Source organism: Winogradskyella litoriviva (genome assembly GCF_013249065.1).
GTDB classification, from domain to species: Bacteria; Bacteroidota; Bacteroidia; order Flavobacteriales; family Flavobacteriaceae; genus Winogradskyella; species Winogradskyella litoriviva.
In genome coordinates, this window is the sequence record NZ_JABRWQ010000006.1 from 288,358 (window position 1) to 340,252 (window position 51,895).

The 51,895-nt window shown below is 31.8% G+C and carries 39 protein-coding genes and 1 pseudogene; 36 read left to right on the top strand and 4 right to left on the bottom strand.

All coding sequences use genetic code 11. The annotated features are described in order from the left end of the window. The first annotated feature begins 54 nt into the window (after positions 1–54). The 11 genes and pseudogenes from HNV10_RS14640 to HNV10_RS14690 all read left to right on the top strand — a co-directional run bounded on the left by HNV10_RS14640 (position 55) and on the right by HNV10_RS14690 (position 13,238). Complete coding sequence (locus tag HNV10_RS14640) at positions 55–390, top strand: hypothetical protein (protein WP_173302141.1); 336 nt, start codon at positions 55–57, stop codon at positions 388–390. Beyond that, positions 390–1,145 (top strand): hypothetical protein, encoded by a 756-nt coding sequence (locus tag HNV10_RS14645; protein WP_173301908.1) that lies wholly within the window; start codon positions 390–392, stop codon positions 1,143–1,145. The genes HNV10_RS14640 and HNV10_RS14645 overlap by 1 nt, the downstream gene beginning before the upstream one ends. Next, on the top strand, positions 1,142–1,924 hold the full coding sequence (locus HNV10_RS17185) for a DUF6090 family protein (protein ID WP_206675999.1): 783 nt from the start codon (positions 1,142–1,144) through the stop codon (positions 1,922–1,924). Before HNV10_RS14645 ends, HNV10_RS17185 begins: the two co-directional genes overlap by 4 nt. A gap of 25 nt (positions 1,925–1,949) precedes the next feature. After that, positions 1,950–2,696 carry a DUF6090 family protein gene (locus HNV10_RS14655; protein WP_173301909.1) on the top strand — a complete coding sequence of 249 codons (747 nt, stop codon included), beginning with the start codon at positions 1,950–1,952 and terminating at the stop codon, positions 2,694–2,696. A gap of 160 nt (positions 2,697–2,856) precedes the next feature. Further along, the gene (locus HNV10_RS14660; protein WP_173301910.1) at positions 2,857–3,603 is read left to right on the top strand and encodes a hypothetical protein; all 747 of its coding nucleotides are present in this window, start codon (positions 2,857–2,859) and stop codon (positions 3,601–3,603) included. 40 nt (positions 3,604–3,643) lie between these two features. After that, positions 3,644–3,874, top strand: a pseudogene (locus HNV10_RS17385) (DUF6090 family protein); the annotation flags it as partial. Between the two features lie 999 nt (positions 3,875–4,873). Next, on the top strand, positions 4,874–5,635 hold the full coding sequence (locus tag HNV10_RS14670) for a DUF6090 family protein (protein ID WP_173302143.1): 762 nt from the start codon (positions 4,874–4,876) through the stop codon (positions 5,633–5,635). Between the two features lie 236 nt (positions 5,636–5,871). Further along, positions 5,872–11,454 carry an alpha-2-macroglobulin family protein gene (locus tag HNV10_RS14675; RefSeq protein ID WP_173302144.1) on the top strand — a complete coding sequence of 1,861 codons (5,583 nt, stop codon included), beginning with the start codon at positions 5,872–5,874 and terminating at the stop codon, positions 11,452–11,454. A 114-nt stretch (positions 11,455–11,568) separates the two neighbouring features. Beyond that, positions 11,569–12,417: an SH3 domain-containing protein gene (locus tag HNV10_RS14680; protein ID WP_173302145.1), complete on the top strand. Its 849-nt coding sequence runs from the start codon at positions 11,569–11,571 to the stop codon at positions 12,415–12,417. Between the two features lie 179 nt (positions 12,418–12,596). Next, positions 12,597–12,923: a hypothetical protein gene (locus HNV10_RS14685; protein WP_173302146.1), complete on the top strand. Its 327-nt coding sequence runs from the start codon at positions 12,597–12,599 to the stop codon at positions 12,921–12,923. A gap of 3 nt (positions 12,924–12,926) precedes the next feature. Beyond that, complete coding sequence (locus HNV10_RS14690) at positions 12,927–13,238, top strand: antibiotic biosynthesis monooxygenase family protein (RefSeq protein ID WP_173302147.1); 312 nt, start codon at positions 12,927–12,929, stop codon at positions 13,236–13,238. 8 nt (positions 13,239–13,246) lie between these two features. Here HNV10_RS14690 and HNV10_RS14695 read toward each other — a convergent pair whose 3' ends face one another. Then, positions 13,247–15,487 carry a T9SS type B sorting domain-containing protein gene (locus HNV10_RS14695; protein ID WP_173302148.1) on the bottom strand — a complete coding sequence of 747 codons (2,241 nt, stop codon included), beginning with the start codon at positions 15,485–15,487 and terminating at the stop codon, positions 13,247–13,249. A 145-nt stretch (positions 15,488–15,632) separates the two neighbouring features. Between HNV10_RS14695 and pbpC the strand changes: the two genes are divergently transcribed. Together pbpC and HNV10_RS14705 are read left to right on the top strand one after the other, a co-directional pair. Continuing rightward, positions 15,633–17,984 carry a penicillin-binding protein 1C gene (gene pbpC / locus HNV10_RS14700; protein WP_173302149.1) on the top strand — a complete coding sequence of 784 codons (2,352 nt, stop codon included), beginning with the start codon at positions 15,633–15,635 and terminating at the stop codon, positions 17,982–17,984. A 49-nt stretch (positions 17,985–18,033) separates the two neighbouring features. Continuing rightward, complete coding sequence (locus tag HNV10_RS14705; RefSeq protein ID WP_173302185.1) at positions 18,034–18,474, top strand: hypothetical protein; 441 nt, start codon at positions 18,034–18,036, stop codon at positions 18,472–18,474. 72 nt (positions 18,475–18,546) lie between these two features. Here HNV10_RS14705 and HNV10_RS14710 read toward each other — a convergent pair whose 3' ends face one another. Next, on the bottom strand, positions 18,547–19,635 hold the full coding sequence (locus HNV10_RS14710; RefSeq protein ID WP_173302150.1) for an endonuclease/exonuclease/phosphatase family protein: 1,089 nt from the start codon (positions 19,633–19,635) through the stop codon (positions 18,547–18,549). Between the two features lie 137 nt (positions 19,636–19,772). Here HNV10_RS14710 and HNV10_RS14715 point away from each other — a divergent pair, with 137 nt between their 5' ends. The 3 genes from HNV10_RS14715 to HNV10_RS14725 all read left to right on the top strand — a co-directional run bounded on the left by HNV10_RS14715 (position 19,773) and on the right by HNV10_RS14725 (position 24,501). After that, on the top strand, positions 19,773–22,553 hold the full coding sequence (locus tag HNV10_RS14715; RefSeq protein WP_173302151.1) for a TonB-dependent receptor: 2,781 nt from the start codon (positions 19,773–19,775) through the stop codon (positions 22,551–22,553). 80 nt (positions 22,554–22,633) lie between these two features. Continuing rightward, positions 22,634–24,067 carry a DUF5689 domain-containing protein gene (locus tag HNV10_RS14720; RefSeq protein WP_173302152.1) on the top strand — a complete coding sequence of 478 codons (1,434 nt, stop codon included), beginning with the start codon at positions 22,634–22,636 and terminating at the stop codon, positions 24,065–24,067. 74 nt (positions 24,068–24,141) lie between these two features. Beyond that, entirely contained in the window at positions 24,142–24,501 is a 360-nt protein-coding gene (locus tag HNV10_RS14725; RefSeq protein ID WP_173302153.1) for a hypothetical protein, read from the top strand. A gap of 106 nt (positions 24,502–24,607) precedes the next feature. On the opposite strand, the gene HNV10_RS14730 is transcribed toward HNV10_RS14725, so the two are convergent. Next, positions 24,608–25,219 carry a hypothetical protein gene (locus HNV10_RS14730; RefSeq protein ID WP_173302154.1) on the bottom strand — a complete coding sequence of 204 codons (612 nt, stop codon included), beginning with the start codon at positions 25,217–25,219 and terminating at the stop codon, positions 24,608–24,610. 149 nt (positions 25,220–25,368) lie between these two features. Between HNV10_RS14730 and metG the strand changes: the two genes are divergently transcribed. The 13 genes from metG (at position 25,369) to HNV10_RS14795 (ending at position 43,108) form a co-directional block, all read left to right on the top strand. Next, complete coding sequence (gene metG / locus HNV10_RS14735; protein WP_173302155.1) at positions 25,369–27,429, top strand: methionine--tRNA ligase; 2,061 nt, start codon at positions 25,369–25,371, stop codon at positions 27,427–27,429. Then, the gene (locus HNV10_RS14740; RefSeq protein WP_173302156.1) at positions 27,429–27,803 is read left to right on the top strand and encodes a hypothetical protein; all 375 of its coding nucleotides are present in this window, start codon (positions 27,429–27,431) and stop codon (positions 27,801–27,803) included. Before metG ends, HNV10_RS14740 begins: the two co-directional genes overlap by 1 nt. A gap of 14 nt (positions 27,804–27,817) precedes the next feature. Continuing rightward, positions 27,818–29,944: a Tex family protein gene (locus tag HNV10_RS14745; RefSeq protein ID WP_173302157.1), complete on the top strand. Its 2,127-nt coding sequence runs from the start codon at positions 27,818–27,820 to the stop codon at positions 29,942–29,944. A 132-nt stretch (positions 29,945–30,076) separates the two neighbouring features. Then, a complete protein-coding gene (locus tag HNV10_RS14750) occupies positions 30,077–32,506 on the top strand; it encodes a hypothetical protein (RefSeq protein ID WP_173302158.1) in 2,430 nt (809 codons plus the stop codon). Positions 32,507–32,586: 80 nt separating this feature from the next. Beyond that, a complete protein-coding gene (locus tag HNV10_RS14755) occupies positions 32,587–33,105 on the top strand; it encodes a ferritin (RefSeq protein WP_173302159.1) in 519 nt (172 codons plus the stop codon). A gap of 64 nt (positions 33,106–33,169) precedes the next feature. Further along, on the top strand, positions 33,170–33,346 hold the full coding sequence (locus tag HNV10_RS14760) for a hypothetical protein (protein ID WP_173302160.1): 177 nt from the start codon (positions 33,170–33,172) through the stop codon (positions 33,344–33,346). A 217-nt stretch (positions 33,347–33,563) separates the two neighbouring features. Beyond that, complete coding sequence (locus tag HNV10_RS14765) at positions 33,564–35,063, top strand: sodium:solute symporter family transporter (protein ID WP_173302161.1); 1,500 nt, start codon at positions 33,564–33,566, stop codon at positions 35,061–35,063. Beyond that, positions 35,051–36,556: a class I adenylate-forming enzyme family protein gene (locus HNV10_RS14770; protein WP_173302162.1), complete on the top strand. Its 1,506-nt coding sequence runs from the start codon at positions 35,051–35,053 to the stop codon at positions 36,554–36,556. Before HNV10_RS14765 ends, HNV10_RS14770 begins: the two co-directional genes overlap by 13 nt. Further along, positions 36,553–37,497: an alpha/beta fold hydrolase gene (locus HNV10_RS14775; RefSeq protein ID WP_173302163.1), complete on the top strand. Its 945-nt coding sequence runs from the start codon at positions 36,553–36,555 to the stop codon at positions 37,495–37,497. Before HNV10_RS14770 ends, HNV10_RS14775 begins: the two co-directional genes overlap by 4 nt. Continuing rightward, positions 37,494–38,909 (top strand): hypothetical protein, encoded by a 1,416-nt coding sequence (locus HNV10_RS14780; protein ID WP_173302164.1) that lies wholly within the window; start codon positions 37,494–37,496, stop codon positions 38,907–38,909. Before HNV10_RS14775 ends, HNV10_RS14780 begins: the two co-directional genes overlap by 4 nt. Before the next feature lie 158 nt (positions 38,910–39,067). Next, positions 39,068–41,554: a TonB-dependent receptor gene (locus HNV10_RS14785; protein ID WP_173302165.1), complete on the top strand. Its 2,487-nt coding sequence runs from the start codon at positions 39,068–39,070 to the stop codon at positions 41,552–41,554. Between the two features lie 11 nt (positions 41,555–41,565). Then, positions 41,566–42,345, top strand: coding sequence for an alpha/beta fold hydrolase (locus HNV10_RS14790; protein ID WP_173302166.1), 780 nt, complete (start codon positions 41,566–41,568; stop codon positions 42,343–42,345). Further along, positions 42,338–43,108 carry a 3-hydroxybutyrate dehydrogenase gene (locus tag HNV10_RS14795; RefSeq protein WP_173302167.1) on the top strand — a complete coding sequence of 257 codons (771 nt, stop codon included), beginning with the start codon at positions 42,338–42,340 and terminating at the stop codon, positions 43,106–43,108. The genes HNV10_RS14790 and HNV10_RS14795 overlap by 8 nt, the downstream gene beginning before the upstream one ends. Before the next feature lie 133 nt (positions 43,109–43,241). Here the strand turns inward: HNV10_RS14795 and HNV10_RS14800 are convergent, their stop codons facing one another. Continuing rightward, positions 43,242–43,580, bottom strand: coding sequence for a single-stranded DNA-binding protein (locus tag HNV10_RS14800; protein WP_173302168.1), 339 nt, complete (start codon positions 43,578–43,580; stop codon positions 43,242–43,244). A gap of 1,014 nt (positions 43,581–44,594) precedes the next feature. Here HNV10_RS14800 and HNV10_RS14805 point away from each other — a divergent pair. The 7 genes from HNV10_RS14805 (at position 44,595) to HNV10_RS14835 (ending at position 51,670) form a co-directional block, all read left to right on the top strand. Then, positions 44,595–45,656, top strand: coding sequence for a phospholipase D-like domain-containing protein (locus tag HNV10_RS14805; protein WP_173302169.1), 1,062 nt, complete (start codon positions 44,595–44,597; stop codon positions 45,654–45,656). Between the two features lie 186 nt (positions 45,657–45,842). Beyond that, positions 45,843–46,697, top strand: coding sequence for a CPBP family intramembrane glutamic endopeptidase (locus tag HNV10_RS14810; protein ID WP_088355205.1), 855 nt, complete (start codon positions 45,843–45,845; stop codon positions 46,695–46,697). Positions 46,698–46,916: 219 nt separating this feature from the next. Further along, positions 46,917–47,756, top strand: a complete 840-nt coding sequence (locus HNV10_RS14815; RefSeq protein WP_241695519.1) for a CPBP family intramembrane glutamic endopeptidase — start codon at positions 46,917–46,919, stop codon at positions 47,754–47,756. A 163-nt stretch (positions 47,757–47,919) separates the two neighbouring features. Further along, on the top strand, positions 47,920–48,573 hold the full coding sequence (locus HNV10_RS14820; RefSeq protein ID WP_173302171.1) for a hypothetical protein: 654 nt from the start codon (positions 47,920–47,922) through the stop codon (positions 48,571–48,573). A 171-nt stretch (positions 48,574–48,744) separates the two neighbouring features. Next, positions 48,745–49,284: a hypothetical protein gene (locus tag HNV10_RS14825; RefSeq protein ID WP_173302172.1), complete on the top strand. Its 540-nt coding sequence runs from the start codon at positions 48,745–48,747 to the stop codon at positions 49,282–49,284. Between the two features lie 173 nt (positions 49,285–49,457). Further along, positions 49,458–50,783: an AAA family ATPase gene (locus HNV10_RS14830; RefSeq protein WP_173302173.1), complete on the top strand. Its 1,326-nt coding sequence runs from the start codon at positions 49,458–49,460 to the stop codon at positions 50,781–50,783. Beyond that, a complete protein-coding gene (locus tag HNV10_RS14835) occupies positions 50,783–51,670 on the top strand; it encodes a DUF4435 domain-containing protein (RefSeq protein WP_173302174.1) in 888 nt (295 codons plus the stop codon). The genes HNV10_RS14830 and HNV10_RS14835 overlap by 1 nt, the downstream gene beginning before the upstream one ends. Positions 51,671–51,895 lie beyond the last annotated feature (225 nt).

A 51,895-nucleotide genomic window follows, 5' to 3' on the forward strand; every position in this document is an offset into this window, starting at 1 on the left:
TAACTCCATCAGCTAATTAAATTTTTCAAATAAACTGATTAAATCAACAAAACCATGAAAAACAAAAAACCAAACTGGACCAAAGCGGAATTACAAATTTATATTATGCTACTCTGTGCTAATGCAGATAAAACAGAAACCGAAGAAGAGTTAGACATGATTCAAAGCAAAACATCAAAAAAAACCTTTCTTAAAATGCATAAGAAATTCCATAAGCATTCTGAAAAAAAGCGATTAGACAAAATTGAAAAGGTAATTAATAACCACGATTACAGCCAGATGGAACTTGCAGCTTTTAGAAGAGAAATGTATAAGATATTCTTTTCGGATTGCAGTTTTAGTATGATGGAAGAACGTTTAGACATGACCTTGGATAATATACTTTACTAATGATTAAATTTTTTAGAAAAATAAGATACAACCTGTTAGAAAAAGGCAAAACTAGTAAGTACTTTAAATACGCCATTGGCGAAATTTTCCTTGTGGTGATTGGTATTCTCATTGCTCTTCAAATTAATAATTGGAATCAAAAACGTCTTCAAAAACTCACATTAAGCAATTACTACGAACGCATGCACGAAGAGTTAGAGAGTAGTCGTAACGAATTAGACAATTTAATTTTTGGCATTGATAGTTTAGTAATACTAAATACAAAAACGCTTGAAATATTAAATTCTAACAACAAAGATTCTTTACCAACACTGCAAAAAACCTTAGGTGCATTAGGTACAGCTTGGGGCAATAACTTTAATTATCCAATTGTCCAAGAGTTTATGAATGAAGGCTATTTAACTAAAGTAAATAATAGCAAAATTAAAGACGAGTTGCAAGCCTTTAGTTTTCAATTAAACTGGTTTAAGACTCTTGATAAAGGAATAGGCGATCAATATTCATTGACCATAGAGCCTTTTATAAATAAACATCTTAATTACTCACAAATTGCTCTAGATAGGTATAAAAATACCCTCGTATCTGGAGGACCTGAAACAGATTTTGAATGGCTATTTAATAATTTAGAAGCATGGAATATCATAACCCTTAAGTTAGAGTTACTTGTAACCCAAAAGGAAGGTTTAAAAGAATTTAAATCCATGAGAGAGCGCCTAACCAATTTATTAAGTTCAGAGCTAAACTTGAAATTATGATAAAATTCTTTAGAAAAATTAGACAAAATTTACTCTCAGAAGGTAAGACTGGGAAGTACTTTAAATACGCCATTGGCGAAATTATCCTAGTCGTAATAGGAATTTTAATTGCACTTCAAATCAATAATTGGAACGAAAACAGAAAGAATAAGCAATATGAACAAAACTATCTGCAAAGAATTCTATCTGATTTAAACAAAGACCAAGCAGAGCTTGAGATGCATTTTAATACAGACACTCTAAAACTAGATGCATTTACACAGATAATACATATACAAAAGACTAATTCAATTAAATCTAATCAACAAGCTTTTTTAGCGGCTTTAAACAGCGTTAAAAGTACCAATTGGTTTGAAGGGAATGACGTGGTATTCAATGAAATGAAATTTTCTGGTAAGCTAGCGCTAATCGCTTCAGAGGATATAAGAGATAGTATACAAAACTATTATAAGCAAGTAGAAGAAGTTATAAAACAAGAAAATAGTTTCATTACTGCACAAGTAAATGCGTATCATAAGGTTTATGAATATATGGACTATGCCTTTATAATTGAGGCTTCTAGGATACCTAGATGGAATTCTAACACTAATGATGTCACTTATGAAGACATAATTAACTTTTATGATAACTTAAATGAAGTTCAAAAGAATGAAAATTATAAGGATTTAACATTAATAAAAGATTACATTTTGCGTAGTAACAAGGTTAGAGTTACCCTTGACGAAAAAGGTAAAGCAACAATTAAACTCATAAAAGATTACTTAGAAAAGAAGAAATAACAGCATAAAAATTAAAATTTAAGCAATGATTAAGTTTTTTAGACACATTAGAAAAAAGCTACTCTCTGAAAACAAAATAGGCAAATACCTTAAATATGCCATTGGTGAGATTGTGCTTGTTGTTGTAGGGATTTTAATTGCCCTACAACTAAACAATCTCAATGATGAACGGAAAACTGAAAATTTAAGGCAAGTATATTATAAACAATTACTACAAGATTTTGAGAACGACAAAGCATATATAAAAGAGCATTCTTCAAAAATAGATTCTAATATGGTAAAATTTAGAGCTTTTAAAGACAACTATAATCAGCCAAACTTACCAATAATTGAAATAGTTTCTGCAACTGGAAATTTAGATTGGCAACTTTATAATGTTCAATTCAAAACTAATACGGTAAATACGTTACAGAATACTGGTGACATCAAATTAATACCACCAACCATTAGGGAACAAGTAATCCGTTTAGATAAATATAAAGAAGAAACAGAAGAGGCTTCTGAATACAATAATGGTGAAGCTGGTAAAGCGGGTGCAACGGCAGCTAATAGATATGGGAGTCCAGAATTTGCCTATAAAAACATACAAAATCAACCCAAACTGCGGGAACGGGTATTTGAAGAAAAAAACTTAATAGAGCTTCTTATTAACTTCGAAAGGTGCCAACATATGAAGGCTAAATCGGAACAAGGAAGCCTTATAAGATTTAAGAAAATTCTATCTGATATGGAAGAAATTGAAATTCTTATTAATAAGGAATTAAAAAAATAACGAAAGCAAAATAACGTGTATAATTCATTGTCCGGTTCGTGTGTATTGGGAAAATCCTACGGATTTTCCTCTGGTTCGTTTTCTTTTATTAAATTAGACCTAACCAACGTATCTAGCCATACACAACACGTTGTGCTTCATTTAAACAAACCGCTATTCAATGATAAAATTCTTTAGAAAAATTCGCCAAAACTTACTTTCAGAAGGTAAAACTGGAAAGTATTTTAAATATGCAGTCGGAGAAATTGTGTTAGTTGTGATTGGAATTTTAATTGCCCTTCAACTTAACAACCTCAATGATGAACGGAAAACTGAAAATTTAAGACAAGTTTATTATAAACAATTATTAAGGGATTTTGAAAAAGACAAAAACTATATAAAAGAGGCTTCATTATCAATTGATTCTAATATGGTAAAATATAAAACCTATAAAGAAACCTTTAATCAACCAAACCTTCCTACAATTCAAATAATTAATAATATTAGTAATTTAAATTGGTTCTTTAAAAATGTTCAATTCAAATCTAACACAATTTCAACTTTAGAAAACACTGGAGATATTAAACTAATACCACCTATTATTAGAGAAAAACTAATCAGTTTAGAAAAATATAAAGAAGAAACAGAAAATGTTTCTAAATACAATAATGATAGAGCATCAAAAGCAGAATTTAATGCAAGTCAAATATATGGCAGTGTAGATTTTATATTTAAAAATATTAAAAACCAACCTAAACTATTAGAATGGGTATTTGAAAAAAATCGTCAAATAGAACTTCTTGTAGCATTTGAGTCCAGTCAAAATAACAAAGTAGATTCGGAAAAAGGAAGTCTTAAAAGATTTAAGAAAATTCTATCTGATATTGAAGAAATTGAAATTCTTATTAATAAGGAATTGAAAAAATAACGTAAACACAACATACTTTATTATTAAAAATCGCTATTCAATGATAAAATTTTTTAGACGGATTAGACAAAATTTACTTTCCGAGAAACAAACAAGCAAATATTTTAAGTATGCCATTGGCGAAATTGTACTCGTAGTCATTGGTATTTTAATTGCATTGCAAATTAATAACTGGAATGAAAAACGTAAAAACGAAAATAAGATAACAATAGTTTTAAAAGAGATACAAAAAGATTTAGAAGAAGATATTGTTAAATCTAAAGCGTTGTTTACTTACTATAACAAAAGAGACTCGATAATACAATTGGCTTTAGACAACAAATTAACACGAGAAAATTATTTAAGTGCTAATAATTATGAATTCATATATGTTGCTATGAACGCTTTTCACCTTAAAATTCATGACAATGGTTATAAAAAGTTAACCGATAATATAGATAATATACCAGAGAAGTATCAAGAATTAATTTCACCTCTAAATGAAATTTACATCTACAATAAGTACGAAATTGATAAATTCGACATCAGGATAGATAAAGTTACCGATCGTTTAATAGATAAGCTTGCAGATTCAAAGCCTTGGTATTACAGTCTTAACAAAAATATCAGCGATGATGCAATACACTTTTTTTTAAATGATTCGTTATATAAAAATGACCTAGACATTTATAGAAACGCATCTGATAATTTAGGTAGGCATATCTCTAATTTTAATCAAAACGCAAGTAACGTTTATAAAACTATTGCAGAACTAACAGGTTACTCAAAAACACTACCAGATTTTATACCTCATCATTTAATAGAACCAACACCACAAGATTTAGAGGCCATTATAGGCAATTACAAAATGGTAAAATTCACAACGCTTACAGGTGAAGTCAGCCCGCTTGATGAACCTTGTACAATAATAGCAGGTAAACACAGCTTAGAGCTAACATTAGTAAACAGTAATAATACTATTTTTCTCTATTACAAAAGTAATTCTGAGTTGTATGATGAAGAAGCAATATCAACACTAGTAAAGAATGATAAAAACCAAGTTGTAAAAATCATATCAAAATTGGATGATGGAGAAGCTGAACTAATAAAAATAGAATAGTATCTTTCTTTACGCATCTAAAACCGTAATTATTTTTTAAAACACTAATTAGCCCAAAAATGAACGGAATGAACATTGTAATGGTGATAACCATAATACTTTTCGCAAGATTAGGCATACACTTGTTCCAACTCTATAAAAAAGCTCAACAAGAAAAAAAAGATAAACAGAATGATTAAATTCTTTAGAAAAATTAGACAAAAATTACTCTCAGAAAATAAGTTTAGTAAATATTTACTTTATGCCATTGGAGAAATTATCCTCGTAGTTATTGGTATTCTTATTGCGCTTCAAATTAATAATTGGAATGCTCAGCAAAAAGAGAAAGAAGCTTTAATGAAAACCCTTTCAATTATAAAAAATAATATTGAAGATGATATTTTAATGCTTGATTCTTTAAAATCAAAACGAGAAAAATTAATACCACTTTATAAAAAGGAGCAACTCACTTTTTTCAACAATACCTACGATTTGGAAACTTCTATGAATGCCATATATGTTTTTGATGTATTTAATTTTAAAGCAAACCAAAGTGGTTTCAATACATTAGAGCAATCGCCTTATCTGGCATTAATAAATGGCAGTAACCTGCATAAGTTATTACTAGTGCGCAAATCTGCCATAGAATATCTATATATAACAGAAAATGAAACTAATACAGGAGTAGATAATTTAGAAACGCAGTTAGAACACACGTTTGATATGAAAATGGGATACACCATTTTTATGAGTGCTAAAGAGCAGCAAGACGCTAATATCACTATTACAGATGTTGATGCTTTTGTAAAAGAAGTGCATAATTCAGTGCTTTATAGAAATGCTATAACAAAAGCATCTATTAGAGACAAAACTATTATTCCTCAATACGATGCTTTAATTCAGCTTAGTAAAGATGCTATAACTGAGATTAATAAAGTTACCGAGAGTCCATAGTATTTTTAGCATTTATTAAAACCTAAACCTTATTGTCATTCCTGCCTTCGCAGGAATGACAAAATGATACAAAAACAATCCCAATTTCATTAACTTATCTGGTAACAATTCTTAACTTTAAGAACAATTTAACAACCACCAAAAGTCTAAACCCTTAAAAATTGGCGTAACTATTTAACAAGAATGTACCTACCCTTCTTTTTAATCAAAGTTTTACTCTTAATACCATCGACACCATGAGCATCAAAAAGCACCTCATCCTACTTCTAATTCTAATTCTAACTTTGATTTTTTCTTGTAAAAAAAAGCCTGTAGAAACCGATAATATTTTTAAGTATAGAGATTATATCAGTTATACCACTTCTGGAATTGTTTCTGCATCAGAACCTATAAAAATTAGCTTGGCCAATGAGGTTGAAGGATGGGAAGCAGAACAAAACATTGATGATGCTATTATAAAAACACAACCTCACATTCAAGGCACATTAAAAGCACTAGATAAACACACTTTATTATTTACTCCAGATGAGGCGTTAGAATCAGCAACAGAATATGCCGTTACCGTAAAACTAGGAGAACTCTATAAATCCATACCAAAAGAGTTTGAAGATTACACTTTTCAGTTTAAAACTATTACGCCGAGCTTCAGCATTGTGACTAACAACTTGCAATCGTACAGCAAAGAGTGGCAGTACGTTTTAGGTCAATTACGCTCGTCGGATGTAATTACTTTAGAAGATGCCAAAAAATTGGTATCAGCAAAACAGAACAAAAAAGACCTCAACTTAGTTTGGTTAGAAATGCCAGAACCGTCAAAATATTTTGAATTTAGAATAGACAGCATTAAGCGCGAGATTGAAGACAGTAAAATTGATATCGCTTGGGATGGAAAAGCCATTAAAGCCGAAAACAAAGGAGACAACTTCATTAACATCCCAGGAAAAAACAACTTTAGCATTATAGAAACACAAGTTATTCAAAATCCAGAACAATATTTATCACTCAACTTTTCCGACCCATTAAAAAAACAACAAAACTTTGCTGGTTTGGTCACTATACAAAATGTAAAAAACCCAAAATATATTGTTGATGGCAATGTTTTAAAAGTTTATCCAGACACTAAATTAGTTGGAGATATAAAAGTCGATGTATTTACAGGCATTACAAATACAGACGGTTTTAAACTTAAAAAAGCCTTCTCACAAACCTTAACTTTTGAAGAATTAAAACCACAAGTAAGACTAATTAGCAATGGCTCTATATTACCAAATTCTAAAGATTTAAAATTCAATTTCGAAGCTGTAAACCTCAGCAAAGTCGATGTGCGAATCATCAAGATATTTGAAGATAATGTTCTTCAGTTTCTTCAAGAAAATAATATGAATAGCAATTACGAACACGCTATAAAACAAGTCGGTCGTCGTATTGCTAAAGAAACGATTACTTTAATAGGAAATGAAAATTTAAATACTGGCGAATGGAAAGCATACAGCATCGATTTATCAAAATATTTACAGGCAGATCCTGGTGCAATTTATCGCGTTGAAGTCAGCTTTAAACAAGACTATTCCTTATACGATTGTTCTTCCAAATCAGAAACCACAGAGGTTGAAGAAGACGACTACTACGATGAGTATTACGAAGAAGATTTTTACGCTTCTGAAGACCTTTCAGAAGAGGAAGAAGAACTGAGAGAGGAACGTTATTGGGATAATTTAAGCTATAGATACAGAAACACTAATTACAGATATAGAGACAGAGATAATCCTTGTACAGAGTCGTACTTTAATTACGGAAATCGTGCTATATCACTAAACTTAATTGGTTCTAATTTAGGAGTTATAGCTAAGCAAGGCAATGATTTTAAATACTTCTTTGCAGTCACCAATATACTTTCAACAGACCCAGAAACAAATGCAAACGTTACGCTTTATAATTATCAGCAACAAGAAATCGCAAAAGGCAACACCAATAACGATGGTATTGTAGAAATTGATGCTAAAAAACGAGCAGCTTTCGCCATAGTTTCTAAAGGAAAAAGTGTGAGCTATGTAAAATTACACGATGGAAATTCTTTATCACTAAGTAAATTTGATGTGTCTGGAAACAGATTGCAACGTGGACTAAAAGGTTATATCTATGGTGAGCGTGGCGTTTGGCGACCAGGAGATAGTTTGTTTTTAACTTTTGTGTTAAACGACAAAGCAAACAAACTACCAAAGCGTCATCCTGTAAAATTAGAAATCACAGATCCTGTTGGCAAGTTAGTGTATAGAAAAGTGTCCATAGATAACATTAATAATTTCTATGATTTCACAGTACCAACCTCTACCGATTACAAAACCGGAAACTACAACGCTAAAGTTTCTGTTGGTGGAGCTAATTTTACAAAAAGCCTTAAAATTGAAACGGTAAAACCTAACCGATTAAAAATTAAAATAGATTTTGAAGACGAAGTTTTAACCAACAACAAACCGCTACAAGGAGACTTAAATGTAGCTTGGTTACATGGCGCACCTGCTAAAAATTTAAAAGCTGAAATAAAAGCAAAATTCACAACGTCATACACCAGTTTTAAAGGTTATAAAAACTATGTGTTTAGCGACCCAACCAAAAACTTTAGCTCAGAAGAAACCAATGTATTTGAAGGCTATTTAGATGCTGAAGGAAATGCAAAAGTCGATTCAAAATTAAATATTGGCAAGAATGCTCCAGGCATGTTAACAGCGCAATTTTTAGTAAGAGCATTTGAAAATGGCGGTGATTTTTCACTCGATGCCTTCACCATGCCTTATGCGCCTTATGAAAGTTTCGTTGGCTTACAATCACCAAAAGGCAACAACTATGGTTCATTCTTTACAGACGAAAATCAAACGTTTGATATTGCAACTGTTACTGCTGAAGGCAAACCAATTCAACGTAATAAATTAGAAGTAAAAGTTTATAAAATTGAATGGCGTTGGTGGTGGAATTCCTCTTACGATAACTTATCGAGTTATGTGTCGAGCAATTACCACAGACCTGTACAGCAATACGAAATTGATACAGATGCCAATGGAAAAGCGAGCTTTAAACTCAATATTCCAGAAACGGAACGTGGACGTTATTTAATAAGAGTTGTAGATCCTGTGAGTGGTCATGCCACAGGACGCACAGCATACTTCTACAAAAACTGGTGGTCTAATTCGGCAGGTGGAGATAAAGAAGCCGCAAAAATGTTAGTCTTCTCAACAGATAAAGACAACTACAATGTTGGCGATACTGCTAAACTTACGTTTCCATCTGGAAGCGAAGGTAGAGCTCTAGTAAGTATAGAAAACGGCACCGAAGTGTTACAACACCAATGGGTAAAAACTAAGCCAGGTGAAACAACTATTGATATTCCTGTAACTGCTGAAATGGCGCCAAATGTGTTTATCAACATTTCATTATTGCAACCACATGCCATTACCTCGAATGATTTACCGATTCGCTTGTTTGGCGTTATTCCCATGATGGTAGAAAATCCAGAAACGCGATTAGATCCACAAATAAATATGCCAGATGTCATTCAACCAGAACAATCTTATGAAATAAAAGTATCTGAAAAGAACAATAAAAGTATGACCTATACCATAGCGGTTGTGGAAGAAGGCTTGTTAGACTTAACACGATTTAAAACACCTAATGCTTGGGATAGTTTCTACGCTCGTGAAGCTTTAGGCGTAAAAACTTGGGATATTTTTGATGATGTTATCGGAGCGTATTCTGGTAGCATAGATCAAGTCTTCGCGATTGGTGGAGATGGAAGCGCAGCTGGTGGAAAAAACAAAAAAGCGAATCGCTTTAAGCCTGTGGTTACGTATTTAGGTCCATTTTTATTAGATGCTGGAAAGACAAAAACACACCAATTAAAAATGCCAAATTATGTTGGTGCTGTACGAACTATGGTTGTTGCAGGAAACAGTAATACCGAAGCTTATGGTAGCGCTGAGAAATCTGTAAAAGTTAAAAAGCCATTGATGGTTTTGGCGACGTTACCTCGTAAATTAAGTCCAGGTGAAAAGGTAACATTGCCTGTAACTGTTTTTGCCATGGAAAACAAAGTAAAAGATGTGACACTTTCTGTAAATGTAAGCGATGGCATTACCATAAAAGGCAATAAATCACAGTTACTAAAATTCAGTAAACCAGATGAAAAAATGGTGTATTTTGAATTGGATGTTTCCAAAGCAAAAGGCATTAATACCATTGAAGTTGTAGCCACAGGAAATGGAGAAAAATCGACTTATAAAGTAGAAATTGATGTAGAAAATCCTAATCCATTCACCTCTCTTGTTATTGATAGTGAGTTACAAGCTAACGCTAAACAAACTGTTGAATTTTCAACCTTTGGAGTGCCTGGCACAAACTCGGCTATGGTGGAATTTTCAACCTTACCACCTATGGATTTCACAAAACGTTTAGCGTACTTAATTCGTTATCCTCACGGTTGTGTTGAGCAAACCACATCTGGAGTGTTTCCACAATTATTCTTAGCAGATATATTCGATTTAACACCTCAAAAGAAAAAGCAAGTACAGCGTAATATAGAAAGTGGTATTAATCGCTTAGGACGTTTCCAGAATGCAAGTGGAGGATTAGGTTATTGGATGGGTGAAAATTCAGCAAATGATTGGGGAACAAGTTATGCTGGTCATTTTATGATTGAAGCCGAGAAAAAAGGATTCATTTTACCGCTAAGCTTTAAGAGCAATTGGATTGCGTACCAAAGACAAGCAGCACGTAATTGGAGACCAAGTTACAAATCGTATCATACTGATTTTGCTCAAGCATACAGACTGTACACTTTAGCTTTAGCTGGAGCACCAGATTTAGCAAGTATGAACCGATTAAGAGAATTCGATGAAATTTCTAACGATGCTAAATGGAGATTAGCAGCAGCTTATGCTTTGGCCGGACAAAAAGAGGCAAGTGAGGCCATTTTAAAATCGGCAAATATAGATTTTGAAGACAACGAAGCTAATCACTACACCTATGGCTCTGTATATAGAAATAGAGCAATGGCATTAGAAACAATGCTACTGATTAATCATTCTCAAAAAACAGATATAGCAAAGTCTATTGCAAAATCTTTAGCTAGCGATCGTTGGATGAGTACGCAAACAACAGCTTATAATTTATTAGCTCTTGGAAAAATGATTACGCAGAATGGTGGTAAAGAATTAAAACTCACTTATACCATAAACGGTAAAACTGAAACTATTGACACTAAAAATGGTATTGCGCAACGCAATGTTGCTATAAAAGAAGGTGAGAATCAAATTGCAATTACTAACTCAAAAGACAATTTGGTTTATGTACGAGTTTTAAATTCTGGCAAATTAAAATTAGGTGATGAAATTGCAGAGCAAAGAGGTTTATCAATTTCAACCGTATATAAAGATTTGCAAGGCAATAAAATCGATGTTACCAAATTACAACAAGGTCAGGATTTTGTAGCAACGGTAAGTATTTCAAACTTAACCAGAGATTATGTAAACGATGTTGCATTAACACAAATATTTCCTTCAGGTTGGGATATTGTAAACACACGATTTACCGATTTTGGAGATACCACAGTAAGTAATGCGAGATATACAGATATTAGAGATGACCGTGTGAACTTCTATTTCGATATGAATAGACAAGGAAAATATGGGACTAAGACCTTTACAGTGATGTTAAATGCGTCGTACTTAGGTACCTATTATTTACCAGGTGCTCAAGCTGAAGCCATGTACGATAATGATGATTATTTAGTACGAAATAAAGGCCAATGGGTGACTGTTGAGAAGTAACCAAATTCCTGCGTAGGCAGGAATCTCAAAAAACAATGCTAAACTACTTGTCGGTCGACAGACAAGAATCCTAAACATAAACCGCTAAAATGTTTAACTTAAAAACAAGTAATTATGAACAATTTAAAAATGATTTTAGCGATCGCTTTAGTATTCAATATGGCAATTGCAACAGCACAACAAGAAGCATATGTAGCAGCAGAAAGTGGATTATCTCTTAGAGATCAGCCAGATGTTAGCGGAAAAATGCTTACAAAATTAGCTTATGGCGAAGCCATTGGTTTACTAGAAGAAACGGATAAAAACCTAGTCGTATTAGATGCTGGTGAAAAAATCAGTGGAAAATGGGTAAAAGTAGAAACCAGAAACCACATTGGTTATGTGTTTAATGGGTATTTATCACCAAATAAAATTGCGAGAACAATTCGACTTAAGTTCAATGATGTAAATGTTGAAATTAAAAACTTAGCCACAAGTGATTATAAACGATCACATAATTTAAAGGAAGCTGATTCAACTACAATTAAAGTAGATATTAATGATAAACCTGAAGGGAAAAATATTGTTCTAATAGAGAATGATTATAAGCAAGTAAGCCTATTTCAACGTTATGAAAATAGTTTCTCTTACATGAGTGGTGATCCTAAATGTAATACTAATGAATGGAAACAATTTAGTACAGAATGGAAGCCACTTAAGCAATTAAAGTCTAATACGTTTGAAACATTAACATACACTGAAAAGGACTGGATTAATTTTATTGAAACAGCTATCAAGGATTTAAAAGATGATGTTGAAGACAAATGTGGAAAAGACTGGTTAAATTATGTGAAAACTATAAAAAACCTAAAAGATTATCCGGTTAGCATTTCAACAGAGCGTGTTTTTATTAAATTTATCTTAACAGATTCTGAAGATAAGATCACAGAAAAAATAATTGAATTTGAGATACCAAAAAGTTAGCAACTAAGTCAGACCTGCAAGGTTTCAAATACCTTGTAGGTCTATTATAAATTTGCACCCAATACTACAAGGTTGGCAAAACCTTGCAAGAAAGTCCACTCAAGGAGGCAATTGTAACCAAGTTTATTTCGAGGACTGTCCCCTTGAGGGGACTTTAGGGGTGGTTTATAATTTTGAATATGAAAGAAAAATTAAAGAAGATTCTAACAAGTAAAAACCTAAATAGATTATTTATTATATCAATTTTTACTTTAGTGGTGAATTGTAAAAACTATTATAATGATACCATTAGATGGGCTGACAATCTTGACAGTGGTTTAAGTATTGATGACGTAAAGAAGACTCAACCACATTTTGTTAAAATTGATTGGGAAGACCCAAGAATCTTTGAAAATAAAACTTGGTATTTTATCACAAAAATTGATGGAAGTAATGACATTCTTGGAATGTCTCATTATCTTGTATTTAGAAATGACAAATACCTTTACAGAGAATCCAGAAAATAAGTAATGAAAAACTCTAAACCATACTACGCCGTAATTTTCACCTCAACCCAAACTAAAACTATAGAAGGCTACTCAGAAATGGCTAAAAAAATGGAAAACCTAGCCAAACAACAAAAGGGTTTTATTGGCATAGATTCTGCCAGAAATGAAGTCGGCATTACCGTAAGTTATTGGGAAAGCTTAGAAGCTATTAAAAATTGGAAAGCCAACACAGACCATTTATTTGCGCAACAAAAAGGTCGCGAACAATGGTATAATTGGTACAATGTAAAGATTTGCAAAGTAGAACGCGAATATGATTATAGTACGGCTTAAAACAATGTTTATCGCTTCAAACTAAAATGCCCTTGAAATTCTTTACCATCTAAAACAATACGATACCAATAATCTGAAGTTGGTAAATCATTTCCATTAAAATCACCGTTCCATAATGCATTTCTATTAATTGCTGAATATAATAATTTACCATAACGATCATATATATACACCTCAGTGTTAGTAAAAAATTCAGCAATATTTAATTTAAAGACATCATTAGTTCCATCTCCATTTGGAGTTATAAACTTTTGAATAAAAAAATGTAAATGTTCAATTGTAGTGACAATTTCACATTCAAAGGTTTTAACATAAATGGTATATAAACCACCTTGTTGATTACTAAATATATTACTCAATTGATAATCTATGCCGTTTAAAGAGTACAAATAATTGTTTGGCTCAAGAACATTAATAATTATAGAACTTCCGTCTGTTTTTACACTTTCAATAATGGGAACTTCTTCTAGTGAAACATTAAAAGTTATTATCTCTGTAAAACAACCATCTGTTACTTTAACTTCATAAATGCCCTCCATATCAATAGTTATGGATTGAGACATTTCTCCAGATTCCCATAAATAACTTGGGTCTTCAATATTGGATGTTGCTTGTAATACCAATACATTATTATAACATAAAACTAAATACTCATCTCTTAATTCTAAGGGTTGGTTTCCTATTATTTCCCATTCACATGTTTCTTCATTGAATATTGAAGATTGCCAACATAATAAATCTGTTGGTTCTATTGGTTCTGCACCTTCTATTTCCCAATCACATAAGTCGGTATTAAACCAAGCCAATTCCCAGCATTCTAAATTAGTAGGTTCTTCTGGCTGTATGCCTTCTATTTCCCATTCGCAACTTGCTGTATTAAAGATTGTATTTTGCCAGCACCCTAAACCTGTTGGAGCTTCTGGTTGTGCCCCTGTAATCGTCCAACTACATGTGGTATTACTAAATGTTGCTTCTTCCCAACATTCTAAATCAATAGGTTCTTCTGGCTGTGTGCCTTCTATTTCCCATTCGCAACTTGTTGTATTAAAGGTTGCATTTTGCCAACACTCCAAGCCTGTAGGAGCTTCTGGTTGTGTCCCTGTAACCGTCCAACTACATGTGGTATCACTAAATGTTGCTTCTTCCCAACATTCTAAATCGGTAGGTTCTTCTGGCTGTGTGCCTTCTATTTCCCATTCGCAACTTGCTGTATTAAATGTTGCATTTTGCCAGCACTCTAAACCTGTTGGAGCTTCTGGTTGTGTCCCTGTAACCGTCCAACTACATGTGGTATCACTAAACGATGCTTCTTCCCAACAATTTGTAGCAGGCTCTTCAGGTGCTTGGATTATTATTATTTCATAAACATCTGAAAACGTAATACAATCTAAATTATTAAGATTAGCTGCGTACTCGGCAACTTTGGCTCTATAATATGTTGTTGTAGAAATACCTAAAACTGCAATTGATGATGTAGTTTCACCTGCTATATCTGTCCAATTTATATTATCTGTACTAATTTGCCATTGGTAATAATGGCTACTAAAAACGCTATTATCTGGTATAACTTCAATGGTATTTACATTAGGATTTTGAGTACTACATAGGGTAATAGAATTTACATTATTATTGTCTTCTATAGCAATTGCATCTCCACAACTTTTAAATACAATATCATCTATAGCCAAATCATTACCACAGCCACCTGGAGCATTATTTATCATTTTTAGAATCACAGATGTTTGACCAACTGTAGATTGAAAGACTAAAGCATATTGATTCCAATCTGTTGCTGTAGTCCCATAAATATTACCTGTTGTACCAGAAGCTAAAAGTGTAGTATCCGTATTATCCCAAATTTCAAAACTAACGTTAATAGGTATAGCTCCTGCACCACAATAACCATTTGGAGGTGTTAAATTAATTAACCACGACGAAAACTCATAAGTTGTATTTTCACAAAGTCCGCTGATTGTTGTTTTATAAAATTCACCAGCTGTGTAACTCGAATTTACAATTAGCATTCTACCATTAGTATCATTTAGTGTGTGATCGTTAATATTAAACCAATCAAAATAGTTAGATGTGCTCGAAACGGTATAAAAACCATCTTCTGGATCTTGTCCAGTCGCATAAGTATAAGTTGTGGTTCCAGCTGGTAAAGAAGTGTTTTGTAAACCACTACCAAATGTTTCTGTGAAAATTGGGTCACCTGAGTTTCCTTGACAGAAACCCAATTGGCCATGCATGATTTTTGAACTAAAAAAAATACAAAAAATTATGACTATTTTAAGATTGTAATAACGTTTTCTCACGTATAAATATATAGATAATTATATATAATAATTTTACGAAATACCCATTAAAGGCTTTAAATTCGCTTTTGTATAGTTCATGTATAGGTTAATTAACTTTTTTAAGCACAATAAAATAAAATCGATTATGATTTTAGTGCTTCTTATTGCCTATTATTTCTGTTTACCAAATACATTATTTAAAGACCCAACAGCAACAGTAATTACAAGTAATACAAATGAATTGTTAGGTGCTTTAATAGCAGAGGATGGTCAATGGCGATTTCCGGCAAATGACAGCGTACCAGATAAATTTAAAACCTGTATTCTTCAATTTGAAGATGAATATTTTTACCAACATCCTGGATTTAATCCTGTTTCAATATTTAAAGCTTTAAAAGGCAATTTAAATTCTGGCTCTGTAAAACGAGGAGGAAGCACGCTGACGCAACAAGTGATTCGTTTATCTCGTAAAGGGCAATCTAGAACGTATTTTGAAAAAGTAAAAGAAATTATTCTGGCTACACGGTTAGAATTTAGATTATCTAAAGATGCTATTTTAAACTTGTACGCAAGCCATGCACCATTTGGCGGTAACGTAGTAGGTATTGATGCAGCTGCATGGCGATATTTTAATAGAAATGCTTCAGATTTATCTTGGGCAGAAAGTGCAACGCTCGCTGTTTTACCCAATGCTCCTAGTTTAATTTATCCTGGAAAAAATCAAGAGCGATTATTAAAAAAACGTAACCGATTATTAAAGAAATTATATAAAAATGATATAATAGACCAACTTACCTATGAATTATCTATAGCGGAAAGTTTACCACAAAAACCTTATCCTTTACCTCAAATAGCGCCTCATTTACTTCAAAAAATTGCTAAAGAACAAAAAGGAAAACGTGTTAAAACAACTGTGAATATAGCCTTACAAGAACAAACTAACACTATTGTAAAACAAAATTACAATCGTTTAAAACAGAATGAAATTTACAACATATCTGTTTTAGTTTTAGATGTAAAAACTAGAGAAGTACTTACTTATATTGGTAATTCTCCAACTGATAATGCCCACCAAAAAAGTGTAGATATTATTGATAAACCTAGAAGCACAGGTAGCATTTTAAAACCCTTTTTATTTGCAGCTATGTTAGATGCTGGTGATTTATTACCAAACACTTTAGTAGCAGATGTACCAACACAATTTGGTAGTTATCAACCTCAAAACTACAACCAAACATATGATGGCGCTGTACATGCCAATGAGGCTTTGTCGCGCTCATTAAATGTACCAGCCGTAAGAATGCTTCAAGAGTTTGGTCTAGACCGTTTTTATCATTACCTCAAGAAACTTCATCTAAAAGATTTAAAATATAATGCTAATCATTATGGCTTATCTCTAGTGCTTGGAGGCGCAGAAAGTAACCTTTGGGACTTATGCAAAAGTTATGCAGCTATGTCTTCAACTTTAAATCATTTCAACGCTAATTCTAGTCAATATTTTTCTAATGAATTTTGCGAGCCAATATACACTGAAAATCAAACTATTGATTTCGGAAAGCAATCTAAACAAAAGGATGTTTTTGATGCAGCTTCCATATTTTTTACGTTTGAAAGTATGAAACAAGTTAACCGACCAGAAAGCGATGAAAGTTGGGAATATTACGATTCTTCTCAAGAAATAGCATGGAAAACAGGTACAAGTTTTGGGTTTAGAGATGCTTGGGCAATAGGTACAACAAAAGATTACGTAGTTGGCGTTTGGGTAGGAAATGCAGATGGTGAAGGACGACCTGGATTAGTTGGTGTGCAAACCGCTGCACCAATTATGCTTGAGGTTTTTGAGGTTTTACCCAAAAGTAACTGGTTTAACCATCCTTTTGATGAAATGTTAGAGGTGAAAATCTGTAAAAAAAGCGGTTATAGAGCTTCCTCAATTTGTGATGTTACAGAAATCCGTTACATACAAGCAAGCGGAAAAAAAACAGAACCTTGTCCGTTTCATAAACTAATTCATTTAGATGTATCAGAACGTTACCAAGTTAATTCATCTTGCGAAGCCATTTCAAACATTAATAATAAATCTTGGTTTGTTTTACCGCCTTTACAAGCGCATTATTTTAAGAACAAAAACCCATATTATAAACCATTACCTCCTTTTAGAAAGGACTGTATAGAGTCTTCAGGAGTTTCCATGGAATTTATATACCCAAACCAACAAAGCACTATTTATTTACCAAAAGATTTTGATGGCAAAACCAATGATTTAATCTTAAAGGTAGCCCATTCTAAACCTGAACTAGAATTGCATTGGTATATTGATAGTGAGTACATTGGTAGTACAAAAGACATACATGATATGGCCGTTTTACCAAGTACTGGCGAACACATCATTACTGTTATGGATGAATTAGGAAACAGTTTAAAGTATAAAATTACGATTTCGGAGTAATAGCATTAAACAGTAAATCCCTACTTTTGCAGAAATAATTCAACTTACTATTATGGAAATTCTACAGTTTATACATTCTAAATGGGCTTATTTAGTATTATTAGTCTTAGTACTTGCTACGTTTAATGCACTTATTAAATTTTTTGGAGATAAAGAATTTGATGCAAAAGATTTTAGAATTTCATTATTTGCATTGATTACAATGCACATTCAATTACTTATTGGAATCGTTCTATTTTTTATGAAAGATTATTTTGGAACAATAAAACAAATTGGTGGTATGGGAGAAGTAATGAAAAATTCAGCCTTAAGAAACTTAATTATTGAACATCCTTTAACAATGATAATTGCGGTTGCTCTAGTTACTATTGGTTATTCTAAACACAAAAAGAAATTAACGTCTAAGCCAAAATTTAAATTATTAGCTATATTCTACACACTGGCTTTAGTTTTAGTTTTAGCAAAGATTCCTTGGAATCTTTGGTTCTAAAATTATAAAGTTAAAACATAAAAAAAGCGTCTAATCTTTAATTTAGACGCTTTTTTTATTCGAGAATTATATTTAATTCGCTTTTTCTTCTTTTGCTGTATCTACAGTAATTTCTTTAATTAAATAAATATACACTGGGAAATGATCACTAAAACCATCCGTAAAACCTCCATCGGCAAAACTTCTTAAAGGATAACCTTTATATCTACCATGTTTGTTACTTAGATAATTTTTATTAAAAATTCCTGACTTATAATAACGGAAAGATGAATAGTCTTTTTCTAAAAAAGGTTTTGTTACTAAAACTTGATCAAATAAACTCCAAGCATCTCTATAGCCTGTTGTACCTAATCCTTGCTTTTTAAACTGATTTTCAAACGGATTGTAAATTCCTTTTAATGGAACTTTATCCTTATTAGCTTTTGTCTTTAAAGCCTTTTTAAAACTTGCATTGGTTGGATCATCGTTAAAATCACCCATTGTAATTACTTTAGCATAAGGATCAATAGATTGTAGCGAGTCAATAATATGTTTATTTAGTTTTGCAGCACCAACTCTTTTTGAGCGACTTCTTGCTTCTCCTCCACTTCGCGATGGCCAGTGATTTACAATTACATGTATTAAATCCCCTTCTAACTCACCTGAAACTAATAATTGGTCTCTAGTATAAACTCGTTCTCTCGTTAAGTCATCATATATTAACAATTCATGAGAACTGGTCTCAATAGGTCTAAAAAGTGCTTTTTGGTATAGTAAAGCCACATCGATTCCTCTTTTATCTGGAGATTCAAAATGAATAATGCCATAATCCTTGGCTAATAACTGAGGGTCATTTACTAAATCCATTAGTACTTGTTTGTTTTCAATCTCAGAAACACCAATAATTGCTGGTGTGTTTTTTGTGTCTTTAAACCCAATATCCGCAACAACCCTAGCCATGTTTTTAACCTTATTTTTATAAACTTCACCTCTAAGAGATTCATTCATTTCCATTATAGGACTTGCTTCATCATACTTAGTAGGATCATTAATGGTATCAAACAAATTCTCTAAATTGTAGAAGGCTACAGTATGAATTTTAAATTTCTTTTTTTCTTGAGCATTTAAACTTATAAATGCTAAAACGAATATTACAGTTAATCCGAGTTTTATGTTTTTCATTTTGCTCATGTTATTTTAACATTATTTCCATTACAAATCTTAGGCCAAAAGTATATATTTATTATAAATAATGTAAGTTTGCAAGCCCTAAATAACTATTATTTAATCTACAAAGACTATTAACTTTAAATTTTAATATGAAAAAAAGTTTATTTATTTTATTATTTGGAATTTTAACTTCCTTTTCAATGATGGCTCAAAACACCATTATTAAAGGTAGTGTAAAAGACGCGGTTACTTTAGAACCAATTCCGGATGTTACAATAACCATTGAAGAAACACAACAAGCAACATCTACTGATGGTTTAGGTGAGTTTGTTTTTTCTAGTAATGTACCTTTAGGAGAGCAGGTTTTAAAAATATCTAAAACTGGTTATACAACTAAACGTTATCCTATTGTAGTTAATGAAGGTAAAACTGTAAACATTACAGATATGACCTTAGATATAGACATAACGGATGATGCAGATTTGTTTACCATTACACTCTCTGATGATGAACTTAATGATGATACAAGTGGTGCAGATAATATCTCTGGATTACTGTCTTCATCTTTAGATATTTTTCAGAGAACAGCAGCTTTTGAATTTAGCTCTTCATTCTTTAAAGTAAGAGGTTTAGACTCAGACAATGGTACCGTTTTGATTAACGGAATTCAAATGAATAAAATCTATAATGGTAGACCACAATGGAGTAATTGGGGCGGATTAAATGATGTAATGCGTAATCAAGAACTAACAACCGGTTTAACACCTTCTGACTATAACTTTGGTGGTATTTTAGGTACTTCTAATATTAATACTAGAGCATCTAGCTATAGAAAAGGTGGTCGTATTACTTACTCATCTTCTAACAGAAGTTATACCAACAGAGCAATGGCTAGTTATGCTTCTGGCTTAACAGAAGATGGATGGTCTTATGTTTTTATGATAGGAAGACGTTGGGGAGAAGAAGGCTATCAAGATGCAACATTATATGACTCTAATTCATTTTTTGCTTCGGTAGAAAAGAAAATAAATGATAAGCATAGTTTAAACTTTACTTCAATTTATGCTCCAAACAGAAGAGGTAAATCATCGCCAAACACACAAGAAGTATATGACCTAAAAGGCATTAAATACAACGAATATTGGGGTTGGTTAGATGGCGAAAAACGTAATTCTCGTATTAAAGAAGTTGAAGAACCAATTTTAATGTTAAACCATTATTGGGATATTTCCTCTAAAACAAGTTTAAATACTAATGTTGCTTACCAATTTGGTAAAGTGGGTAATAGTCGTATAGATAATTCAGGTGGTTCAAATCCAAGTCCTGCCTATTATCAAAACCTACCTAGCTATCATATTGCAAGAGAAGATTTAGCAAGTGCTTACATTCATGAGCAAGAGTTTATTGAAAATGGCCAAATTGATTGGGAATATATAATGACCGCTAATCTTAATAATAATGTAGGTAACGTTAATGCAGCCTATGCATTATATGAAGACAGAAATGACGATAAGCAACTTACTGTAAATACTATTTTTAATACCGAACTAAACGAAAATATCATTCTTAACGGTAGTATTAATTACAAGAGATTAGATTCTGAAAATTTTGCTGAAATTATTGATTTGTTAGGAAGTACTACTGGTGTTCAAAATATAGATTCTTTTGATGGATTTCAATTTGATTTATCTAATCCAGATCGTATAGCTTTTGAAGGCGATAAATTTAGATATAACTACAATTTATATGTAAATGAGATTTCTGGTTTTGCTCAAGCTCAATTTAAATACAATAAATTTGATTTTTTCCTAGCAGCAAATGTTGCCAAAACAGATTATCAAAGAGAAGGTTTATATGATAACGAAGCTAACGCAGGTAATTCTTTAGGTAAAGGAGATAAGTTAGAATTTACAGGTGTAGGTGCAAAAGCAGGTTTTACTTATAAAATAACCGGAAAACATATTTTAGACATCAATGCTGGTTACCTTACTAAAGCACCTTCATTGAGAAATACATTCACCAACTCTAGAGCAAATAATGATTATGTTGGTATTGTGAATGGTGTTTCCATTACAGGAAAAGAAATTACTGAAGAGAAAATAACTTCTTTTGATGCAAGTTATATATTTAGATCTCCTATTGTTAAAGCTAAATTAACAGGGTTTTACACAAAAATAGAAGATGCTAACGAAACTTCTTTTTATTATGCTGATGGTATTGGTGGTTTTACTACTGATGATGGTATAATTGAAACCAATGCCTTAGTTTCTGAAGTATTACAAGGTGTAGATAAAAGACATATTGGAGGAGAATTTGGTATTGAAGCACAAGTAACGCCAACAATTAAATTAAAAGGTGCAGCTTCTGTTGGTCAGTATACTTACGACAACAATCCAAACCTTTATGTATCATCTAACAGTTCTGTATCAGAGTATGGTGAAGCAAATTTAAAAGATTACAAAATTGCAGGAGGACCACAAACAGCATATTCTGTAGGTTTTGAATACAGAGACCCAGATTATTGGTGGTTTGGTGCAACAGCCAACTTCTTTTCTAACACTTATCTAGATGTTAGTCCAATCCTTAGAACTGAGAATTTCTATTTAGAACCAACTGATGGTTTACCATTTAATGAATATGATACTGAAGTAGCAAAAACACTTCTTAAACAAGAAGAGTTTGGTAGCTATATGGTTGTGAACTTAGTAGGCGGAAAATCTTGGAAAATAGACAACAAATACATTGGCTTCTTTGCAAGTGTAGGAAATCTATTAGACAAAGAATACAAAACAGGTGGTTTTGAGCAAGGTAGAAACGCAAATTATAGAGAATTGCTAGAGGACACTAGTCTTTCTAAACGTAGATTTGGACCAAAATATTGGTATGGTCGTGGTGCTAACTATTTTCTAAATGTGTATCTTAGATTCTAAAAAAAGAAAAATTAATAAATAATATTACAATTATGAAGTGTTCAACATTCATGAATTCAAAAATTATAAATCAAAAAGCTATGAATAACTCGATTAAATTTTTAAAATTAACTTTAGTCTTAGTGGCTTCATTTACCATTACATCATGTGTGCAAGATGATGATTACACAGTTCCTACTAGTTTAGGTGATGAAGAAAACTTAGCATTAGAATCATTATTAACAAATGCTACAGAAGTTTCTTTTGATTACGCAAAAGCATTATATAACTCAGACCCTAATGATGATGGCGACAATAGTGATGCTATTCCTTTTGCTGTAGAAAATGCTATTTATGTAAAAGGATATGTTTCCTCTAGTGATCAAACAGGAAATTTTTATAAAGAATTATACATTCAAAATAGTGCTGAAAATCCTACTAGTGCTATGAAAATAGTTTTAGACCAAACTGATAATTACAACCAGTTTAACAAAGGTCGTGAAGTATATATTAACTTAACAGGACTATTTATTGGTGAAGAACGTACAGGTAGCGGCATAATAACTTTAGGTGGTGGAACAGAATTTGACCAATATGGTGGAACTGTAACTTCATTAAATTTTAACCAAATTGCACAAAAGGTATTACGTTCTGGTATTACAGAAGAGATTGTACCTTTAGTGGTTTCATTCTCTGAAATAAATGACACTCACGTTGGTATGTTTGTACAAATTGATGATGTAGAATTTGCTGATGATTTAAATGGCTTACGTTATTTTGACCCAATAGAAGTTTATGATACTAGTAGAACACTACAAGTTTGTAACGGATTTAACTATGATGAATTTATCTTAGAAACAAGTTCGTTTGCAGATTTTAAAGAATACTTATTGCCTACAGGAAATGGTTCTATTAAAGCTGTAGTTAGTAAAACATATGATGCAAGTAGTTATATTTTAGCATTAAACTCTGTTGACGATGTTTCTATGGATGGCCCAAGATGTACTTTAGCCTCTACAATTTTTGAAGAAAGATTTGATGATGCTGTTGATGGTACAGATTTAGATACAACTGGCTGGACCAATTATGCTGAAGCTGGTGGTGAGTTATGGACAGAACAAGTCTACAACTCAAATGGTTACGCAGAATTTACAGCTTATGGCACAGGTAACTCTAGTAATATTGGTTGGTTAATTACACCAGGAATAGATTTAGATACTTACGCAACTGAAACTTTAGCTTTTCAAACAGAACATGCTTATCCAGATGCAGGTCATGACGCATTAGAAGTATTAATATCTACAGATTGGGATGGTACAACTGCAGGAGTAACAAGCGCAACTTGGACTGTATTAGAGTTTACATCTAGTTTAGAAGCTGATTTTGAATCATGGTATACATTTACAAATTCTGGAAATATCGATCTTTCTAGTTATTCAGGTACTGGTTATATTGCATTTAGATATACTGGTAGTGATACAAGTAATTTAAATACTACTATGCACGTAGATAACGTAGCTGTTTTTGGTGAATAATTAAAAACGTTAACTATACTTTAAAAAACCTGCTAGTTTTAGCAGGTTTTTTATTTCCAATATCTATTTTATTTATGCTAGACTCATTCTATATCACCATATTCAATCATTACAAAAAAGCATTAGGCAAACGTAGTATTAAGTTAGCCTTAATTTATATTAACATGCTAACGCTATCTATAGCATTCGCTCTAGCAGCATTCTTCTTAGCATTTGCTAAACAAATGAAAATGCAAATTATGTCTAATACAAAATTTTGGGTATTAATGACGTTAGCGTCTATTTTTTTAATTTTCATGAATTGGATGCGCTATAACGGAAAGAAAAGAACGATTCTTAATGCTAAATCAAAGCACAGTAATACATCTATTTATTTATTATGGATAATTCCTATAGCCTGCTTTGCAATTGCTGCTATTCTATTACAGGTATAAATAGATAGTGCTCTTAAAAAATAGATTGATAAAAAAGCTAATTTTATTAAATAAAAAAAGACCATCCTTAAACAGATGGTCTTTTTTATATTAAAAGATGTCCAATTTAATTATTAAACAATTTTCTTTTAGAATTTGTATAAGATACAGTTGCTGATCTATCTAAATCTTCAGAAGAATAATCTTCAGCATATAAAGAACCGTTGTAATACCCAGAGAATGACTGACCATTTTCTAACGTTCCTTCAAATTCAAACTCGTAAGAAGAGCCATTATCTAAAACGGTAAAACTTCCTGATGTAACCTCAAAAGAAGTCTCATCTTCTAAAGAATCTACAGAAACATTTAAATAAACTTCACCATCATTAAAAGTATTAGCATCAAAACTAAAGCTATCAAAAGAGTAAGTACCTACTTCTAAGTCGCCTTCAGTTTCGGTAAATAATTCAAAATAAACACCAGAAATTATAGCATCATCAGGTACTACTTCATCATCTGAAATAGTGAATTCTGAACTTAATAAGCTAATATCAAAATTATAAACACCATCTTCGTAATAATCACCATAATTTGAGATAATACCTGATTTTAACTCGTACTCAGTATCTCCATAAATTAGTGCTCCGCTAACATCCGAGCCACCATCATCGTCACTTCCGCAAGAAAAAGACATTACACTAATGGTTACAAGTAAAAATAATTGTTTTAAGTTTTTCATTTTTAATGATTTATAGGTTAAGTGGTTAAATTTATAATATTTTTTAATAACACAAAGAATTTTCTTTCATTTTTAGAATAATCGATTCTACTTTTCATTATAAATCACACTACAAAATGTTTACTTTTGTGCTTTAAAAAAGTAAGACCATGTCAAAAAGATATACCATAACAGCAGCACTCCCTTATACAAACGGCCCAATACATATTGGCCATTTAGCAGGTGTTTATGTACCAGCAGATATTTATGCACGTTATATGCGTTTAACAGGTAATGATGTTGCCTTTATTTGTGGTAGTGATGAGCATGGTGTACCAATTACTATAAAAGCAAAAAAAGAAGGTGTTACACCTCAAGATATTGTAGATAAATACCATGCGATTATCAAAAAGTCTTTTGAGGATTTTGGTATCACTTTTGACAATTACTCGCGCACATCTGCAAAAATTCATCATGATACTGCTCAAGAGTTTTTTAAAACCCTTTACAACAAAAATGAATTTGTAGAAGAAGTGACTGAGCAACTTTACGATGCGGAAGCGAACCAGTTTTTAGCCGATCGTTTTGTTACAGGTACTTGTCCAAAATGCGGCAATGAAGAAGCTTATGGTGATCAATGTGAAAATTGTGGAACAAGCCTAAATGCAACGGATTTAATTAATCCTAAATCTGCCATAACAGGAAATGTACCAACTTTAAAAGAAACCAAACACTGGTTTTTACCTTTAAATAAACACGAAGACTTTTTACGCGAGTGGATTTTAAAAGGTCATAAAAAAGACTGGAAACCTAATGTTTACGGACAAGTAAAATCTTGGATAGACGATGGTTTACGTCCAAGAGCAGTAACAAGAGATTTAGATTGGGGAATTCCGGTACCTGTAGAAGGTGGTGAAGGCAAAGTGCTTTACGTTTGGTTTGATGCGCCAATTGGTTACATCTCTTCTACTAAAGAATGGGCTGCACGCGAAGGCAAAAATTGGGAAGATTACTGGAAAGACGAAAACACAAAACTCGTTCACTTTATTGGAAAAGATAATATTGTATTTCACTGTATTATTTTCCCATCCATGTTAAAAGCCGAAGGTTCTTATATTTTACCAGATAATGTGCCAGCTAACGAATTTTTAAATTTAGAAGGCAAAAAATTGTCCACCTCTAAAAACTGGGCCGTATGGTTACCAGAGTATTTAATAGATTTTCCTAATCAACAAGATGTGTTGCGTTATGCTTTAACAGCTAATGCACCAGAATCTAAGGATAATGATTTTACGTGGAAAGATTTCCAGGCCAGAAACAATAACGAATTGGTTGCAATTTTTGGAAACTTCATTAATCGTGTGGTGGTTTTAACCAACAAGTATTATGATGGTATTATTCCTGAACCTTCGGATTATAAGGCTATCGACGAAGAAACTTTAGCGGCTGTAAAAGCGTATCCTGCAGTAATTTCTAGTTCTATTGAACGTTACCGTTTTAGAGAAGCCAGCCAAGAATTGATGAATTTAGCACGACTTGGAAACAAGTATTTAGCAGACGAAGAGCCTTGGAAAACCATTAAAACAGATGAAGCACGCACTAAAACAGTCATGTTTGTTGCCTTGCAAATCGCATCTGCTTTAGCTGTGTTATCTGAACCGTTTTTACCGTTTACGTCTAACAAACTAAAATCAATTCTTTGTCATTCTGAACTTGATTCAGAATCTAAATGGGAAGATGTTTCAACAAAAGACATCCTAATTCCTGCAAATCATAAAATCAATAAAGGCGAATTATTATTCACTAAAATTGAAGACAAAACCATAGAAGCGCAACTAGAAAAACTAGAAGCCAGTAAAAAAGCGAACGAAGCAGCGAACAAAGTGACAGAGCCACAAAAAGAAGAAATTACGTTTGAAGATTTTACCAAACTAGACTTACGTGTTGGTACTATTATCGAAGCTGAAAAAATGCCTAAAACAAAAAAGCTTTTAGTCTTAAAAGTAGATACAGGTATAGATACACGTACTATTGTTTCTGGCATTGCCGAAAGCTTTAAACCAGAAGACGTTGTTGGAAAACGCGTTACCGTTTTAGTGAACTTAGCACCAAGAAAACTAAGAGGTGTAGAAAGTCAAGGTATGATTTTAATGACTGAAGATGAAGGTGGTAATTTGGTGTTTGTGAATCCTGATACTCAAAACGTTTCTAACGGATTGCAAATAAGTTAATGGCTAAGCCTTCCATTACAAGACAAGTTATAGATTTACAAGCTCAGGCAGAACGCCTTATTAGAACTAAAGGAAATATGCCAGAGATTGAAGCTTTCTCTCAATATAACGAAGAAATAAAAGCCTATTTATTTGAGAATATTGATGACGACTTTGTACTTAATTACATAAAAACCATTCCCAGTTTAAATTTAGATGCTATTGAAACAAAATCTGGATTATTAACTCTAGTTGTTGGTTTAATTTCTGGAGGTTCCGCATCAGCGTATCACGAGCGACATAAAATAGAACAAGCCTTATTACAGATAAAAGAAATTTCTAATAAATATGCCTCTTGCGAAATGATGATTAGAAATTCTTTTGATAATGAATAAATTTAACTTTTTTGATGACCCAATTATTACAATTCATAACCTCAAAAACTAACTTACCAGAATCTTCTGTTAAAAACACCGTAGAACTTTTAAACCAAGACTGCACCATTCCTTTCATTTCACGTTACAGAAAAGAAGCTACAGGAAATTTAGACGAAGTACAAGTTGGCGATATCGTTAAGTTTAAGGAACAATTTGAAGCTTTAGAAAAACGAAAAATTGCCATTTTAAAAGCTTTAGAAGAACAAGACGTTTTAACTGAAGACCTCAAAGAAAAGATATCGAAAACTCAAGATTTAATAACGCTTGAAGATTTATACCTACCCTTTAAGAAAAAACGAAAAACAAAAGCAGAAACGGCTCGTAAAAATGGCTTAGAACCGTTGGCTAAAATCATTATGAGCCAAAATGCTAATGATATAGAATCTGTTGCTTATAAATACGTAAAAGGTGACATATCAAACACAGAAGAGGCTTTAGAAGGTGCTAGACATATTATAGCCGAATGGATTAATGAACGCACTGATATTAGAAATACACTAAGAAATGAATTAGAGCGTCGTGCTCAAATAAGCACTAAAGTTGTTAAGTCTAAATCTACAGATGAAAAAGCACAAAAATTTAGAGATTATTTTGATTGGTCAGAAAGTTTAAACCGAATTCCATCACACAGATTATTAGCTATTTTAAGAGCAGAAAGCGAAGGTTATATCCGTGTAAAAATTGAAGTTGATGAAATTAGAGTTTTAGAACGTATTGATAAGAAAATTATAAGACGTCAAAATGCATGTGCAGATCAAATAGAGTTGGCCATTTCAGATGCCTATAAACGTTTACTTTTTCCGTCGTTAAGTAACGAAGCTTTAAATAATGCTAAAGAAAAAGCAGACGAATCTGCCATAAACGTTTTTGCTAAAAACCTAAAACAATTGTTATTAGGTTCGCCTATTGGAGTAAAACGCGTACTCGCTATAGATCCAGGATTTAGAACAGGTTGCAAAGTGGTTTGTTTAGATGCGCAAGGCAATCTAAAACACAACGAAACCATTTATCCACATGCGCCTAAAAACGATAGTATAGGCGCTATAAAAAAGATTTCTAGTTTAGCAGAAGCTTATAAAATTGAAGCCATTGCTATAGGAAACGGAACAGCATCAAGAGAAACGGAAGCCTTGATTCGTAAAATTCAATTTAAAAATGAGATTCAGGTATTTGTAGTCAGTGAAGCAGGTGCAAGTATTTATTCGGCATCAAAAATTGCGCGTGATGAATTTCCAGATTATGATGTAACCGTTAGAGGTTCGGTGTCTATTGGAAGACGCTTACAAGATCCTTTAGCCGAACTCGTAAAAATTGATGCAAAATCTATTGGTGTAGGTCAATATCAGCACGATGTAGACCAAACAAAACTTCAAAAACAATTGGATACTGTTGTAGAAAATTGCGTGAATGCCGTTGGTGTTAATATCAATTCTGCCAGTAAACCCTTATTGAGTTACGTCTCTGGTATTGGACCAAAATTAGCAGAAAACATTTTTGATTACAGAACAGAACATGGTGTTTTTAAATCTCGAAAAGACATATTAAAAGTGCCACGTTTAGGCGGAAAAGCATTTGAGCAAAGCGCAGCCTTTTTAAGAATAAAAGGTGCTAAAAACCCTTTGGATGATTCTGCTGTTCATCCTGAAAGCTATGCTATTGTAAAACAAATGGCAAAAGATGAAGCTATCTCTCTTGAAGATTTAATTGGTAACAAAGCCATTCTTCAAAATATAGATTTAAAAAAATATGTGTCTCAAACTGTTGGTTTATTAACGCTTAAAGATATTATTAAAGAGCTAGAAAAACCTGGTTTAGATATTAGGGAAACTGCTAAGGTTTTTACGTTTAATCAGAACATAAAAACCATTACAGACCTACACGAAGGCCAATTATTACCAGGCATTGTCAATAACATTACCAATTTTGGCTGTTTTGTAGATGTTGGGATTAAAGAAAGTGGCTTAATACATGTGTCTAATTTATCAGACAGTTTTGTAAAAGATGTGAATGAACATGTGCATCTGCATCAACAGATAATTGTAAAGGTTTTAGAGGTTGATGTGGCACGCAAACGGATACAGTTGAGGCTTCATAACTAAATAGAATAGCTTTATTTTATAGTGAACAATTCAAACTTTCAACTTGTTAATTATAAAAACATGGACTATTTTTAATAAATTAACATATTTTGGCTTAATATTTGTGCTAACTTTACACTAAACCAATTAATTATGAAACAAAGCTACCCTCTAAATTATTTTCTATTTATCGCTTTACTTTTATTAAGCAACCTCTATTCACTAAATGCACAAGAAAATTATGAAATTACTGAATCGTATGAAGATTACACGGATGCAGTACGAGAAGTTGCCTATTTACATTTAAACAAATCTACCTACATCAAAGGGGAAGACATTGGTTTTACCGCTTATGTCCTAGATAAAAAAACAAAGAAACCTTCTTTGTTAACTACAAATCTCTATGTAAGTATTGAAGATGTAAATCAAAACGTAATAAAACAAAAATTAATAAAAGTAGTTGATGGCATTGCTTCAAATATTTTTGAAATTGATTCTCTTTTCACAACTGGTAACTATAAAATACAAGCATACACTAATTGGATGCGAAATTTTAAAGAGCAAAATTATTATACAGAAACTATTAGTATAATTGATGTCAACGAAACTGAAACCGAAAACCTAAGCCCAAAAATTGATGCACAGTTTTTGCCAGAAAGTGGTCATTTACTTCATGGTGTTGTTAATATTATTGGTGTAACAATTAAGGATCAACTTGGTTATGGAATTCCTTTTGCCAAAGGAGAGGTTATAAATGAAAATAATGAAGTTTTATCAACTTTTAAAACCAATCAATTCGGAATTGGAAAATTTCAACTATTACCTGAACATGGCAATGCATATGATGTAAAAATAAATTACTCTGATCAAAGTTTTAGTACAAATCTAAATACCGAAATAGAGCATAACGGTGTTATTTTATCGCTCAAAAAAATAAAATCAAAAGTATTTATTTCTTTAAAAACCAATGAAGAAACTCTAGAATCTATAAAGAATAACAGATATACTTTAATGCTACATAATGGAGACTTGTTTGAAGTTATGGATGTCTATTTCAATGATGTAACAGAGATATCTAAAGTAATAGATATTAGTAATATGGCTTCTGGTACTAATATTATTACACTGTTTAATGAAAATGACCAGCCCATTGCAGAACGGTTGTTTTTTAATTATGAAGGCATTAAATTAATAAACCAAAGCACCATTACAACAGTAAAAGAAAAAGACTCCATTGAGATTAACCTCAATTTCAAGGATATTAATCCAAATACTAACAATTCTATTAGTATATCTGTTTTACCAGAAGATTCAAAATCTTATAACAGACGTAATAATATTATTTCTTATACCTATTTAGCACCATACATTAATGGTCTTATTGAACAGCCTAAATATTACTTCACTGAAATAGACTCAAAAAAAGAATACGAGTTAGATAACCTTTTAATTACTCAAGGTTGGAGCAGTTATAATTGGGATGATATTTTTAAAAACACACAAGATTTAAAATATCCGTTTGAACAAGGTATTACCATAAATGCTAACAGAACCTCTAAAGACATTAATGGCGATATAGAAATGCAATATTTAGTACATGCCGTAGATAATGAAAGCCCAAGAGTTTTTCCTACTAAAAAAGGTGAAAGTAATTTTATAATTGAAAATGTTTTCCCAATAGAAACAGAAGCAATTTACTTCTCTAAAATGACTAAAAATGAGGATTTAAAACCTGCGTCCTTATATCTTCAGTTTTTCCCTAATACGATACCAAAATTAAAAAATGATAAAAACGATTTACCTCATAATAGTGAACAAAGTGCAAAACTAAAACCTATTGATTATAATAGAAGTGATTTATTAAATATTTCTAGTAATGTGCAAAGATTAAAAGAAGTGGTAGTTAAATCAAATCCTGGTTTAGAGAAGCGTCTTGAACAAAATGACTTAGGTAAAGGACGATTTGGAAAAATAACGACGATTAATGAACAAGATCTAAATATTTATATCACATTGGCAGATTATGTAAAATATAAAATTTTGAATGGAAATGACTTTAATACAACTGGCAGACTTGACCTCAAAGGATTTAATGGTAATGGTGCTTCAGTATCAGAAGATTCAAGTACTGACCCTTATGGAAACATTCTTAATTACTATTTAGATGATTCACAAGTATACGACATCAGCTTTTTTAGAAATATTTACCTAACTGATATTGCGTATGTAGAGTTTAATAAATTTGGTGTTGGAGAAGGCATGAGAAGTCCTAAAGGGTTTATAAGAATTTACACTAAAGATTCGCCAAAAAAATATTTAAACAATACAACGGTACAAGCCTACAATTTCCCACTTAAATTTAGTCCCAATAAAAAATTCTACATCCCAAAATACAAATATTACAATGATGATTTTTATAAAAATTTCGGTGTTATTGATTGGCAACCAAATCTTAATGTAGACAATCAAAGTAATATCTCTTTTAAAATAGCAAAACCAAAAGTGCCATTTAACTTGCATATAGAAGGTATTGCAAACGATGGTTCTTATGTTTACGAAAAGAGAACAATTAACAAAGATTAGATAGGGAATATCACAAAATCAATAAAAATACTTTAATAAGGAATTCACTATCTTTATACCTGTATAAAACACCGAAAATTATGTTATCAAAATCAATAGAAGCAGCTTTAAATAATCAAATTAGAATAGAAGCAGAATCATCACAAGCGTATTTAGCTATGGCTGTTTGGGCAGAAGTAAAAGGTTTAGAAGGTGTTTCTAACTTTATGTACGACCAATCTGATGAAGAACGTGAGCACATGCTAAAATTGGTAAAATTTGTTAACGAACGTGGTGGACATGCACATATTTCAGAATTGAAAGCACCTAGTGTAACATTTCAATCTTATAAAGAACTTTTTGAAAAGCTTTTAGAACACGAAATTTTTGTTTCAGAAAGCATTAACGAATTAGTTCATATCTCTTTACAAGAAAAAGATTATGCTACTCATAACTTCTTACAATGGTACGTTGCAGAACAAATTGAAGAAGAAGCTATGGCAAGAACCATACTAGATAAAGTGAAAATGATTGGTGACGACAAAGGTGGTTTATACTTGTTTGATAGAGACATACAACAACTTACTGTTAGCTCTGCAGCAGAAACTCCTGATGCTTAAAGTGTTGAATTTTATTTAGATTAAATATAAATAACTATTTTTGTCCTGTTGATATTATTTCTCAATGGGCAAAAAGAAAAAAAATAAAAAGCTAAAAAAAGAACGTATTAAAGTTCTTGAGAATTCTGGCTTAGCATTACCTGGGAATGTAAAATCTAAATGCTGCAAGAAATTTAAAAAATCTGAAAACAAACGTTGTAAAAAATGTCCTTGCTTTGATTTACTTAAAAAAGTAGCCTAATTTATATTCTTAAATTTCATTTTTATTTCACTTATCTATTAGTTCACCCAAAATTCTTTTACTACATTTAATAGTCACAGATACTTTTTGTATTGAAAAACTTAAGTTAATCTAGAATAATCAACTTTTAATAGAAAAAGTCACACCTTAAGAAACTAAAATAATAAACTCAAAGATTATATAAAGTTTGTTATTTGTTTTAAAGACAATTATTAAAATGATAGCATCAGATAAGTTGGTCACCTATATGTGGATTTTATTAGCAGTATATGCTGCTATAATCCTATTTTTCGTTATAAGAGGTGCTCGTAAAAATACCAGTATAAAAGATTATGCTGTTGGCAATATTGGTTTCCCATCTTGGGTTGTTGGGTTATCATTAGCTGCTTCAATGACCAGTGCTGCAACTTTTATTATTAACCCTGGATTTATTGCACTATATGGAATTTCTGGAGTCATCTCTTTTGCTCTGGTTTTACCAATTGCCGCATTTATATCTTTAATAGCATTTACAAAAGGCTTTGTTAAACAAGGTAATGCTGTAAAAGCAACAACCATGGCACAATGGATTGGCAAGCGTTATAATAGTAAAAACTATGCTTTTTTCTTTGGTATTATTGCGCTTTTACTCATAACGTTTATAGTTCTTATCAATGTAGGCTTAACACAAGTCATCTCTAAATCACTTAATGCAGACCCATTCTATGTTCTTATGGGAATCACAGTATTTGTGTTTGGCTATATGATGTTTGGCGGTGCAAATTCTATGGTTTACACCAATACTATTCAAGCCATAATAATGTGTATTGTAGCATTGATTTTAATATTTTCTGGTTCAGAATATTTTGTAGATGGCATTTCTGGCTTCATCGATAAACTAAATACTATTGACCCAAATTTAACCAAGCCAACAAATCCATCTAGTTTTCTTTTTAGAGATTATTTCGAAATTATCTTTACACAAATCGTCATAGGTGTTGCAGTTGTTTGCCAACCACATATCATTACAAAATCACTCCTATTAAAAGACTCGAGTAAAATAAACACGTATCTCTTTAGCGGAATTGCGTTTATGATTGTCTTCTTCTTAGTCGTTGTAGTTGGTTTATATGCACGTATTAGTTTCCCTGATTTTATGGTCAATGGCGAAAAATTAAGAATGGATGAAATTATACCAACATACGTTGTTACTAAATTTTCCGTAGGTGTTGGTTTAGTTATTGTTGTTGGTTTAATTTCCGCAGGCTTATCAACTTTAGAAAGCTTAATTCAATCACTATCAATAACTATTACTTCAGATATTATAAATCCATTATTTAATGATAAGTTTACAGAGAAGACTATAACTATTAATAAAGTTGTCATTATCGTTTTAGGTATTGTCAGCTTTTTATTAAGTTGGGAACAGATTAAAAACCCAAATGTGAGTGTTGCTATTTTTGCTCAAAATGGTGTTTATGCATATTTTGCAGCAGCTTTTGTTCCTGTTTTATTCGGAACTTTTTTAAAAAACGTTTCAACAAGAGCAGTATTTATCGCGAGCATTACTGCTATTGTTGTTCACTTCGGCATTTATTACGGAAGACTTACACCATACATGCAAGAACCTGTAAATAATCCTGGTGTTTCGGCAGCCATCGGAATCCTAACATCACTTGTTGTAGGTTACATTATATATAACATAGATTATAAAAAAAGTAGAACTTGGACAGATTAGATTGGACAGCTAAATGGGCAGATTACACGCCAGATAAAATTGCACTTACATCGTATGACGCTAACAAAAGCTATACGTACAGTGACTTACACAATTATGCCAATCGCTTAATCCAAAAATTTACAATCCTTAATCTTGAGGAAGGTGATAGAATTGCTGTTTTAGCAGACCATGGTTTAGACTACATGGTTCTATTTGTGGCTTGTCAGCGTATGGGACTCGTTATTGTGCCTTTAAACTACAGACAATCCGTAAACGAAATATCTAAATTGGTTTTAGATTGTACGCCTAGTTTATTTATCTACAATAGCAACCATAAAGCCAAAGCCTTACAATTACCAATTCAAGATTTAAAAGTTTTAACTTTTGAAACAATAGCAGATTATTATCAAAATTCAGAAAACACTTCAATTAAAATCTCTCAAATAAAAGAAGACAATACGTTATTTATTTTCTATACTTCCGGAACAACTGGCACACCAAAAGGTGTTATTTACACCAATAAAATGCTATTCTGGAACAGCTTAAACACCTCAATGCAACTCGGCATTACTTTTAGAGATTCAACTATAAATACGTTACCACCTTACCATACCTCTGGCTGGAATGTTTTTGTAACGCCATTACTGCACAAAGGCGCACATATAGGTATGTTAGAAAAATTTGATTCCGAAAAAATACTTTGCCTCCTAGAGTTGAACAAGACAACACTATTCATGGCATTGCCAACCATGTTATTAATGATGCAAAAAACGCCCGTTTTTAAAGATGTTAACCTTAAAAAATTAAGATACATTATTTCGGGTGGAGAAAAAGTACCGTCAGAATTGGTAAGTTTCTGGAAAAATGAAAAAAACATCTATATAAGACCAGGTTATGGACTTACCGAAGCAGGACCAAGTATAACGTCCTTGCACCATAAAATGGCAGAGCTGAAACCAAATTCCATAGGAAAACCCAATTTTTATTTAGACATAAAAATCGTGAATACAAAAGGAGAAATGGTGAAACCTAATGAAGTCGGCGAACTCTGTATTAAAGGTGATATTGTTACTCCAGGTTATTGGAATAACTCCGTTAAAACAAGTAATAAAATAAAGAAAGGTTGGCTATTTACAGGTGATTTTGCTTATAGTGACGAAGAAGGCTTTTTATACATGAAAGGCAGAAAAAACGACATGTATATTTCGGGTGGAGAAAATATATATCCTCAAGAAATTGAAGCACATCTAGAACAAATAAAAGACATTAAAAAAGCCGTTGTTTTAAGTGTAAAAGACGAAAAATGGGGCGAATGTGGCATAGCCTTTGTAACCTCAACAAACAAAGACCTTTCTGCTACGGAAATCCGCGAAGAATTAAAAACAAATTTGGTCGCTTTTAAACATCCTAAGTACATTTTTATTTTAGATGAAATTCCACTAACTAGTTTAGGAAAAGTATCGAGAAAAAAATTAAATAAATATTTTAACGTCATAAAATCCCAAGAATGAAAAGACTCGGAATAGTATTAGCAATTATCCTTTTTAACACGACTTTATTTTCGCAAAACACTAAAAAACCAATGAAAGATATACTTTCAGCATATAATTTTAAAACGCACACAATAAGCTTAGACAGTTTAGAAATTAGTTATGTAACAGAAGGGAATGGTAAAAAAACTCTTTTGTTTGTACATGGCTTAAGTAGTAATTCTGATGCTTGGTCTAAAAACATAGAAACACTAAGTAAAGATTATACATGTATTGCTTTAGACCTACCTGGTTACGGAAAATCGTCTAAGCCAATGGCAGATTACACACCTAGCTTCTTTACTGAAGCACTACTTCAATTTATTGAAAAATTAGAATTAAAGAACATTACACTTATTGGGCATTCAATGGGTGGACAAGCAAGTATTAAATTTGCTTCAAATTATCCTGATATGATTGAAAAGTTGATTTTAGTTGCACCAGCTGGTTTAGAACAATTTTCTGAAGCTAATGCGACTTTCATGAAATCGTATTTCACACCAGAATCAGTAGCAAATACTCTCGATGTGCAAATAGAAAAGAATTACGCACTTAATTTTTACAAGCAACCAGAAGATGTTTCTAAAATGGTTAATGACCGAAAGATGATTAAAGAAGCTTCAGATTTTAAAGCCCATTGCCAAGCCATAGTTAATAGTATTTCTGGTATGTTAGATGAACCTGTTTTTAACGATCTAGAATCCATAAAAAGTCCAACTTTAGTGATTTTTGGAGATAAGGATGCACTGATTCCTAATCGCTATTTTAATCCAAAATTAACTGTAGAAAACATTGGTGAAATTGCTGCAGAACATATTAAAACTGTAAAAGTTGAATACATAAAAGATGCTGGTCACTTTGTACAATACGAGAAACCACAAGAAGTTAACGCACTTATTGAGCAATTTGTAAATGCAGAATGAAAACAAAGCTTAAAAAATTCACGGCATTTAGTAAAACCATTTTACCCAATGAAGCTAAATATCTCGAAGAAAACTATCAGTTTACAGATATTGAAAAACGCAGTATAATTTCGCGTGTTATTTCAAATGCTTTATCTCAAAATAGACAAGTAGAATATGATGCCACAATAGACAAACGAAAATATTCTTATATAAAAGTTTGGATTGAAAAAAAATTAGCCAACATAGATGTAGACACCACTATTGAATGGATAATGTCTCTAAACAAAAAAATATTAACAGATGCCATAGCTTCAAAAGAAGAAAAAGAGTTTCTACATTACATTTCAGTTTATAAAAACATTGCGTATAATTTTCAGAATTTATACGAGCTTGCCAAAGAGTACAAATCGTATCTTTTAGTAAGAATGCGTTATAAAGACCATAAAACTGTGGCAGATTTTATAGAATCCTTTAAAACTAATTATAACGAAGCTATAAATGTAAAAGACCAACTCTACGATGCTACTACCGAAATCACCAACCAATACACTTTAAATAATAACGATACTAAACATTTAGAACATTGGTTGCTTGCTGTTTTTAATGACAAAAATATAGATGGAAAAAACAGATATCAAGCTTTTGTTTTACTTGCATTTATGTACACCAATTACAACGAAAATGGTAAATTAAAAATTATTTTCGACCAAATTGATACTTACTTTAATCAAGGTGATATGTATTCTAGACGTATTTTATCTAATTACTATGCGAGTAGAGTTTTACTACATTCTAAACAAGATGAATTTGAAAAAGCTGAATTCTATGGCTATTTATCCATAAGACAAAATAATAATGATGCGTTAATGTATCTCAATAATTTAGTCGCAATTTTACTAAGAAATCATAAGCCTGATGATGCTTTTTTACTATTAGAAAAGCATCAAGATTTATATAAGGAAACACATAATTATCACCAAAAAATTGGCTATTGCTCTTATCAAATTAGAGTGTTATCTGAACTTAAAAAAAACAAACTGGCAGAAGCTACAGCAAAAACGTTTTTAAGACAATATAAAAATGAGGTCTTAAACCATCGTTGGCACCACTTTTTCACCTCATACATTAATGTGCTAATTATTCTAGAAAAATATGATGAAGTCTTAAAGTTAGCTTCAAAATTTAACCTTACCGAAAAAGAAACTGAACGACAAAAACAGAGTAATTATGTGCCAAATATTTCATGGAGTATTTCACTTTCAAGATACATGGAAGGTCATATAAATTCTAATCGATTATTAGATGAAATAAAAGCACCTCTTAAATCTATTCAACCTACAAAAAACCAAAAACAATTAATGATTAAAGTGATTGATAGACTTTCTAACAACTTACCTGAAGCTTTTTTACAGTTAAAGTCGCATATCTAAATTTAACCAACAAAAACAACACTTTTACAACAAAATGAATAAATATTCTCTATTCTAAATAAAAAGTCACACATCAAACCTTTTCCTTTTTATAGTCTTTATTTTTAATTTCATAATAGATTGCCCTATAAACTAATTCTAAACAATTCTCTTATATTATGAAAAAACTACTTTTAATACTAACTCTCATTAGTACTTTTACTATGTCTGCTCAAAACACAGGCAGTTTAGAGGGAATAATTACAGAAGGAAGTGGCACACCTTTATCTGGTGCAACAGTATACATTAAGGCTTTAGACAAAGGTACAGTAACAGATTACGACGGAAAATTTATTCTAGAAAATTTAGCTGCTGGCACTTATGAAGTTTCTATATCTTACGTTGGTTATGCCATCACTACTCAAAGTGTCTCTATAATGGCTGGCAAAACAACACAACTAAATACGTCTCTTAAAGAATCTGACAGTATCTTAAATGAGGTTGTAATTACTGCCAATAAACAACCGCAAAAAATAACAGATGTACCTGCAACTGTTAACGTTATTACTTCAAAAGATATTGAAGAATTCCCAAGTTTTAATATAGGTGAATTAGCTGCGAGACAAAAAGGAGTTGACTTTGTTAGAAGTGGTGTTTTAGGAACAGGTATAAACATAAGAGGCTTTAACTCTGCTTTTAATTCTAAAAACTTACAAGTAACAGATGATCGCTTATCTACATTAATTGCAACGGGCTTACCAATGGGTTCATTCTCTACAGTAACTAAAGATGATATTGCACGTGTAGAAATATTATTGGGTCCAAACGGAACACTTTATGGACCTAACGCTCATAATGGTTTAGTTAGTACAATTACTAAAAATCCAAGACAATCTGAAGGTACTACGGTTGCTTTAGGTTTTGGAAACCAAAGTGTTTTAACAACACGATTAAGACATGCAGAAGCCATAAACGAAAAATTTGCTTATAAATTTCATTTTGAAAAATCACAAGGAAAAGAATTTAACTATGTAGATAGCGTGTATGTAGGGACGGAATCTTATACAGAATTAGATTTAAATCGTCATTTCGATTCTAAAAAATATGGAGCATCTATATATTACAAACCAACAAAAGGTTCGGAAATTACTGGTTATTACGGACATAGCCTTAATAACAATATTGGTATTACAAGTGCTGGCCGTAACCAAATTAAAGATTGGAGTATTGATGTTGCTCAATTAAAATATGTATCTCAACACTTTTTTGCAAACACCTATTATACTTGGAGTAGAACTGATGATACATATGCTATAAATCAAAGAACTCAAAACTATGTGTCATTTATAGAAAATGGTTTTTCAGAAGAAGAAGCTCGAGAGCGTTCGTTCACAGAACAATGGTTTCCATTAGGACCAGGTGTTGGCGTTCCGCTTCAACGTGGTGCTCTTTTTAAAGATGCCTCTGAACGTTTTAATGCAGAAGCTCAGTACAACAATAACTGGAACAACCTTCATGTTACTTTAGGTGCCCAATACCAATTAGACATGGCAGACTCTAAAGGAACTTACCTTTTAGATGAAGGCGGAATTGATTTAGATCAAACCGGAATCTACACACAGTTAGAATACAAATTAGCTGATTCTGGTTGGGGATTTTTATTTGGAGGACGTCTAGATAACCATGAGTTATACGGTTCTAACTTTATACCAAAAGTAGCAGTGACTAAAAAATTAAACAACGGCACATTTAGAGTTACTTACGGAAAAGGAATCGCTGTACCATCTATTTTAAACCTTAAAGGAAACTTGTTTGGAGGTTTAGTATTAGGTAATGGTGAAGGTTTTACGCTAACTGATGGTACCAAAATTGCAAAATTAGATGTAGAAACTATTAATTCTTATGAGATAGGCTACAAAGGTCAATTATCTGATAAGTTGTTTATTGATGTTAATGCGTACTACAATCAATCTGATAATTTTATAAGTCCACTTAGAAATATTGCAGATGCTGCAAATGGTAATTTTGTAACACATGTAGGTGACAAACCTATTGGAGAGGTTAGCGAAGGTAATACTGGCGCTTTTATTTTAACGTATTCTAACTTTGGACATGTAGATACTTATGGCGCAGATATAGGATTAAACTATTACTTTACAGATCATTTTAGAACTTCTATAAACTATTCTTATTTTGATCGTGATTTAGATACAAATGATCTTGATAATGATGGTAATTTAGATGGACAAGTTTTAGAAAACGAATTACCAATTAATACACCAAACCACAAATTTAGCGTAGGACTACATTACAACAAAGGAAAATTCTATGGCGCAATTTTTGGTAGATATGTTGAAAAATATGATTTCTTTTCTGGTATCAATGTAGCTGCAGAAACGCAAGACCAAGATGGTGACGGTATTAATGAAATTGTAGAGAATGCTCAAGTAGGAAGAACTTGGAATTACGGACAATTAGGAGGTTTTACAATTGATGCTAACGCAGGATATAATATTTCCGATCAGTTATCAATGGGATTAAGTATTACTAATCTTTTAAATGCTGAGATAAGAGAGTTTGTTGCTTCACCTGCCATAGAAACCTTGGTGTCTTTAGAGCTTAAATATCAATTTAGCCTAAAGCAAAAAACGGCAACAGTTAACTAATCTCATTCATTGTGAAAATAAAAGTTAACGACATAGAACTAGATTATGAAGACCATGGAAAAGGCCATGTACTTTTACTTCTTCATGGCTTAGGATCCACTAAAAAAGATTGGGACGCACAAGTCCCTTTCTTTTCTAAATCACATCGTGTTATTATTGTTGATTTGCGTGGACATGGCGCATCTACAAAACCACAAGATGCATATGGTGTAGAACTAATGACCGAAGATGTAAAACAACTTCTGGATCAATTAAGCATAAAAAAAGCTACGATTGTTGGTTTTTCAATGGGTGGCGCAGTAGCTTTTGAAATGGCTTCTAAACATCCTGAATATTTAGAAAATTTAGTGATAGTAAATTCTGGTCCAGATTTTAATAACATGGGTAAAATCGGTGAAGACCTTTTAAAAAACAGAACTGAATTTTTAGAGACTAAAGGATTAAAGGCATTGGCAAAAGAGATTTCATTTAATATGTTTCCAGAAGACCATCAAATAGATTTAAGAAATGAGTTTGAAGAACGCTGTAAAATAAACGATTATAATGCATATTATAAATCGTTTACCACCTTAATGGCTTGGGGATTAGGAAAAAAAATTAAAGACATTAAAACCCGAACCCTAGTTGTAGGCTCAGACATGGATTATACGCCAGAATATTTTAAACAAGCCTATGTAAATAGATTACAAAATGCATCATTAGTTATCATTAAAAACTCTAGACATGCCGTTGTTATTGACCAACCTGAAGCCTTTAATTTAGAACTTCAAAAATTTTTAAATCATGAATAAAACTATTCTTATTACAGGTAGCACAAGCGGAATTGGTTTAGGTATTGCAAAACAATTTGCAACAAAAGGTTATAATATAATGTTTCATGGTTTAGAATCTAACGGACAAGATATAGCAAACAACATAGGGAAAGAATACGATATTAAAGTTGGGTTCTCTAACGCCAATTTATTACAATCTGAAGCCATAGAAAACCTTGTAACTGAAACCATAAACACTTTTGGTAGTTTACATGTGTTAGTAAATAATGCAGGCATTCAATTTGTGTCACCCATTGAGGATTTTCCAAACCAGAAATATGAAAACATTATTGCTGTTAACATGAATGCTGTTTTCTACGCTTCAAAAGCTGCTTGGAAACAAATGAAAAAACAAAATTTTGGAAGAATTATTAATGTTTCATCTGTACATGGCATAAGAGCTTCAGAATTTAAATCGGCTTACGTCACAGCAAAACATGGTGTTATTGGTATGACAAAGGTAATGGCCTTAGAAGGTGCTCCTTTTAATATTACTTGCAATGCTATTTGTCCTGGTTATGTAAAAACACCATTAGTTGTAGGGCAAATAAAAGACCAAGCCAAAGCACACCAAATGACCGAAGAGGAGGTTGTAGAAAAAGTAATGCTAAAAAAGCAAGCAGTAAAGCAATTTGTACCGTTAGAAGCCATTGCAAATACAGCCATTCTATTAGCAAAAGAAAGTTCTACTACCATTACCGGAACATCTTTTGTTTTAGATGGAGGCTGGAGCGCACAATAACAGCAACGGCATTTTATAAACGTGCGATTTATAAAATGTTTCTGTAATTAAAATTGGCATCAGAAATTTTTAAGTGTTAATTAAAAAATATCTGATGCCTTTCTATGTAATGATATCTATGTTTCTGCTAAGTTTACTGTTTATTTCCAAGCATTAAAAGCTCATTACAAACTACTTCTGTTATGTAGCGTTTCATTCCTTCTTTATCTTCCCAAGTTCTAGTAGTTAGCTTTCCTTCTATTGCAATTTCTTTTCCTTTAGTAACAAATTTTTCTATGATTTGGGCTGTTTTTCCCCAAGCAACCACATTATGCCATTGGGTATCTGTAATTTTTTCGCCTTGTGCATTTTTATAACTATCGTTTGTAGCGATAGAAAATTTAGCCAAGATTTTACCTGATTCAAAATTGGTGATTTCTGGGTCATTACCTAAGTTACCAATCAACTGTACTTTGTTTTTAAGTGTGTTCATAATTTCTAAATTTAATGGTTAAACAGTTAATACTATCGAGTTGTTATATTTCGACACTGCAAAGATGTGGTGGTTTGCAAATGTTAATCGGTATTTACTTACTTACATTCGTTTGTAAATGCTTGTATATGTATTAAAATCAGCTCAATGTGTTCGCATTTCGTATATCAATTATATTAAAAATACGCTTATTTCTATTAACGATATCTAAAATGCGCACAACAATAAATCACTATATCAAAGGCTATTATACATATTCTTTATTAAAATATTTTTATTACATTTGAAGGAGCACTTTCGTATATATAAGTGTTAGCTTTAATGCTGGAGCAAGTTTGCGGTTTGAAAAAAAGCCTGTTTTATTTTTTTCGATTTTTTTAGAATTTTAAGGTAGATAAAATAGAAAAACTATGTACGGAATTTCAAAATTTTCGGAATTATCACCCAAACGTGGAATGAAAAGCAAATTAGGAATTGCTCACTCAAACTTTGAATTGAATTACGACTGATTTTTTAGCTTGTTTGTGTAATTAGAACTGGAAAAACAACATCGGAATTTGAGCAAGTTTGCGGAATGACAATAAACTGAAAATTTAAAAACAAAAATTAGTGACATCAGAATTAAGAACCTTAATAATAAATACATCTAGTAATCTGAAAGGATATATTTTCATTTTTATCTTATTTGCTTATGTATTTTTTATTGGTTATTTACACAACTATAGATTTATGAAATCAAAGTTTTATTTACAAAAGATTAAACCTCGCTCGTATTTTTTTGAACTAGGATTTTACCTGTTATTAACTCTCTTATTCATAATATCACTTTTACTTTTATCATTCATTTTAATGAAGGTCATAGGAATTACAACTGACTAGAAAAGAATGAACAAAAACGAAATGAATAAATAAGCACTAAAAGCTAACACCGTGTATAATTAATTGCTTTTTACGTGCTTACTTGCGAAAATTCCTGCGGAATTTTCGCAGGTTCGTAAAAGTTTGCTAAATTAGTTGCCAAACCACGCAACTAACCATACACAAACACGTTCTACGCAATTTGACAAACCAATGGTAAATGTACATTTCGATAATATAAGACAACATATAATTAGTGCTCTCGACAAAGCATCTGAAAGAATAATTGTTGCTGTTTATTGGTTCACAAACGAAGAACTTTTTGATAAACTAATCCAACAAATCGAAAAAGGTTGTAGAGTTGAATTAATAATCCACAATGATTTTATTAACAATAGAAATACGGGACTGAATTTTCAACAGTTCGTTGATAAAGGTGGTGAGTTTTACTTTTCAGACGGTTACAATCCAATGCACAACAAATTTTGCGTAATTGACGACCAAATTTTAATAAACGGTTCGTACAATTGGACTTATTATGCTGAAAATAAAAACAGAGAAAACGTACTAATAATAGAAAAAGAAAAAGACACTATTGAATCATTCATAAGTGAATTTGAGCGACTAAAATCCTTAACTGAAAAAGTAACGGAAATCAGACAGCTAACTCGTTTCGAAGTTGACGAAAATAATGTTTTAAGAGCAAGGGATTATCTTGCAAATGACATTGTTTTCCAAGCAAAAGTTACGAATAGACCAGAAATTGTAGAATCTGCATTCGAAATCGCACCAGACAATATAGAAGTTCAAAAAATTGCTTATTCACTTGATTTAACTAAAAAGTATAGATTAAAACACTCTATTGGCTCAAGTCTGAAAGATGATGGATATATCATAATTGTAGAAAAAGGAGAAATGATTCCAATATCATCTTCTACAATTGTAAAAACAGTAGCTGACAATCAAATAAGTTCAGAAGCCACAATTCACTATGGAGAAAAACCAAAAGCAAGTCAGAATCCAAAGTTTGCTAAAATGAGACTGAATGGTTTGCCGAAAAAACCTGCTGGAGAAGCTCAAATGAAATATCATTTTACGATAGACCTTAAAGGAAATTTAAGAATGGAAAAGTATTCATTGGACAATGGAAAAAGAGTAATTCTGAACAAGAAAATTACTGGACTATTAGAGGAAATAAAAGAAGAAAAAACTGCGTAGAACAACGTGTATAATTAATGGCTGGTTCTCGCCCACTTACGAAAATCCTTGCGGATTTTCTATCCGGTTTTTATTTGCTAAATTAGGTGCTTAAACACGCCACTAATCATACACAAAACCGTTAGGCGCAATGTAACAAAACTACGAACTCATCGTCTTCCATTAACAAACCAATCAGAAAACTAAATGCAAGAAAATTTAACGGAACGAAAAAAAACTTGGAATACAATCTTTCTTTTCCTCGCCATTGTTACAGTTATAAGTTCTCTATTCCATTATGCCATAGTTAATTTATACCCTTCACGAATATATATTGGAAGCTTAATGTGGTGTCCTGCAATAGCTGCCATAATTACGCTAAAACTAAAAAAACGCCCCATTTCTTCACTAAATTGGAATTGGGGAAATTGGAAATATATTCGACTTTCTTATTTTATTCCTGCTTTGTATGGCTTAATCACTTATATACTCATTTGGGTTTTTGGCTTTGGAAGTTTGACTAATGGAAATGCAATTACAGATTGGGGAAAAGAACTTGGTTTGATTGGAATTGGAACTTTAAATCCAACATCGATTGCAATCATAGCTATTATCTTATTAGGAACTATTGAAGTCATAAGAGCAGCTGCAACAACTTTAGGGGAAGAGATTGGATGGAGAGGTTTTTTCATTTATGAATTAAGAAAAGTTCTTTCCTTTACTGGTGTTTCCATTTTTAGTGGAATTATTTGGGCAACTTGGCATTGGCCATTAATTGTGTATTATGGTGAAAATGTAATCTTGGAATTGACAACATTTTATGTTGTTATTGTTTCAATGTCATTCATTATGACTTACTACACTTTTAAGTCTAAAAGCCTATGGCCAGCAGTAATTTTTCACGCAGTAAGCAATGTATATATTCAAAAAATATTACCTGAGTTAACCATTAAAAATGAAGGAACGGAACATTGGCTTGGTGAAAACGGAATTATGTTTGCAACTGTGACTTGCGTTTTTGGAATTTACTTTTGGAGAAAAGCAATTAAAGAAAAATTATAAATAAAAAACACAGCGCCTAACACCGTATATAATTTATTGCTAGTTCTAGCCTACTTACGAAAATCCTCGCGGATTTTCTATTCGGTTTTTATTTGCTAAATTACGTGCTAAACCACGCAACAAACCATATACAAACACGTTAGGCGCAATGTAACAAAACTACGAACTCATCGTCTTCCATTAATAAACCAATCAGAAGTTCAAATGCAAGAAAATTTAATGGAACGAAAAAAAACTTGGAATACAATATTTATTTTCCTTGCTATTGTTACAATTTTAAGCTCTTTATTTCATTATGCGATAGTTAATTTATATCCGTCACGAATATATATTGGAGGACTAATGTGGTGTCCTGCCATAGCTACCATAATCACTTTAAAACTGATAAAACGCCCTATTTCTTCACTAAATTGGAATTGGGGAAATTGGAAATATATTCGACTTTCTTATTTTATTCCTGCTTTATATGGCTTAATCACTTATATACTAATTTGGGTTTTTGGCTTTGGAAGTTTGACAAATGGCGAAGCAATAACAGATTGGGGAAAAGAACTTGGTTTAATTGGAATAGGAACTTTAAATCCAACATCGATTGCAATCATAGCTATTATCTTATTAGGAACTATCGAAGTAATTAGAGCAGCAGCAACAACTTTGGGAGAAGAGATTGGATGGCGAGGTTTTTTCATTTATGAATTAAGAAAAGTTCTTTCGTTTACTGGTGTTTCCATTTTTAGTGGAATTATTTGGGCAACTTGGCATTGGCCATTAATTGCATATTATGGCGAAAATGTAATCCTGGAATTGACGACATTTTATGTTGTTATAGTCTCAATGTCGTTCATTATGACTTATTACACTTTTAAATCTAAAAGCCTATGGCCAGCAGTAATTTTTCACGCAGTAAGTAATGTATATATTCAAAAAATATTACCCGAATTAACAATAAAAAATGAAGGAGCGGAACATTGGCTTGGCGAAAACGGAATTATGTTTGCTATCGTGACTTGTGTTTTTGGAATTTATTTTTGGAAAAAAGCAATTAAAGAAAAATTGTGACTGAAAAACACAGCGCCTAACACCGTGTATAATTAATGGCTAGTTCTCGCCTACTTACGAAAATCCTCGCGGATTTTCTATTCGGTTTTTATTTGCTAAATTAGGTGCTGAAACACGCCACTAATCATACACAATCACGTTGTAGCTAATTTAGGAGCACCTTATGAAAAATAAACTTTTGTTTTTGTTTTTGTTGATTTGCAATCTGTGTTTAAGTCAAAATGACATTGATTTTTCTAAATTAAAAGTGTCTGAATCAAGAGTGGATTCTATTAATTTATATTTAAATAGAATTATCAAAAGCGATGGAGAGAGAAAGAAAAAATTAGAAAAAATGTTTTTTGAACTACTTCCAAATAGTCATTCTGAAATGAGTGATGCAATGTATATAGATTCGTGGAAAAAAGACTTGGAATGGAAAAAAAACAAGCACAAAAAAGGTTTTGTTCCTAAACTCTATGTTGTAAATCCTTGGGTTAAATATTTAAGCATAATGGACTATTATGACAAAGATGCATACTACGAAAAGTATTTTAACATATGTATTGGAGGTGAATATGGAGCTGATTATTTAAGAGCTGGTTTTGAAATTTATGAACGATTTTTATCCGACACAAAAACTGCTTGCGAGAAACTGGAAAAATTAACAGACAATGAAATAGAAAGTATTTTTTATTTCATTTTTGACGAAACACATCCAGAATACAATGAAGAGAATATTTCTTTGTATAATGAGATGTTTTTAAAAATAAAAACGGAGAATCTAAAGCTATCCGAATTACTGGAAAAAAGTTATAAGCGGATAATTGCAGAATAAAGAAACCATTGATTAAAAAAACTAGCTACAACACCGTGTATAATTAATTGCTTTTTACGTGCTTACTTGCGAAAATTCCTGCGGAATTTTCTCGGGTTCGTAAAAGTTTGCTAATTTAGTTGCTTAACCACGCAACTAACCATACACAAACACGTTAGCAACAAGCTGAAAATGAAACACACATTGAATATACTACTTCTGATTTTAACTTTGATTTCGTGTAAAAACCAATCAAAATCTGAATTAAAAGAAACTTCGTCTAATTCAAAAACAGAAACGGAATCAATAAAATTTAGACAAATAATTTTTGGAAGATACTGCGGAGAATGTGACGAAAGTTGCGCACCAATGTTTCGTTTGACATTTGACAAAAAAGAACCTACTCTTGCTGCTGATTTTGAAGACACATATTTTAGTTTAAAGAATAAAGTTGAATTTAAAACTGACTTAAACCAAGAAAAGAAACTTGAAATCGCATATGAGATTGTAAATAAAATACCCGAAACGTTATATAATTGGAAAACTGATAAAGAAAAATTTGGATGTCCTGATTGTACTGATGGATGTGGATATTATTTGGAATTTATAAAGAAAAATGGAGATTTAAAAACATTTGACTTGGACGATTTTGAAGAAACGGAAAACATACCCAAAGAAGTTTTGGAATTCACTCACTTTCTTGCTGAACGAATTGATAAGTTGATAGAATAAAAGCCTGTTGCCAACACCGTGTATAATTAATTGCTGTTTTCTTCTCTACTTGCGAATATTCCTGCGGAATATTCACAGGTTAGTAAAAGTTTGCTAACTTAGTTGCTTAACCACGCAACTAACCATACACAAACACGTTGGCAACCATTTGAAAAAACAACTAAAAACAAAAAATGAAACTAAAAAAGATAAGTGTTAAAAAGCTTTTTGGAATTTTTGACCATACGATACCGATAAATAAAAAAAGTGGAATCACAATAGTAATAGGCGAAAATGGGCTTGGAAAAACTATTCTACTTGAGATGATTGAATCTTTTTTCAAAGGAAGTTATTTTTATCTAAATTCTGTTGATTTTAAAGAATTCATTCTTGAGTTTACTGATGGAATTCAATGGGAGCTTAAAAAAGAAGAGCGAAAAGATGATGTGCCAAAACTTATCCTAACCCAAGTCAATAAAAATAAAACTTCATACAAACCAATACAATTAATCAGTTATGATGACGATGATTTGCGAGCAATGGCTGGCAGGATATCGCGAACTACAAGAATGATTGGTAGAGTTGGCCCTAGATTATGGGAAAATAGGAGAACCGGTGAATTAATGCACGCAGAGGAAGTTGTTCAAAAATATGGTGGTTACCTACCCTATGACATTAAACTTGGTGATTCTGAAAGACCTAAATGGTTTAAGGATAGACACAAACAAATATCAGTGAGTCTAATAGAAACTCAAAGACTTATTTCTTTAGAGGAAAGAGAAGAAAAAACACACGAAAAAACTGTCGATAAATATTCAAAAGAATTAAGCAAGACTGTTAAATCCTTTTTAACAGAATCTACAGAATTATCATCTAAACTTGACCGTACATATCCAAATAGACTTATTGACAGAATAAAAAAATCTACTAATGTAACCGATGAACATCTAAATACAGAGTTAAAAAGATTAGAAGAAAAAAGAGAATTACTTGATAAAGTTGGATTAATAGAAATTGAAAAAGATTCAAATATTTTAGAAATTGACAAGCCACAGGAAGTAATCAAAGATGTATTAATGCTTTATGTGGAAGACAGTTTCAAAAAAATTGAAATCTTTGATGATATAGCAAAGAAAATTCATTTGCTAATGAACATCATTAATAAAAGATTTAAACACAAACAATTTTTTGTAGATAAAGAAGATGGTTTTGTTTTTCGTTCAACTATCATAAAGGATAAGAATAAAAACTTTCAAAGTATTCCAGTTACTAAACTTTCCTCTGGAGAACAAAATGAATTAATTTTATTCTATGAATTGCTCTTTAAGTCAAAAAGTAATTCTCTTATATTAATTGATGAGCCTGAAGTTTCTTTACATATATCTTGGCAGAATTGCTTCATTGAAGATGTCAAAGAAATCACAGAACTAAACAATTTAGAGGTTGTTATCGCAACACATTCCCCTGATATAATCGCCAACAATTGGGATTTAAAAGTTGAATTAATTGGTGTAGAATAATGGAGGAATTTATTACAAATGAAAGGATTGCCAATTCAATAATGCAAAATAAATCCTTTAAAGGCTATTATTTAATTGTCGAGGGACCTAAAGATTCTAAACTTTATGGTAAATTTTTTAATTCCGATAAAGTTTCAATCAAAGAAGCATTTGGCAATCAAAGGGTGCAAGACATTTTCAAAATACTGACAGAAAGAGGGTTCGATAAAAAACTTGGCATTATTGATTCTGATTTTAGAAAAATCACTGGTAATGAAGTAGATATTGATGGGATTTTTATGACTGACGACCACGATATTGAAGTAATGATAATGAAAACAAAGGCTTTAGATGATGTAGTTCGTGTTTTTTGCTCTCAATCTCGTGTACAAGCATTCGAAAAAGAAAAAGGTATTTCAATTAAAAACAAGATTTTTGATTTAGGGAAAGAAATAGGTTATTTAAAATTAGCTAATAAGACTTTCGATTTAGGTTTAGTATTCAAACCCAAAAATCCAGAGGGTAATCATTTAAAATATAAAAATTTTATATGTGATAAAACTCTTGATTTTTTGGGCACAGATAAAATGATTACTACGACCAACAATTACTCTGTTAATAAATCCTCAAAAATTGAATCTATTCAAGTAATATCAGAAAGATTAACTGAAACAAAGGAAACTGAATATATACTTGAGCAATTAGTGAACGGACACGACCTTTCACAAATTTTATATATCCTAATGAAAAAAGTTCTAAAAAGTCGGAATAGAATGCTTCAAGACCATAATTCCATTGAAGACAGTCTTACACTTGCTTATGACCTAAATGATTTTAAAGAAACTTATTTATATGAGGATATTCAAAATTGGTCTGAACAAAGAGAAATTGAAATACTTTTGACATAAAAAACGGTTGCCAACACCGTATATAATTTATTGCTAGTTCTAGCCTACTTACGAAAATCCTCGCGGATTTTCTATTCGGTTTTTATTTGCTAAATTATGTGCTTAAACCACGCAACAAACCATATACAAACACGTTGGCTGTAATAACGCAGCGCAACAAAAGCACGAATATTTCGCAATCAAAACCCGAAATTTTAAGCGGAATATTCTCTTAATTTCTCACTC

Excerpts from the sequence above, each read along its gene's own strand:
- HNV10_RS14785 (WP_173302165.1), top strand. The coding sequence starts at position 39,068 with ATGAAAAAACTACTTTTAATACTAACTCTCATTAGTACTTTTACTATG.
- HNV10_RS14675 (WP_173302144.1), top strand. The coding sequence starts at position 5,872 with ATGAGCATCAAAAAGCACCTCATCCTACTTCTAATTCTAATTCTAACT.
- HNV10_RS14645 (WP_173301908.1), top strand. The coding sequence starts at position 390 with ATGATTAAATTTTTTAGAAAAATAAGATACAACCTGTTAGAAAAAGGC.
- HNV10_RS14815 (WP_241695519.1), top strand. The coding sequence starts at position 46,917 with ATGGAACGAAAAAAAACTTGGAATACAATATTTATTTTCCTTGCTATT.
- HNV10_RS14780 (WP_173302164.1), top strand. The coding sequence starts at position 37,494 with ATGAAAACAAAGCTTAAAAAATTCACGGCATTTAGTAAAACCATTTTA.
- HNV10_RS14715 (WP_173302151.1), top strand. The coding sequence starts at position 19,773 with ATGAAAAAAAGTTTATTTATTTTATTATTTGGAATTTTAACTTCCTTT.
- HNV10_RS14655 (WP_173301909.1), top strand. The coding sequence starts at position 1,950 with ATGATTAAGTTTTTTAGACACATTAGAAAAAAGCTACTCTCTGAAAAC.
- HNV10_RS14800 (WP_173302168.1), bottom strand. The coding sequence starts at position 43,580 with ATGAACACACTTAAAAACAAAGTACAGTTGATTGGTAACTTAGGTAAT.
- HNV10_RS14760 (WP_173302160.1), top strand. The coding sequence starts at position 33,170 with ATGGGCAAAAAGAAAAAAAATAAAAAGCTAAAAAAAGAACGTATTAAA.
- HNV10_RS14660 (WP_173301910.1), top strand. The coding sequence starts at position 2,857 with ATGATAAAATTCTTTAGAAAAATTCGCCAAAACTTACTTTCAGAAGGT.
- HNV10_RS14720 (WP_173302152.1), top strand. The coding sequence starts at position 22,634 with ATGAATAACTCGATTAAATTTTTAAAATTAACTTTAGTCTTAGTGGCT.
- HNV10_RS14745 (WP_173302157.1), top strand. The coding sequence starts at position 27,818 with ATGACCCAATTATTACAATTCATAACCTCAAAAACTAACTTACCAGAA.
- pbpC (WP_173302149.1), top strand. The coding sequence starts at position 15,633 with ATGTATAGGTTAATTAACTTTTTTAAGCACAATAAAATAAAATCGATT.
- HNV10_RS14640 (WP_173302141.1), top strand. The coding sequence starts at position 55 with ATGAAAAACAAAAAACCAAACTGGACCAAAGCGGAATTACAAATTTAT.
- HNV10_RS14710 (WP_173302150.1), bottom strand. The coding sequence starts at position 19,635 with ATGAAAAACATAAAACTCGGATTAACTGTAATATTCGTTTTAGCATTT.
- HNV10_RS14835 (WP_173302174.1), top strand. The coding sequence starts at position 50,783 with ATGGAGGAATTTATTACAAATGAAAGGATTGCCAATTCAATAATGCAA.
- HNV10_RS14725 (WP_173302153.1), top strand. The coding sequence starts at position 24,142 with ATGCTAGACTCATTCTATATCACCATATTCAATCATTACAAAAAAGCA.
- metG (WP_173302155.1), top strand. The coding sequence starts at position 25,369 with ATGTCAAAAAGATATACCATAACAGCAGCACTCCCTTATACAAACGGC.
- HNV10_RS14820 (WP_173302171.1), top strand. The coding sequence starts at position 47,920 with ATGAAAAATAAACTTTTGTTTTTGTTTTTGTTGATTTGCAATCTGTGT.
- HNV10_RS14775 (WP_173302163.1), top strand. The coding sequence starts at position 36,553 with ATGAAAAGACTCGGAATAGTATTAGCAATTATCCTTTTTAACACGACT.
- HNV10_RS14670 (WP_173302143.1), top strand. The coding sequence starts at position 4,874 with ATGATTAAATTCTTTAGAAAAATTAGACAAAAATTACTCTCAGAAAAT.
- HNV10_RS14795 (WP_173302167.1), top strand. The coding sequence starts at position 42,338 with ATGAATAAAACTATTCTTATTACAGGTAGCACAAGCGGAATTGGTTTA.
- HNV10_RS14830 (WP_173302173.1), top strand. The coding sequence starts at position 49,458 with ATGAAACTAAAAAAGATAAGTGTTAAAAAGCTTTTTGGAATTTTTGAC.
- HNV10_RS14825 (WP_173302172.1), top strand. The coding sequence starts at position 48,745 with ATGAAACACACATTGAATATACTACTTCTGATTTTAACTTTGATTTCG.
- HNV10_RS14685 (WP_173302146.1), top strand. The coding sequence starts at position 12,597 with ATGAAAGAAAAATTAAAGAAGATTCTAACAAGTAAAAACCTAAATAGA.
- HNV10_RS14765 (WP_173302161.1), top strand. The coding sequence starts at position 33,564 with ATGATAGCATCAGATAAGTTGGTCACCTATATGTGGATTTTATTAGCA.
- HNV10_RS14680 (WP_173302145.1), top strand. The coding sequence starts at position 11,569 with ATGAACAATTTAAAAATGATTTTAGCGATCGCTTTAGTATTCAATATG.
- HNV10_RS14695 (WP_173302148.1), bottom strand. The coding sequence starts at position 15,487 with ATGCATGGCCAATTGGGTTTCTGTCAAGGAAACTCAGGTGACCCAATT.
- HNV10_RS14750 (WP_173302158.1), top strand. The coding sequence starts at position 30,077 with ATGAAACAAAGCTACCCTCTAAATTATTTTCTATTTATCGCTTTACTT.
- HNV10_RS14810 (WP_088355205.1), top strand. The coding sequence starts at position 45,843 with ATGCAAGAAAATTTAACGGAACGAAAAAAAACTTGGAATACAATCTTT.
- HNV10_RS17185 (WP_206675999.1), top strand. The coding sequence starts at position 1,142 with ATGATAAAATTCTTTAGAAAAATTAGACAAAATTTACTCTCAGAAGGT.
- HNV10_RS14690 (WP_173302147.1), top strand. The coding sequence starts at position 12,927 with ATGAAAAACTCTAAACCATACTACGCCGTAATTTTCACCTCAACCCAA.
- HNV10_RS14755 (WP_173302159.1), top strand. The coding sequence starts at position 32,587 with ATGTTATCAAAATCAATAGAAGCAGCTTTAAATAATCAAATTAGAATA.
- HNV10_RS14740 (WP_173302156.1), top strand. The coding sequence starts at position 27,429 with ATGGCTAAGCCTTCCATTACAAGACAAGTTATAGATTTACAAGCTCAG.
- HNV10_RS14730 (WP_173302154.1), bottom strand. The coding sequence starts at position 25,219 with ATGAAAAACTTAAAACAATTATTTTTACTTGTAACCATTAGTGTAATG.